Source organism: Collinsella sp. CLA-ER-H3 (assembly GCF_040092425.1).
In the GTDB taxonomy this organism is placed as follows: Bacteria; Actinomycetota; Coriobacteriia; order Coriobacteriales; family Coriobacteriaceae; genus Collinsella.
The window spans coordinates 57672-115342 of sequence record NZ_JBBNLP010000003.1 but is presented as its reverse complement, the minus strand read 5'-3'; the positions used below and the strand labels follow the sequence as shown (position 1 = coordinate 115342).

Sequence of the window (57671 nt, the reverse complement as noted above, 5' to 3'; positions counted from 1 at the left end):
GCGCCCGTATGAGCCATCGCTGCTGGCGGACGTGCTCGACACGTTCTATGCGCTGTATCCTGTTGCTCGAACCGAGGGCGCTTACATTTTCTTTGACGAGATCCAGGAAATTCCCGAATGGGGTGCGTTTCTGCGGCGTGTAGTCGATACGGAGAAAGCGACCGTCTATGTGACGGGATCTTCTTCTAAGATGCTGTCCTCAGAACTTAAGAGCGAGTTCAGGGGTCGTTCTCTTGTGCGAGAGCTTTTTCCGTTGAGTTTTTCGGAATACGTTCGATATAAGACGGGGAGCGTTCTCGAGTCAGATGCGACCTTTTCCCCGAGCGATGCAGCGCTGCTTCGACATCATCTGATCGGGTATCTTGAACGAGGGGGATTCATCGCGACACTTGAGCAGACGCCTGCAGACGCGATTCAGCTGCTACAGGAATATGCTTCGCGAACGGTCGCCATGGACGTCGTTGAACGTTACGACGTCAAGAACCCTCGCCTGGCATCGCTGTTCTTGACGCGGTGTATGGCATCTTCGGGACGAGAGCTGTCAGTGAACAAAGTGTACAACGAGTTCAAGAGCAGACAGATACCCGTCAGTCGTAATTCGCTCAGCGACTTACTTGAGTATTATGAGGACGCCTACCTGTTATTTTCTGTGCCGGAGTTCACGCGTTCACTGGCAAATAACATGCGGTCTGCGTCTAAGGTCTACGCTGTCGACCCTGCGATGTTTGGAGCATTCTCTCCCGCATCGGCATTGGACCAGGGCCAGAGGCTCGAGACCGCAGTGTTCAATGCGCTAAGAAGAAGGACTCCCGCGGTGAGGACCGGCTCGGTCTGCCGCCTGCTAATCAAAGAGAAGAGCAAAAGCCATGAGGTGGACTTTGTGGCTGGGGATGCGCTTCTCATGCGGGCTTATAGCCTGATTCAGGTGAGTGCGGATATGGCAAGTGAGAAAACGCGCGAGCGCGAAATCGCCGCGCTTGATGCCTCGATGGCCCAGTTTGATCTTGGCGAGTCGGCAATCGTTACCATGGATGAACAGACCGATATTCCATGCGAGCACGGTGTGGTACACGTTATGCCCGCATGGAAGTGGCTCCTTGCCTAATCATCTATGGGCCTGTGGGGTCAGGACCTCCTGGCTCCTTCATCACGGTTGGGGAGCACCTTGCTGCGCCAGGCTAGTCCTGGGCTTTGATACTCGGCAGCAGGATCTGCGCGAGGTAGTCGGTTTCGAGCTTAGTGGCACCATCGGCCTTGCCGTCTTTACCCACCAGGTCGTTCTTGATCTGGCTATACGTATAGCGGTTGCCGGTCGTCAGCTCGACAAGCTCAATGGCCGTATCCATGGGGTAGGTCGACACGGGATTCTGCGTCCGCCCGTTGATGGTCTGGGGCACCACGTACGGATAGACGGGGCCGCTGGCGTAGACGGTATAACCGTTGCCTAGATTGGCCGCACCCAAAACCGTATCGCCTTCATCGGGCGTAAAGCTCTCGCCCTCGCGCACCGCGACGAGCGTCACGAGCGGCGTATTGGCGTCGTCGCCCAGATAGATGCATAGCGTGCTTCCGTTTTGCCAAGTTGCGACCTTGCCGTACCACTCGACGGGAATATCGAGCTGGTAGAGGTCGGTTGCCTTGTGGCGAGCGTCAGCATCACGGGACGCCTGTGCCTTTTGCGCGCTCACGGCATTGACGGCGGCGTCGCGCCGCGCGGTTGCTGCCTGCTGGAGCACTTTGGCAGCCGCGGCGGAGCTCGCACCGCCCTCCTCGGCATACTTGGCGGCGGCATCGATCTGGTCGTCAGTCACCGTGTCGGCCGAAGGCACCTTGAGCTTAAAGGTGGCCTGGGCACTTAAATCCTGTCCATCGCTCTTAACGGTGACCTGCGTCTTGGTAGTCGGGACGGTATAGATGGTGCCGTCGGCCGCGATGGGGGAGGCAGCGATGGAGAGCGTGTAATCGCCGGGCAGCAGTTTGATGCCGCGGCCGTGCTCATCAACATAGAGCGTTTCGCTCACGGAGGAGCCGTCAGAATCCTGACCGCTCACCTGTACGGGAATCTTGGAGCCAGTGGAACAGTCGAGGCCCGCGGCATGCATGCCAATCTGCACCGACATCATCGTGTGGGCATTGGCGGCGACAGCGGCAGCCTGCTCTTGCTGATATCCGTTCCAGGCAGCATAGCCTGCACCGCCGGCGACGAGCGCGACGGCCACGACACCGGCGACCATCAGATTGCGGCGCTTGGGCGACATCTTGCGATGGCGGACCTCGGCCTCGCGTGCCGAGGGAACGGACGGCAGGGGTATATCGCCCATGGCGATGGTCTCGTCCACGGCTGGTGCGGAACCCAGGCCAGGAAGCTCGCGAGTCAGCGAATCCTCGGCCGGCAAGCTGTCGAGCAAGACGGTTTCCTCGCCCGTGTCGGATTCGGGCTGGTTGCCGGCCTCGCTTTCGGTGCCTTCGTGATCTGCCTCATCCTCGGCAGGCTCAACGTCGCCTGCATCCTGATTATCGGATTGCGCCTCGGTTTCCGGCTCATCCTGCACATCAACGCCCGAATCGTCAAACGCAATCTCATCGAGTGAAATCCGGTCTAAGCTCTCCAAGGCCTCAGCGCAAGCTTCTGCATCTTGGGCCGCATCCTCTTGGCCCATCGTCTCATCATTCATACATCCCCCAAGCTCAATATCGGGACAACACTGTACCCAAAAATGGAGCCATATAAAGCGCGTGCGAAATATAAGATCCGATTTAACCTGAGCGCATCGTTCGGCCGCATCCTCGCGGCGGCAAAAGGCCCCCGGAACGCGAACGAATCACATTCCGGGGGCTCTACAATGCGTTGAGTTGCGCGGAGCCGGCTATGCTGCTTCGTGCTCAAGCGATGTCTGCGCCGGGCGCGTTACTCGGCGTGTGCGTAATCCACCTTGGCGCGGCGAGCGGTAGCCTTCTCCCAATCGCTGGTGCCCTCAAAGACATCCTGCTTGTAGGGATTGCGGCCGAGCTTCTTGGCGCGGTAGGCGATGTAGATGATCGCGGCGACGTTGGCGACCAGTGCGGCGATCGAGACCGCGGTAGCGGCGCCGGGGTCGAGCGTGGAGTGGGTCACAAAGATGGACTCCTCCTGGAAGTAGGGGAATACCTGGGCAAACATGCACCAAATAGCCAGCGTAAAGGCGCGGTTCTGGATCCAGCCGCCCTTGTTCCAGATAAAGGCGGCGACGGTGGGCGCCAGCAGCAGCGCAAAGCCGCAGAACCAGGAGTGGGTGGGCAGGCAGTTGTAGGTGTAGCAGAAGTTCCAGATATCGTAGGCGATGATGTAGACCCAGGTCATGTCGGGCCACAGCATATCGGTCTGATCCTCGGAGGCGTAGACGCTCCACCAACCGGTCATGCAGAAGATGTTGATGAGACCGGCGATGCCGTTGAACACGTTGTTCCAGCCGGCCAGCTGCGTAGCACCTTCGGAGGTGACCCAGGTGGACTCGCCCAGGACAAAGAAGTGATAGGCGCTCTCAAAGTCGGATACGACGGCGATCATGATGTTGATGGCGACGATCACAAACGGCCATGCGCGGAACCAATGCGCCTTGCCGATCTTTCCCCACTGGTACTTAATGGCAATGAAGCCCCAGCAACCGGCGAGCGCCGCGTATACCTTGGCGTAGTGGAACCAGCTGTTCTGGTACACATGGGTGGGGTTGGTGAGCGCCCACTCGGCGCCTTGCGAAACGCCCACGGCGATGGCGACGCAGTAGATGGTCATGGCCAGCGGAGCCACGCCAAAGATGATTGCCGCGCCCAGCTTGGTGCGGCGGCCGACTTCGTTGAGCACGATCAGGCCAATAAAGACCATGGCCCAGCCGGCCCAGTGGATAAGGGTATCGCCACCCCAAACATCGAACAGCATGCTGCTCTCCTTTCACACGCCCGCGGCCCCTCTTCTGATCGCGGGCAGTTTGGCCAAATGTCGTCAGTTCTGGGGCTTGCGCTCCGGATACTTGGCGGTATAGCCCTCGATGTGGAGTGTCGAGGCGATGATTTCCTTGACCGTTTCGTCGGGCACATCGGGGTGCGTGCGGATATACATCAAAAGGCCCATGATGAGGGTGTAGAACGTCTCGTAGACATGGTCGATGCGTAGCTCATGATGGGCGACAAAATCCACTACGGTGGTGTCGCAGATATACTGCGCCACGCGCTGGACCACGTTGTGCAAAAAGCCGCCGTAGAGCGCGCCGCTGCTCGAGGTAAGCGTGCTCGGCAGCTCGTGGCCGCTGGCGACCAGGCGCTTAAAGAGCGGGGCGACGGTGTCGAGCGCGCCCTCGATATCACCGACGGTGCGGTCGGCGTTCCACCGCTCGAGTTCGGAGATAAAGTCGTCGATCGCCTCGTCCATAACAGCGGTGACGGCGGCGTCCATGTCGGCGAAGTAGTGGTAGAACAATGAACGCGTGCAGCCGGCTCGCTTGGTCACGGCCGATACCGATAGGTGGGACACGCCCAGCTCGGAGCTTACGGTGCGCACGGCATCGAGGATCTCGCGACGGCGTTCGTCGCCCGTCAGGCGCTTTGCCGCGCTATCGGATGCGGGGACGGCATCGACCACAGAGGTACCTGCTGTGTTATTGCCCATGTTTTGCCGCCTTTCATCCTCTTTTGCCTGACCGTTCGCCTAACAGTCTTGAATATTGTTGACGGTTCGTCAATACTATTTTTGACACAATGTCAACAATGGCGGGTGAACGGCATGGGGGCATGTCCGGCCTGCAAAAAAAGAGGGGCGCTGCGGTCCCGCCGGGCTGCGGCAAGAGAAGGGACAACCATGATTCTCAACGGACCGGGGATTAGTTACACCGAGCCCGACATCGGTTCGGAGTTCGTGCCGCCGCTGCCGGAGCATCCGCGCGAGGCCATCGTCAAGCTGTGCGAGCACTGCACCAACCGTCTGCTGCATCGCGACGAGCTGCTGGGCTACGAGTACTGGTCGTTTGCCGAGGCCGCAACCGACGAGCAGGCCGAAGTGCTCTGCAAGATGAAGATGCGCCGTCCCTATACGCTGCCCGAGATGGTCAAGCTCACCGGCATGCCCGAAGCCGATATCGAGAAGATGCTCGACGACATGAGCTACACGGGTCTGCTCGAGTACAACTGGGAAAACCCCGAGCGCGCCAAGCAATGGGTGTTGCCCATGCTGGTGCCGGGTTCTGCCGAGTTCCTCAACATGCGCGTGAGCCAGCTCGAGGAGCACCCGGTCTATGCCAAGTTCTTTGAGCAGGCGTCCAAGGGACCGCTGTCCAAGGCCACGCCGATGGTGCCGCCCGGAGGCGCCGGCATCGGCATGCACGTCATTCCGGTCGAGAAGGCCATCGACGCCGCGAGCACCTCGGTGCCGATCGAGCATATCGAGCATTGGCTCGACAAATACGATGGCAAATATGCCGACAGCACCTGCAGCTGCCGCGCGAGCCGTCGCGTGATGGGTGAGGGCTGCGCCGACGACCCGGCCGATTGGTGCATCGCCGTGGGCGATATGGCCGACTACGTGGTTGAGACCGATCGTGGCCATTACGTGACCCGCGACGAGGTTTACGACATCTTGCGCCAGGCCGAGGACAACGGCTTTGTGCACCAGATCACTAATATCGACGGCGAGAACAAGATCTTCGCCATCTGCAACTGCAACGTCAACGTGTGCTACGCCCTGCGCACCTCGCAGCTGTTCAACACGCCCAACCTGTCGCGCTCGGCCTATGTCGCTAAGGTCGAGAAGGACAAGTGCGTGGCCTGCGGTCGCTGCGTCGAGGTGTGTCCGGCCGGCGCCGCCAAGCTGGGCCAGAAGCTCTGCAGCAAAAAGGCCGGCGGACAGGTGCCCGAGTATCCGCGCCAGGAGCTGCCCGATGCCACCAAGTGGGACCACACCAAGTGGTCGCCCAACTACCGCAACGACAACCGCATCGAGACGCATGAGTCCGGCACCGCTCCCTGCAAGACGGCCTGCCCCGCGCACGTTGCCGTTCAGGGCTATTTGAAGCTCGCGGCTCAGGGTCGCTATGACGAGGCGCTGGCACTCATTAAGCGCGAGAACCCGCTGCCCGCTATCTGCGGCCGTGTGTGCAACCGCCGCTGCGAGGACGCCTGCACCCGCGGCCGTGTGGACGCCGCCGTGGCCATCGACGAGGTCAAGAAGTTCATCGCCCAGCGCGATCTGGATGCCGCGACCCGCTACGTCCCGCCCGTGGTGACGCCGACGCGCGCTGGCGGCTTTGATCAGAAGATCGCCATCATCGGTGCCGGTCCGGCCGGCCTGTCCTGCGCTTTCTATCTGGCCGAGAAGGGCTACAAGCCCGTCGTCTTCGAGAAAAACGAGCGCCCGGGCGGCATGCTCACCTACGGCATTCCCAGCTTTAAGCTGCAGAAGGACGTCATTGAGGCCGAGGTCGAGATCATTCGCCTGATGGGTGCCGAGTTCCGCTATGGCGTGGAGGTCGGTCGTGATGTGACGCTCGACGAGCTGCGCGCGCAGGGCTTTAAGGCCTTTTACGTGGCCATCGGCTGCCAGGGCGGCCGCCTTGCCGGTATTCCGGGCGAGGATGCCGTGGACGTGACCGTGGCCGTCGACTTCCTTCGCGAGGTTAACAGCGGCAAGATCGATACCCTGTCCGGCCGCACCATTGTGGTGGGCGGCGGCAACGTGGCCATCGACGTTGCCCGCAACGCCTGCCGTCTGGGCTCTGGGCACGTTGAGATGTTCTGCCTGGAGAGCGAGGTCCAGATGCCCGCCAGCGAGGAAGAACGTCGCGAGGCCGTTGAGGACGGCGCTCACATCAGCTGCGGCTGGGGCCCCAAGGAGATTCACCTGGACGAGGCCGGTCGTGTGTGCGGTATCACCTTCAAGCGCTGCACGCGTGTCTTTGACGACGAGGGCCGTTTTGCGCCCGAGTACGACGAGAACGATCTGCGCCGTGTCGATGCCGACCGTGTCGTCATGTCGATTGGCCAGTCCATTGTGTGGGGCGACCTGCTGGCTGGCTCCAAGGTGGAGCTCGGCCGCGGCCAGGGTGCCCTTGCCGATCCCCAGACTTACCAGACCGCCGAACCCGACATCTTTGTGGGTGGCGACGTCTACACTGGCCCCAGCTTTGCCATCGACGCTATCGCCGCCGGTCACGAGGCCGCGGTGTCCATCCATCGCTTTGTGCAGCCGGGCTCCACGCTCACCATCGGCCGCAACCAGCGCCGCTACACCGCGCTCGACCGCAACGACGTTGTGCTCGAGAGCTACGACAACGCGAGCCGCGAGGTTGCGCATGTGGACCGCGAACGCGAGAAGGCTGCGCCGTTTAGCGAGTATGTTGAGACCTTTACCGAGGAGCAGGTGCGCGCCGAGACCGCCCGCTGCCTGGGCTGCGGCGCCTCGATCGTCGACCCCAACAAGTGCATCGGCTGCGGCCTGTGCACCACCAAGTGCGCGTTTGACGCTATCCGTCTGGATCGCGACCGCCCCGAGTGCTCTACGATGGTCAAATACGAGCAAAAGCTCCCAAGCCTCGGCAAGTATGCTTTAAAGCGTGCAATCAAAATCAAGTTCGGTCGTAAATAGGTAACCATGGCGGGCAAGGGGACGGCGCAGGCTAGACTTCGCCGTCCCCTTGCTTTGAGTTTGCATCGCATCAACCGTTGTTGAAAGGTTTCTACCTTGCATGAATTGGGAATCGTTTATCACATTATTCGTGATGTTGAGAACGTGGCGCGCGCCAATGGCGTGCGTCGCGTTTCGAGCGTGACGTTGCTACTGGGCGAGGTCTCGGGCGTCGTTCCCGACTTGCTGCTCGACGCTTGGCGCTGGGCAGCAGATAAAAAGCCTATCACCGAGGACGCGGAGCTTATCGTGGAGCCCGTCGAGGCCGTGACACATTGCGAGGCGTGCGGCTGCGACTACGCGACGGTCGAGCACGGCAAGACCTGTCCCCAGTGCGGTAGCGGCGAGACCTATTTGCTGCAGGGCCAAGAGGTAATGATCAAACAGATCGAGACCCCCGACGAGGACCCGGCAGACGCTGCTCCTGACGGCCTCTCCGACGCCCCCGATGCCGTCGACGCCGCCAACCCTCTCCACATCGCCTAACATCCAATGACTACATGGGCTAGAGTTCTAAACATATTTGCTTCGGTTAGTCAAGTCATGTCTGTTTAAACAAAATGGTGGCACGCAGACGCATTGGGATCAACCTAAAAGAGGTCTTAACGAACAGTGCACCTTTATATGTCTTTGAAAGCAATCAGCAAATCACGTTTTAGCAGGCAATAAGCTGTAAACCGGCAACGTAATCAATTTGTAACAAACTTAGACGTTTAAACAAATAATCCAACCTTTTGCGAATTTAGCTATAATTCCACAATCCAAACAGGTATACTCCTTTCATGTCGTGTAGGAAATACGTAGACAAAAAGGAGGTTATGTGATGGTAAGTATTGTTCTTGCTAGCCACGGGGACTTGGCAGCTGGAATCAAGCAGACGGGCTCGATGGTCTTTGGCGATCAGCCGTCTGTTGCCGTGGTCTCGCTCGAGCCGAGCATGGGCCCCGACGATTTCCGTGCCAAGGTCGAGGAAGCAGTCGCTTCCTTCGAGGACCAGGAGCAGGTGCTCTTCCTCGTTGATCTGTGGGGCGGCACGCCGTTCAACCAGATCAGCGGGCTCATCGAGGGCCACGATTCCTGGGCTATCGTCACCGGTGTCAACCTGCCTATGCTCATCGAGGCATATTCGCAGCGCTTTGACGCAAAGAACACTGCACATGCGATCGCAAAACATCTCGTGACTGAGGCTAAGGCTGGCGTGCGCGTCAAGCCCGAGTCTCTGGAGCCCGAGGAGAAGAAGCCGGCTGCGGCCGCCGCTGCTCCTGCAGGCGCCATCCCTCCGGGAACGGTCATCGGCGACGGGCACATCAAGATTGCCCACGTCCGTATCGACACCCGTCTGCTGCATGGTCAGGTGGCCACCACGTGGACCAAGCAGATCAACCCCAACCGCATCATCGTGGTTTCCGACGGCGTTGCTCACGACGAGCTCCGCAAGACCATGATCGAGCAGGCTGCCCCTCCGGGAGTCCATGCCAACGTCGTTCCCATCAAGAAGATGGCCGAGGTCGTCAAGGACACGCGCTTTGGTGACACCAAGGCCATGCTGCTCTTTGAGAACCCGCAGGATCTGCTCAAGGCCATCGAGGCCGGCGTCGACATCAAGGAAGTCAACATCGGTTCCATGGCTCACTCCAAGGGCAAGGTCGTCGTCACCAACGCCGTCGCTATGGGCGATGACGACGTTAAGACTCTCGAGGCTCTCAAGGCCAAGGGCGTCAAGTTCGAGGTCCGCAAGGTTCCTTCGGATTCCTCCGAGGATCTCGACGCCATGTTGAAGAAAGCTAAGGCCGAACTGGCCGCTCAAGCATAGTAAAGGAGGGTCCGATACATGTCTGCAATCACTATTCTGCTTGTTGCGATTGTCGCGTTGCTTGCCGGTATGGAAGGCATTCTGGATGAGTTCCAGTTCCATCAGCCGCTCGTGGCATGCACGCTTATCGGTCTCGTAACCGGTCACCTTCAGGAGGGCATCCTCCTGGGCGGTTCGCTCCAGATGATGGCCCTTGGCTGGGCTAACGTTGGCGCCGCTGTCGCGCCTGACGCCGCTCTGGCCTCGGTCGCTTCTTCGATCATCATGGTGCTCGCCCTCAACGGTGGCGCCACTGATTCGGCAAAGGCCGTTACCGCCGCCATCGCCGTCGCCGTCCCGCTGTCGGTCGCTGGTCTGTTCCTGACCATGATCTGCCGTACCATTGCTACCGCTATCGCTCACGCCATGGACGGTTGCGCCGAGAAGGGCGACTTCTCCGGCATCGAGCGCTGGCAGTATGCTGCCATCCTCATGCAGGGCCTTCGTATCGCCATCCCGGCAGTGCTTCTGTGCGTCATCCCGGCCGAGGCCGTTACCAACGCGCTTAACGCTATGCCCGACTGGCTGTCCGGCGGTATGGCTGTCGGCGGCGGCATGGTCGCTTCCGTCGGTTACGCCATGGTCATCAACATGATGGCCACCAAGGAGACCTGGCCGTTCTTCGTCCTCGGCTTTGTCCTTGCTGCCATCCCTCAGCTCACGCTGATCGCCCTTGGTCTCATCGGCATCTCCCTTGCCCTCATCTACCTTGGCCTTAAGGATCTGGCCAAGCAGGGTGGCGGCATGGGCGGTGGCTCCGGCGACCCGCTCGGCGACATTCTGAACGATTACGAGTAGGAGGGGAGTGATACATATGGCAGAGAACAAGATTCAGCTCACCAAGGCTGACCGCAAGAAGGTTTGCTTCCGTCATCAGTTCCTTCAGGGCTCGTGGAACTACGAGCGTATGCAGAACGGCGGCTGGTGCTTCGCAATGATCCCTGCGATCAAGAAGCTCTACACCAGCAAGGATGACCAGATTGCCGCTCTTAAGCGCCACCTGGAGTTCTATAACACCCACCCCTATGTTTCCGCCCCCGTCATTGGCGTTACCCTCGCCCTCGAGGAGGAGCGCGCCAACGGTGCTCCGATCGATGACGTCGCCATCCAGGGCGTCAAGGTCGGTATGATGGGCCCGCTCGCCGGCGTCGGTGACCCCGTCTTCTGGTTCACCCTTCGCCCGATTCTGGGCGCTCTGGGCGCTTCCCTGGCCCTGTCCGGCAGCATCGCCGGTCCGTTGCTGTTCTTCTTCGCGTGGAACATCATCCGTTACGCCTTCCTGTGGTACACGCAGGAGTTTGGCTACAAGGTCGGCTCCTCCATCGCCAAGGACCTCTCCGGTGGTCTGATGGGCAAGGTCACCGAGGGCGCTTCCATCCTGGGTATGTTCATCATCGGCGCCCTGGTCGAGCGCTGGGTGTCCATTTCCTTCACCCCGATCGTCTCCACGGTCAAGCAGTCTGCTGGCGCCTTTATCGACTGGGCTAGCCTGCCCTCCGGTTCCGAGGGTATCAAGGAAGCGCTGACGATGTACAACTCCGTCGGTGCTACCGCCCTTGATCAGATGAAGGTCACCACGCTTCAGGCCAACCTCGATCAGCTCATCCCCGGCCTTGCCGCCGTGTGCCTGACCCTGCTGGTCTGCAAGCTCCTCAAGAAGAAGGTCAGCCCGATCGTCATCATCCTGGCTCTCTTCGCCGTCGGCATCATCGGTCGCTTCTGCGGCTTCATGTAAGTACGCTTCGGCTTAAGACCGAGAATTGCTAGGCAAGGGCTTTTGAGCCATTGAAACGGACCGCACCCGGTGGGTACACTGGATGCGGTCCGATTGTTTTATTTGGAGGGCGAGGCGCGCATGGCGCAATCTCAGAACAGCACGGTCGATCTGGCAACGCCGGCAACCTGCCTGATGGGGCTTACCAGCCACGGTAACGTGATGGTGGGCAATAAGGCGTTCGAGTATTACAACGAGCGCAATCCCGAGGATTTTATTCAGATCCCGTGGGACGAGGTCGACTATATTGCCGCCGAGGTTTTACGCGGCACCAAGAAGATCACTCGTTTTGCCATCTTCACCAAGGACAACGGTCACTTTACGTTTTCGACGCGCGACGACAAAGAGACGCTTCGTGCTGTCCGCAAGTACGTCGACGAGGATAAGCTCGTGCGTTCGCCCGACTTTATCGATGTGACTGCCAAGGGCGCCAAGAGCATCCCCTCCGTTATCAAAAACCTCTTCCACAAAGGTAACTAGTCATTAAAGAGCGCCCCCCAAAGTGGGACGCAGTTTCCCATGGGGCTCGATTGGGAAAGTGCATCCCAGTTCGAGCGCCGATTCCGGGATGTAGTTTCCGGAACGGGGTCGTTTGGGAAACCGTGTCCCGTTTCGAGCCGAAATTCTGGGACACTGTTTCCAGCGAGGTCCCATTGGGAAAGTTTGACCCAGAATTTGCCTGGATAGTGGGACACACTTTCCGGAGGGCTGTTCCACCGCAACTTCGAAGAGTGGCTATACGCTGTATTACAACGGCGTAAATCTGCTACACTAGTACAACATGCCTCCGTAGCTCAGGGGATAGAGCACCGCTCTCCTAAAGCGGGTGTCGACGGTTCGAATCCGCCCGGGGGCACCAGAAGTAAATGCAGGTCAGACGGTATAAATCGTCTGACCTGCTTTCTTATATAAGGGCATCGTTAACGTCAGTTGGGTAGAATTTGGGTAGAAAGTTTTTTTGTGAAGGGCTATGCCCAAAGTCCGGTTTCCAACCCTTCCCACAGCCTACGGGCTTATAAGAAGCCCTTCGGCCATGGAAAGCGTTGAAAACCTAGGGTGACGTTGCTGTGAGATGGGCGAGTTTCCAACAGCCCCCGGCGTCTTCGGGTTTCGCCTGGGACCCTGCGACACCGTGGACCGTTGAAAACTCGCCCTTCCGCTTGGAAGAGGGCTTTTACCCCTTAAAATTGTCCGAAAGTGACAACGACGCAGGAGGTCCGGTATGCCTGCCAGCAAGAAAGAGGCAAAAGAGTTCGTCAAGCGGTGGCAGAAGCGCCTTGCCGCCATCCCCGCGGGCTCCAACAACGAGCAGCAGGACACGCAAAAGTTCTGGGTAGATCTGCTCATCAACGTCCTGGGCATCCCGTCCAACACCATAGACAGCTTCGTCGACTTCGAGCGGAAGGTGAGAGGCCGCCGCATCGACGTGTTCGTCTCCGACCACAACTTCCTGTGCGAGCAGAAGTCGTGGGGTATCGACCTCGACAAGCCAGAACCCAGGAACGGCGGCATGGAGACGCCGCTCCAGCAGGCCATGTGGTACGCGCGGCATCTGCCGTACTCCGAGCGCCCCCGCTGGGTGATGACGTGCAACTTCGGGACCTTCCGCCTCTACGACCTCGACAACGAGCGGCCCGAGGATACCGTGCAGGAGTTCTCCCTCGAAGAGCTCCAGGACAGCCTGTATCTCCTGTCCTTCCTGACCTCCAACGAGATGAGCCGCCTGCACAAGGAGCAGCAGCTCTCCATTGAGGCCGGGGCCTACGTCTCCAGGCTCTACGATGCCCTCGCCAAGCAGTACCACCACATTGAGGAGAAGGATGATCGGGCGCAAGAGGAGCAGCGCTCCCTCAACGTGCTCATCACCCGAATCATCTTCCTGCTCTACGCCGAGGACGCCGACCTTCTGCAATCGCACCAGGCGTTCGGTAGGTACTGCGAGGATGACCCTGCCAAGCTCCGCCGCAAGCTGGTTGACCTGTTCGAGGCGATCGACACGCCTCTGGACAAGCGGGACGAGTACATGGACGAGGACCTTGCGGCCTTCCCGTACGTGAACGGTGGGCTGTTCGCCGACTCCTCCATTATCGTCCCGCAGATGACCTCGGAGATTCTCGAGGCCATCACTGACGCGTCCCAGGACTTCGACTGGCGCGAGATCTCGGGCGTCATCTTCGGCGGCGTGTTCGAGGGCACGCTGAACCCCGAGACGCGCCATGCCGGGGGCATGCACTACACGAGCGTCGAGAACATCGAGCGCTGCCTCAGGCCACTCTTCCTCGACGAGCTGTGGGATAAGCTGCACGAGGCCGAGGGCGAGAAGACAGCTGCCAAGCGCAAGCAGGCCCTGGCGAGGCTGCACGACAAGGTGGCCTCCATCACCATCGGCGACCCGGCATGCGGCTCGGGCAACTTCCTTACCGAGGCGTACCGGCAGCTGCGCACCATCGAGAACCGAATCATCGAGGACGAGCTCAGCGAGGAGACCGGCAACGCGGGACAGACGTCCCTCGTCGTCGCGCAGGACATCCCTGTTCGCGTGTCCCTAGACCAGCTGTACGGCATCGAGATAAACGACTTCGCCGTCTCGGTCGCCAAGACCGCCCTTTGGATCACCGAGGAGCAGATGCTCCGAAAGACGCAGGAGATATACGTCGACTACGACTTCGACTTCCTGCCGCTCAGGAGCCTCAGCAACCTCCATGAGGGCAACGCCCTCAAGACCGATTGGTCCGAGGTGTTCCCCGATGACCTCACGTACCTCGTGGGCAATCCGCCCTTCCTTGGGGCCCGTAACCAGTCCAAGGAGCAGAAGGCGGAGCTCCTTGAGGTCTTCGACGGAGCGAAGAACGCAGGCAACATCGACTACTGCGGGGCCTGGTACATGAAGGCCGCGAGGTTCACGCAGGGAAAGCGCACGCGCTGCGCCCTGGTCTCTACCAACTCGATATGTCAGGGCGAGCAGGTCGCCAACCTCTGGAAACCCCTGTACGACCTGGGTATCCACATCGACTTCGCGCACAACACGTTCAGGTGGGACAACGAGGCTGCGGACAAGGCACACGTGTTCTGTGTCATCGTCGGGTTCTCCCGCGAGTCGGGGACCAAGACGCTCTTCTACCACGCGACCCCGGACAGCGACGAAGAACAGATTCCCACGGCTCGAATCAATGCGTATCTGAAAGACGCTCCGGACGTTTTTGTCTACAGCAGAAGTAAGCCATTATCAGATGTTCCAGAAATGGGAATAGGCTCCCAGCCTATAGACGACGGCAATTACCTTTTCACTGATGAGCAGAAAATCGAATTCTTGCAAAGTGAACCTGGTGCAGAGAAATTCTTTCACAAGTGGCTTGGATCACAAGAATTTATCCGTGGCAAAAGCCGTTGGTGTTTATGGCTTGGGAACGCAAATTGGGATGAGCTAAAGAATCTGCCTAAATGCAGGGAAAGGGTTGAAGCGGTACGCCGGTATCGGCTCAAGAGCAAGAGAAGTCAGACCGTTAAGGCTGCGGAGTGCCCTGCCCATTTTGGAACTGAAATCCTGTCGGATACAGATTCAATCTTGATACCAGAGGTTTCATCAAGCCGAAGGCGATACATCCCAATGGGGTTCGTCGATGCTGAGGTCTTTTGTAGCAATAAAGTTCGTCTTATCCCAAATGCAACTCTCTATCAATATGGGGTGTTGCAGTCCCAATTTCATAATGCATGGGTTAGGGTCGTGACCGGAAGACTGAAAGATGATTATCAGTACTCGGCTGGTATTGACTACAACAACTTCGTCTGGCCCGAGCCCACGGAATCCCAACGCGAGGAAGTCGAGCGCTGCGCCCAGGCCGTGCTCGATGCCCGTGACGCCCAAGAAGGTGCGACGCTCGCGGACATGTACGATCCCAAGAACGAGACGTTCTTCCCCGAGCTGATGGCGGCGCACAAGGCGCTCGACACTGCCGTTGAGGCCGCCTATGGCGTTGATTTCGGCGGAGACGAGGAGAAGATTGTCGCCCACCTCTTCAACTTGTACGCCGAGAGGGTCGGGGTGTAGCAATCGGCCTTGCGGCCGATGGGTCCCGCTTATGGGCGGGACCCCCGCGACGCGCGGCGTCGCTCTCGCTGCGGCTCCCTGGCAACGCTCCCCAGGGTCGCGTTTCGTCCGCCTCCGCTCACACCGGCCCCACCCGGCGAACGGCTGCGCTCGATGGCTTCCAGAAGTCGCCATCGCTCCGCCGTGGTCGCCGGGCGGGGCCTCTCGCGTCGGGTCGCCGAGCGCCGTCGTACGACGCTCCCCATGGGTCGCGTCTCCTCGGCGTCGGCTCAACCGTCGCTCACCTGCCCGGGCTCGCGTTGCCTCGGCAACCGGTTCGCTCCGTGCATGCAAGATATGGATTCCGTTGCACGGAATCATCTTGCCCGCCTGCGGCGGGACGGCGAACCGCTCCGAGGTCGCTCTCGCCGAAGGGCAAAAGAAAGGGCCGGGACGCCTGTTGCGTCCCGGCCCAAATGCTCAGTCGTCTCGGCCGTTCTGGTTCTCCAGCGCCTTTCGCTCAAGCTCCCAGAACGCCCGCATCGCCGTCGCTATCCCGCGCAGCGTGAAGCGGACGGCGATGCCAGTCGAGCGGTCAACGGCAAAGCCGAGCCTTCCGCCGTTGACCTTCCTCATGCCCCCGAGAGACTTCGAGGGGAAGCGGTACTGGAGGCTCCCGCCCTTCGACCTGGCGAGCTCGATGCCGTCCCGCTTGAGCCGCCGCTCAAGCTCGCCCATCCGGTCGGGGCAGTCGCGCATGCGCCCGACCTCCTCGATTCGGCGGGCGACCGCGACGCGGACGCGGGCGTTCTCCGAGCGCTCGGCCTGCCCCTTTCGGGCCATGTCGCGCTCTTCCGCGCCGGGTTGCCTCGCGTGGACGCGCGAGTTGGCCTTGCCGCGCTCAAGCTGCCTGAGGCCGTACCTTTCGTCCAGGGTACGGACGGTCTTCACGCGTGATGCCGCCGCCTTTCGGGCGGGGCCCTCGTCGAGCCTTCGGCCGGTTTCCAGATCACTGCGGTTGATGCCGAGGTGCACGGCGTAACGGTCGGTGGCGTCCGCGTGGCAGCGCTCGCGGTGCAGCACCATCACGACTTCCTGGTTGGGGTAGCGCTCGGCCACGTACTCCCTCGCATAGCGCATGCACAGCTCCGGCGTCATCTTCCCGCCGTTGAGGTCGCACTCGTCGGGGAGGAACCCGAGTATCTGGTGCTGCATGTAGGTACACTTGGCACCGGCCTTGCCGGGCCTGTCGTGACCCATGGCCGCCCTCGTGTCTGCCATCTCCTGAAACCAGCGGTCATCGTCGATGATGTTCTGCGTGCCGTGGGCGAGCGCCTTGTCGCGGTCCCAGGAGAGGTAATCCCTGAGTCTCGCGAGGTGCTTCTCGCTGCAGACGCTCGTCTGCTTTATCGCCGTCATGGTCGCCTCCCTAGTCGAGCGAGAGCCCGCTGAATTTGCCGCCCGGCTTGCTCCCGTTCTTCTTCTCCGGCTCGGGCCACTTTGGGCACCAGGTCGAGGCCTCCTCGCGCATCTTCCCAGCAGCTGACTCGTCGAGGCGGCGCTGGTAGGCGCGACGGTTCTCCGCCTCGTGCTCGGGGGTCCCGAGGTCGAAGTGCTCCCTTGTGGGCGTGTTGGTGCAGTCGGTGACGGGGGAGCGGAAGACGCCGGCTCGACATGCGGGCATACCGTTGTCCGCGTGCTTCACGACGATGATCCCGTCCCGGTCCGGGGCCATGTCGCGCCACTCCCAGGGGTGTATCACGTCGTCGGCCCTCTCGCTGTAGGACGTCGAGGAGGACGTGCCTGACGCGGCCCTGCCGTTGCTCGTGCCCTGCGTGTGGCGCGTGGTCTTGCCGATGAGCTCGGTGAAGTACCGGCGGTCCTCCTCCTCGGCGAGCTTCATCGCGACCTTGATGCCGCAGTTCGCGAGGATCTTCCTGCGGCCGTCTTTCTCGCCGTACTTGTTGAGCTGGGATACGTCCTGCGTCGCGCCGACCCAGAAACAACCGTAGCTGCGTCCTAGGCTGAGGAGCGCGGGCAGGCACTCGACGCGGGGGAGGTTGCCCCACTCGTCGCCGAGTATCTGCACGGGGCGGGGGAGTTTTCCGCCGTTCACGTCCGCGACCGACTGGACCGAAGCCCAGAGCTGCGAGAGGAATATCGCCGCTATGCAGTTGTAGGGGGAGCCCTCGTCGAGCACGTGGAGGAAGACGGCACTCTTCTCCGTGAGCACCGTTCGCGGGTCGATGTCGGAGCCAGAGGTCATCCATGCGACCGGCGCGGACGAGAACGGGCGGAGTGCCACCTTGAGCGTCGAGAGGATGCTCCTGAGCTCGTTGCCGCCCGAGGAGACGAACTGCGACGCCCTGCCCTTGGCGGGGTGACCGCTCGGCAGGGAGCGGAAGACGGCCTTCAGAGGCTCGGCCGGGTCGTCGCCCTCGGCCTCGGTGCCACGGTCCAAGACCTCGCAGACGGTCGCGAGGTGCCTCGATCCCTCGGGACACTCGTCAGACATGGAGACCAGCAGGACCAGGGCCGAGAGCAGGCCCCTGGCCGATGCCGTCCAGTGCGAACCCTTGCCCTTCTCGTCATCCTGCACCACGAGCTCCGCGATGGCGTCCGCCGCCTGCTCGGCCTCCTGGTCGCGCCCCTCGGCATGGAGGTCGAGAACCTGCTTGAGCGGGTTGAACCTCTGGCCGCGATAGGGGTGCTGCGTATCGAGCAGGAGGACGCGGTAGCCACGACGGGCAAGCTCATCGCCCGTGAGCTCTATGAGCTCGTTCTTCACGTCTGAGACGACGAGGGTCGCGGGCTCGGAGCCGTTGGAGGCGTCGCCGTAGCTGAGCAGGTCGATTGAGGGGAGGTAGAGGAAGCGTGATTTACCTGACCCAGTGGCCCCTGATACGAAAATCATCTTCTTCGGCTCGTAGAAATAGCAGGGCTTACCGCGATATTTGGTGAAACCGTAGACGAACCCGCGCGACGAGGGGTTCGTCGAGCCGCCCCATGTCATGGACCCCTTCACGACCTCGCGGCCCGTCTTGACGTGGGCGTCGCCGAGCACGCCGCCGTCCTCGGCTCGTGATTTGAGGGCACTTGAGTAGGCGATGAGGGCGCAGGCGCAGAGTGCAAGGAGGAAGACGAACAAGGCCCCGAGGGGATGGGTGACGAACCCGTCCGAGAGCCACCAGCCGAGGACGGTCTCCGCGTCGAACGTTGTGGGAATTGCCGATGCGTCGAGTCCGTACCCGGCGACGAGCATGTCGATGGGGGCGGCGAGCACGGGGCATGCGAGGATCGCTAGGAAAAGGGATGACAGGAGCGCTGTGAGCATCTTGGTTTTCATGATAGTTCTCGATTCTTGGAGATGAGGTTTGAAAGCTGCGAGGCCGTGCTCGACACCAGTCGGACGGCCTCCGTGAGCTGTCGGGCAGTCTGCGCATCCACGCCATAGGCGTTTGCGGCATGGACGGCCTGGTTGAGGTTTCCGCCCTGTTTCTTCATCTGGTGGAGGATTTGCCGCAAGGTCGCCTCGTCGGCGACCTTGACGGGCTTCTGCCCGATGCGGAGGGCAGCTTCGCGCATGAACGTCGATGGGGCCATGTCAAAAGAGGAGGAGCGCGCCATGATGACGGCACGCTCCTCCTCGGTCATGCGGACGTTGATATGCGCGGTCTTGCTGTTGCCGCGCATGGCCTAGCCCTCCTGGTCATAGAAGGTGGCATGGGGCGCGTCGAAGGTGAGCTTGGCGCTTCCAAGCGTGCCATAGCGTGCCTTAAGGACGCGAACAAGCAGGGGACGAACATCTAGCTCTGAGTTGTACCTCCGCTCCTTCTTGTCCCTGCCGTCGACCTGCAGGAAGAGAGCGTTGTCGGAGCCGTAGTCGATACCCTGCGAGCCAGCGAAGACGTTGAGCTCGGTGTTCGCATCGTTGTACTTATCGCGCGCGACGCTGCTTATCAGGAAAACGGGGACGTCATACGTCCGGGCGATGTTGCCCAGGGCTTGAACGCAAGCGGTGATGACAACGCGTTCTTCCGCGCGAACATTGAAATTGGTTGCTGCAATGAGTTGAAGGTAATCCACAAAAACGGCAGGGCGCTGCCCACGTTCGTGAATGCAATCACCGATGCAACGCCCGAGATCTTCCATGGACGTTTGGCTGTCCATGATGCACGAGTTAGGTGCTACGGTCTCGGCGTAGATGGCGCAAGCGTGCTCAAATGCCTCCCTCTTCTCGGGGATAGCCCCGGTCGCTTCGGAAAGGCTGAAGTCTCCGTTGCCGAGGCGCGTGATGCCCTTCTGAGCAATGCGATACGCGGGGAGTTCCGCGGAGTAGAAGACGGTGGGCACGCTTTGGGAGGCAAGGTCGTCGGAGATAACCTTGAGGAGCGTCGTTTTGCCGGCAGCGGGTGCCGCTCCGACTATGGTCAGGATTCCGGGTACGACGCCTCCGATGAGCTTGTCGAGAGAGGGGAGGCTGCGTATATGAGCCATGGGCTTACGCCCGTTCATTTCCTCGATATAGGTCTTGAGCTGATCGGCTTCGACGTTGAATGAGCTATTGGCTACAGGCTGCACGGATCCGACACCTCCAACTCGTGAAGGTACTCAAAAAAGCTGGACTCGATGACGAAGAGGCGGCTATGAAGCTTGAGGCAGCGACCGCTCTCTTTCATGAGCGACGCGGCGGCAACCTCCCCAAGCCCGGTCAGCTCACGAATCTCGGTGACGCCGAGCAGACGCTCGCGTCCCAGAACGACGCGAGGAGGAGCGGGTACGATACCCGCTTTGGGAACAACGGAATCTACCATGGTAGAATCTCCTTTGGTCTGCTCACTCCTCCCCACCTCAGTTTGGCGACTAGAGGGGAGGGGTGGGCGGCTTTTTGTTTCTATGGCCTTCTTTGGGCACCTCCATTCCGGCATTCGCTTATCTGTGCAATTCGATGATACTGCTTCTGGCAATCGAGGCGCTGAAGATTCAGAAAAAGTTCCGAAAAGTTTCGGATAAGCACTTTTACCTCGAAAAACAGGGTTATACTTACAATGAAAATCGATTGGGGGATGAAATGGAACGCTCCAGGAAACCGAAAAAACGAAAGTTTGGGACGACCGTCCTTGAACAGACCGATGACAACATCAGCATGTTCAAGGAACAACATCCGCAAGAGTTTAAGACTCCGGGGGAAGTGGTCGACCTTCTCGCGAGTCTATGTCTCCGCGTCAACAAGGGTGCGGCTGCAGAGCTGAGCGCTTTTTGTGCGCAACGGGTCAAGTCTATTCAGGATGAGCTTAGTGGATATGGCGATGCTGAGTCCCTGTCGCTCGCTGCCGACGATTTAAACGACAAGCTCTCTTATTACAAGACTCTTCGTAACCATATGCTGCGATTTGTTCCGCAAGACAGCCTTGTTGATAAGGGGCCGTCAATGAAACGCGTGGACCTGCGAGGTGGCTCGTATCTCGTTGTCCCCGATGATTGGCCTGTGGTCAATGAGCCAAACGCCTCATCATGCGACTATGCTTTCGTCCTTGAAGTGCGGAACGCAAGCGATGCAATTCCGCACTATGTTTATCTTTCCTCAAGGGAAGCCTGTCCTACGGATGAGGTGCTTAACGCAATAGCTGATAAATGGCCGGGGATTCGTGATGTCCAGAGTTCTCAGGTCGAGCCGATCTATGACAAGGACGGCGCGATTCTGAATACCGACGAATGGACGAAGGCACCTATAATCGGCGTCTTCCCCATTCGCGACGCCTCATCGTTTTCCTGGGAGGATAAAGCTCCATATGGAGCGATGGTCTATCGCCATTAGTCCATCTATGTTCAAAGCAAGGGAAGGGCCGGGTATATCTCGGCCCTTCTTTTATGAATTGCTCTCTTGGGAAATGAGCTCGCCGAAGGCATCTGCTGCCTTACGATCGTTTGCCTCGATGGCGTGGGAGTAGATGGAGAGCGTCGTACTTGGAGATGCGTGTCCAAGTCTTGCCTGGACAGTCTTCACGTCTGCGCCTTCTCCGATTAGGAGCGTCGCTTGCGTGTGCCGCAGGGCGTGGGGGACGAGCCCACTGTATCCCGTGCCCCTCACGTGCTCTTTGCCGTTTCGCTGGAATCTTCTGGTGATATTGTTGTAGCTCCCAAAGCCGTTATCGACGCAGAAGTTGCGGAACCATCGGTCGAAGTTGTGGCCGTCTACGTTGACGACTGTGGCGTATATGTCATCCTCGATCGTGACGACCTTTATGCCGTTAACGATAGGCGTCTTGTCGTCCTGATCGAGAGTGTATCGGTTGAGCTGCGCCCGCTGTTCCAGCTTCCATTTTCTGAGATAGCAGGCCAGGGAGTCGTTGATTGCTATGGTGCGTTGGCTCATCTTCGATTTTGGCGGTCGGAGAGTCTTGTCATTGGTGAACTGCTTCGACACGCTCAACGTGCGCTGCCCAAGATCGATGTCGCCCCAAGTCAAGCCGAGCATTTCGCCGCGTCGGAGACCACATTGGAGCAAGAGCATGGTGCCCGTTGCCTTGGCCGACAGTGGTTCATCCATGAGGCAAGACAGAAATCGTGAAGCCTCGTCTGCCGTAAGCGGAGTTCTTTCCCTGTAAGTTGGTTTGGGAAGCTTGATTGGCGTGCATGGGTTACGAAGGATGAGCTCGTTGTCTACGGCGTCTTGGAGAATCTGTCGCAGTTTGACGTGTGTCCCGTGTAGCTCGGCTTCGGACATTCCCTTTTTGCGGGCGTTTGCGTAGATGTGCCGTATATCGTCAGGGTGGAGGTCAGTAAGTCGAATATGACCGAACATTTCTTGAATGTGGCTAATATAGTTGCCCTCACGGGCATAGGCGAGCGGTGACTTGAAGCCCTCTTCCCTTAGGCTGTGGAAGTTCTCGGCGTACTTTGCGACGGTGAGGTTTCCGTTGTCACGGACGACACCGGAGTTCAACTCCTCCTTGTATTCTTCCAAGGCTTTGCGGAGCATTGCCTGTTGTGTGCGTCTACTCACACCTTCGCAGTGCAGTGTTCTCTTGGATGAGTAGGCGTATTTGCCAGTCTTGGGGTCCTTGCCGAGGTTGAAGCGGTATTGGAACACCCCCTCTTTAACTTGATATACGCTGCCGTTTCCGACGACTCGTGGTTTGGTGCTCATGGTGGGATTCCTTGGGATTAGGCTAGGGGCAAGCCCTTAAAGGCTTGCCCCTAGCCTAATCCCAAAAATCTACCCAAGCAAGAGTATCTGGGTAGAATTAGGGTAGAAAGTTTTTGAAGCCTATATCTCGCGATTCTTGAAATATGCCGTTTTACATGCGGTTATATGAAGCTGTATAAAATTATAAAACACCAGCTCAAATAGAAATACAAGACCTCCTAAAGCGGGTGTCGACGGTTCGAATCCGCCCGGGGGCACCAGAAGATTATGACGGCGTCGCGAGAGCGGCGCCGTTTCTGGTTTGTGGGGACCGCCGGCAGGATTCGAGCCGTCGACACCCGCGTCAGCAATTTCCCCGCGGGGGGGTCGAATCCGCCCGGAGCACCAGAGATTTGTCGAGCCCGGTACACCGTTACGGTACCGGGCTCTTCTGGTTCATGTCATGTCAAAAACGAAGCGCCCGCTTGCTGGGGGAGCAAGCGGGCGCCTGTGAGCGAATATGTTTGCGGCGGGAGCCGTAATGGGCGGTGGGGCGGCGACTAGTTGGTCGTACCGGAATCGTCGCCCGTGCCCGAGCCAGAGCCCGAATCCGAGCCAGAAAGTGCGACCGTCAGCGTGATCGTGTTGTCGGTGGACTGCTTGCCGGTGGGGGAGACGCCCGTAACGGTGGCGTTTTCGTTGCCGCTCACGGGGTTGCCGTTCTGGTCGCAGAACGCGATGTTGTAGAACCCGGCGTTGTTGAGCGCGGTGACGGCGGCGGAGATGCTCTTGCCGTACAGGTTACCCGGAACGCTGGCCTTGCCGGACTTCTTGGCAATGACGACGGTAATCGTGGCGCCGGGCTTCTGCTTGCCGCTGGGGTTCCAGCTGATCACGGTTCCCTCGGTAACTGAGTCGTTCTCCTGGTAGCTCACGTCGACGCCAAAGCCTGCCATATCGAGGGCGTTGCGCGCCTGGGCCTCGGTCATGTCGGTCAGGTCGGGGACGGACGTGGTATCCGGGCCGCTCGAGACCTTGTACGAGATGGTCGTGCCCTTCGCGACTTCCTTACCGGCTTCGGTGCCCTGCTCAAAGACCTGGCCCTCATCGGCCTCGTTGGCCTCCTCGGAGGCGTTGCCCTTCAGGCCAACGCTTGCCAGCGCGGCTTCTGCCTGGTCCTTGGTCAGGCCGACAAGCTTGGGAACCTCAACCTTCTCGGAGGGCTTGGGGCCCTTGGAGATTACCAGGTTCACCTTAGTGCCCTTGGCCTTCTTGGTGTTGCCGTTGGGCGTCTGCTCGGCGACCTTGCCCTCGTCGACATCGTCGTTGTAGCTTTGGTCGATGGTGCCGACCTCGAGGCCGGCTTCCTTGATCAGTTCGACGGCAGTCTGCTGGTCCTTGCCCAGTACATCGGGAACGGTGACCTGCTCGCCGCCAAAGAGTCCTGTGGCAAAGGCCACCACGATGCCGATGACGGCAACGGCTGCCACCACGGCGGCGATGATCTTGTTCTTGTTGGATTTGGGCTTTTCGACCTCGTAGGAGCCGGTGGAACCCGAAACCGAGCTACGGGCGGTATTCTGGCCGCTCACGCCCGAGACGGGACGCACCATGGCGCGCGTCTGATCGGAAAGCTCGCGAGTCTTGGTGGCGCCCAGCTCGCCGGGGGCACCGATGATGCGCGTGGGCTCCGAGATGTTGACGGCACGGCCCGACAGGTAGCTGTTGAGCACCTGACGAAGCTCGTCGGCGGTCTGGAAGCGGTTTGCCGGGTCCTTCTCCATGCACTTGAGGATGATGCGCTCAAGGTCGGCGTCGACACCGGAGTTGATCTGGCTCGGTGGAATAGGCAGCTCGTTGACCTGCTTGAGTGCGACCGAGATAGCGTCGTCGCCGTCAAAGGGAACGCGGCCGGTGGCGCACTCATACATCACGACGCCCAGCGAGTAGATATCCGAGGTGGGGCCGAGATCCTGACCGCGGGTCTGCTCGGGGCTGACGTAGTGGGCGGTTCCCAGCACGTTGTTGTCTTGCGTGAGGTGGCTGTTCTTGGCGCGCGCGATGCCAAAGTCCATCACCTTGATGTTGCCGTCGGGCAGCACCATGATGTTCTGCGGCTTAATGTCGCGGTGGATGATCTCGTGCTTGTGGGCGACCGAAAGCGCGGAGCTGATCTGCGAGCCGATCTGGGCGACCTTCTTGGGGTCGAGGGCGCCGTGGCTCTTGATGCCGCTCTTAAGGTCGGTACCGCGCAGGTACTCCATGACGATGTAATAGGTGTCGCCGTCCTTGCCCCAATCGTAGACGCCCACGATATAGGGGGAGGAGAGACCGGCTGCTGCCTGGGCCTCCTGCTTAAAGCGTGCGGCGAAGGTTGCGTCGCCAGCATACTGCGGCAGCATGATCTTGACGGCAACCGTGCGGTCGAGGACCTGGTCCTGTGCACGGTAGACGGTCGCCATGCCGCCTGTTCCCACCTTATCCTTGAGGAGGTATCTTCCCCCGAGGACCCTCTGTTCCATTCCTGCTCCTAACATAACTATTCGCTCAACGATGTGTGTAGTACCTACGATGTGGCCGCTGGGGCCGTGTGGCGCGTTGCCGCTAACTCTTCGGCCGCGGCGCGCCTCGGGTGTCCGATTCGATCATGGGCATCACGCTCCCTGTGCGGCAAGCGCCGCGGTCAGGACGATACCGGCGATCTTGGCGGCCTTGACGTCATGCTTGTCGAAATCCTCCAAGGCCACCGAGATGGCGACCGTGGGTGAATCGTAAGGTGCAAAGCCAACGAACATCGAGTTGACGTTGGTGCCGCCGGTCTCGGCCGAGCCGGTCTTGCCGGCGACCTTGACGCCGGGGATCTGGGCATCGGTGCCGGTGCCGGACTGGACGACGGCAAGCATGGCCTGCTTGACCTGGTCGGCCGTGGCGGAGCTGACGGCCTGACCCAGCGAGCGGGACTGCGTGGTCTTGACCACGGTTCCGTCCGGGGCGAGTACCTGGGCTACAAAGTACGGGTCCATGACCACGCCGCTGTTAGCGATGGCGGCGGCAATCACGGCGTTTTGCATGACGGTGGTCTGCGGGCCGGGCGTGTGGTCCATGCCGACAGGCTGGCCGGCGCCGGCCCAGGCGGTCTCCCACTCGGTCATGAGCGACGGGTCGGCCATGATGGAGGCTGCGGAGGTCAGGTCCTGGCCGAGCTTTTGGCCGTAGCCAAAGGCGTTGGCAAACTGTACGAGCGTGTTTGCGCCAACTTCGTTTGCCACCTGGCCAAAGACGACGTTGGAGGACACGGCAAAGGCCTGCTGCAGGCTGATGGTGCCGTAGCTCTCGTTGGCATAGTTGGTGACCGGTGCGTTGCCGATGTCCATGGAGCCGGGCGCCTGGTAGGTGCTGGTAAGGCTGGCGGCACCGGTCTCGAGTGCCGCGGAAAGCGTAACGACCTTAAACGTTGAGCCCGGCGTGTACAGCGCGTCCATGGCGCGATTGTACATGGAGCCGTCCTCGCCGCCGCCCGTCTGCAGCAGGGCATCGATGTTGGTGTTGTCGTAGGTGGGCGAGCTGGCACATGCGAGCACCGCGCCGGTACGCGGGTCGATGACCACTACAGCGCCCTTAAAGCCCTTGAGTGCCTGCTCGGCAGCCGTCTGGATGCGCGAGTCGATGGTGAGCTTGGCGGTGTTGCCCGGCTGGGTCTGGCCCGCGAGCGACGCGATGGCGTTGTTCCAGCTGGAGTAATCCTTAGAGCCGGTGAGCGTGTCGTTCATGACGCTCTCGATGGCGGTGGTGCCATACTGCTGGCTCACGTAGCCAACCACGTGCGCTGCCAGGTTACCGTTGGGGTAGGAGCGTACGTAGGTGCCGTCCTCCTGTTGCAGCGACTCGGCCAGCGTCACGCCGTCGGACGTGATGATGGAACCGCGCTGGATGTACTTGGAGCGGGCGATGGTGTGGTTGTTGGTCGGCATGTCCTGATAGTCCTTGGCCTTGATGACCTGGACATAGGTGAGGTTGCCGATAAGGATGGCGAACAGCGCCGTAAAGGCGAGCACCGCGCGGGTTAGACGGTTGGCGAGCGCCACGCGGCCGAGCACACCGGATTCAGGTGTGTCGAGCAGGCGACGGCGCATGCGCGAGCCGACGGAATGGCTGCCGCTGCCGTAGGAAGACGAGGTGGCAAAGCGCGTGCCCGTCGGGGCGGCGGCAGATGCGACCTGATCATCGGTGATGGCGGCCATGGTGCCGGTGCCGGTAAGCTCGGCCTCGCGTCCGGTCGCCTCGTCACCGGCGCGCAGCAGGAGCGCGACGATGATAAAGCTCGCCAGCAGCGAGGAGCCGCCCTGGCTCATAAAGGGCAAGGTGACGCCGGTCAGCGGGATCAGGCGGGTAACGCCGCCAACGATCAAGAAGGCCTGGAAGCTGATGGCGGCCGTAAGGCCCGTGGCGCTAAAGGCGGCGAGGTCGGATTTAGCGCGGGCAGCCGTGGTGAGGCCACGCACGGCAAAGAGCATAAACAGGATGAGCACGGCGCCGCCGCCCAAAAGACCCATCTCCTCGCCGATGGCCGAGAAGATAAAGTCGGACTCGACGACGGGGATGTTGTTGGCCATCCCGTTGCCGATGCCAACGCCGACCAGACCGCCGTCGGCAAGCGAGAAGAGCGACTGGACGATCTGGTAGCCCTGGCCCTGGGCGTCCTTAAACGGATCGACCCAAACCTGGAAACGCACCTGAACGTGCGACAGGAACTTGTAGGCGCCCACGGCTCCAACGGCTAAGAGCGCAAGGCCGATAACGACATACGAAAAGCGCCCCGTGGCAACGTAGAGCATCAGCAAGAAGATGGTGTAGAACAGCACGGCCGAACCCAGGTCGCGTTCGAAGACGACGACGAGCAGGCACACACCCCACACGGCAAACAGCGGCAGCAGCAGTCGCAGGCGAGGGATCTTAAAGCCCAGGATCTTGCGGTTGGAGATGGAGAGTAGCTCGCGGTTCTCGGCCAGGTACCCGGCCAGGAACAGCACGATAAAGACCTTGGCGAACTCGCCAGGCTGGATGGTAAAGCCCGCGATGCGAATCCACAGCTTGGAGCCCGAGATCGTGGTGCCGATAAAGATAGGCAGCATCAGCAGAATGATGCCGATGATGCCAAAGGTGTACTTGTAGCGCATGACCACGTCGAGGTTTTTGACTAGTGCAAGCGTTCCCACCATGAGCGCCACCGAGACAAACAGGATGATGAGCTGTGAGATGGCGAGAGCGGGGGCGAGACGCGTCACGAACGTGATGCCGATGCCCGAAAGTATAAATACGATGGGCAGGATGGCGGGGTCGGCACCGGGCGCCAAGATGCGCACGGCAATGTGGGCCGCGGCAAAGGCGGCAAAGAGGCCGATCGGTACGGCGAGCGTCTCAAAGGAGATGGCAGCGCCCGCGGTGAGGACGTACATCGCATACAGCAGGATGACGGGGAACGCCGAGGCGATGAGCAAGAGCAGCTCGGTGTTGCGGCGACTCATAAGCGGCACTCCCTTTCTAATTCTTATCGGAGGCTTCGGCCTCGGCGGACTGTTCGGCGGTTTTCTCGGAATCTGATTCGGAGGTCGATCCCTGATTGGTGTTGTCGCGAATCGTTTGCGCGTCGATCACCTGGCGGGTCTGCTCCTCGTCGATCTGGTGGCGGTACTTGGATATCGTGTCCTGCGCATCGTCGACACTTGTTTGCGGAATGCCCGCCTTGAGGCGGTTTTGCGTGTCTTCGGGCAGGTCGGACAGCTTGATGCTGGTTTCGCTTTCGAGCCAGTGGAGCTTGAGTCCGAGTGGCTTGCCGGGCAGGCCGCGCCAGACGGCGACATTGCCCTGGTAGGTACCCAGGTAGTACGAGCCGGTGACACCCGTGTAGGCCCAGATGCCAGCTGCCAGCACAAAGACGAGGGCCAGGATGGCGGCGATAGTAACGTTGCGGCGACGCACGCGTTGCGCCTCGCGCATGACGCCATCGTCAACCAGGTCAACGACTACTACGGTCACGTTGTCGTGGCCGCCGGCGGCAAGCGCCGCGTCCACTAGGTTGTCGACGCAGATTTGCGCGGTTGAGGACTGCGTGGCGATGTTCTCGATATCGCTATCGGGAATCATGCTCGAAAGGCCGTCGGAGCACAGGATCAGGCGGTCGCCTTCCTCGATATGCAGAGTGAAGTGGTCGGCATACATGGCGGGGTCCGAGCCCAGTGCGCGGGTGATGACCGAACGGTTGGGGTGGACGCGAGCCTCGTCTGCCGTGATCTCGCCGGCGTCCACGAGCTCCTCCACGTAGGAGTGGTCGCGGGTCACGCGGATGAGCGTGCCCTCGTGGAGCAGGTAGGCGCGCGAGTCGCCCACGTGGGCGATGGCGAGCGTATCGTTTTCGATATAGGCGCAGGTGGCTGTGCAGCCCATGCCGGGCTTGCCCAGGCCGTTCAGGGCCGCCTCGATTACGGCGGCGTTGGCTGCCTCGACGGCTGCGGCCAGGCGTGCTGCGTCGGCGGACTGTGGGGCCGTCTTGGCTATAGTCTCGACAGCGATAGAAGAGGCTACCTCGCCGGCGGCGTGACCACCCATGCCGTCGCATACGCAAAAGAGCGGCGACTGCACCAGGTAGGAATCCTCATTGTGCGGGCGCACACAGCCAACGTCGGAGCGGGCGCCCCACATGAGTTGCGTGGTGGTACCGGCATCATAGGTCGAGTCGGTCTCGATGCGCTCCTCGGTCAGGGGCTCAAAGCTCATGGTCGAGCCGGGGTCTTTGAGCTTGGCCTCAACGGCAGCAACGTCGATCTCGGCGGTGTCACCGGGAGAGACGGTGTCGGTCTCGGCGTTTGATTCGGAATTGTCGGTGTCCGGGGAGTCGGGCTCCTCGGAAACGCGGGCGGTCGACTCGTCATCTTGCGGGCTGACGTCTATAGGCTCGGGCGCCGGCGTAGACGCGGGCGCAACCTCGGATGCCGGGGCTATGGGAAACGCCGGCGCGGCGGGCTCGGGTGCCGCAAACACCGCAGTGCTCTCGTTGATTGCCGCGGCGACGGGCTCTGCAAAGTGAGCCGGCGCCGGGGTTGCTTCGGGCGCTGTGGGCTGTTCCGCAGCATGTGCGCCGATGGGCGCCGCTACGGCATCCTCTTCGTCCTCGTTATCGGCTAGATCCGAAATATCATGCGTTACATGCGAAAGAGGCAGGGAGAACACGGTGTCCTCGGGCTCCACGGGTGCGGAGCCCGCCGGAGCGGCGTGGGCCGGCGCAGCTGTGGCGGCGGCCGGTGCCTCGGTCATAGTTGCGGACTTGTTCTCCTCGTCGATCATCGACGGTTCACCTTCATGACCACGTCGCCAATCTGGACTTCGTCGCCCTCACGCAGCGTCGCGGGCTCCACGAGCTGGCGGCCGTTGACGAGCGTGCCGTTAAGCGAGTTGAGGTCCTCGATGATAAGCGCCGGGCCCTGCAGCGAAAAGCGCGCATGCGAGGCCGAGACGAACGGTTCGTTGATGCAGATGTCCGAAGACGGCGAGCGACCGACGATGACGGGGCCGAGCATGTCTACGTGGATGCCGCGGATACCGCGCGGACCCTTGTCCACATCAATCGTCCAGATAGCCGAGTCGCGGCGCTGCCCGCGCACAAGTCCCACGCCGGTCTTCATGACGGCGAACAGGAAGATATAGAGCAGGGCGACCAGGACGATGCGGCCTGCAAAAAGGACGATATCGATGTTCATAAGCGACTATCCCCTAAATTCAAAGGTACTCAGGCCAAACGTCAGCAGATCGCCGTTGCGCAGCGGGCAGCGCGTAATGCGGCGGTTGTTGACGAGCGTGCCGTTGGTGGAATTGAGGTCCTCGATCGACCAATCCGAGCCCGTAAAGGTGAGCTGGGCGTGGCGGCGCGACACGTTGGGGTCGCGCAGGGCAATGTCGGAAACTGAGCGCTCGCGACCGATGGTCACCTGTGCGGAGGTGATGCTATGGCTCTCGCCGCTCACGACGTCGACGAGCTGGGCGAGCGGGCGCTGCGGGGCGCGAGTGCTCGCCATGTTGGAGGCGATGCCGGCTGCGGCGCCTAGGCCCACGGCGGCACCGGTCGCGGCGGCTCCGCCCATGCCGGCAAGCGAGTCGCGCGAGACGGTCTGCGGCACCGGGATGGGTGCGGCGGCGGGGTCGGGGACGCTAGGCGCGAAGGGGTCTGCCACGGCAAGCGGGTCGGGAGCGGCGGCGCGAGGCGTCGGCTGCTGCTGGGGCATGGCGGCGGGGCGCTGCTGCTGCGGGGCAGCAAACTGCTGCTGGCCGGCGCGCGGGGCGCTGGCGGCACGGCTTGCCGCGGAGTTGTTCTGGCCCAGGCCGTTTTGATAGGCGCGCTCTTCTTCGTACAGGCGGCCGAGCGTGGGGGCATCGACGTTCTCGGCAAAGACCGAGAACTTGCCGGCGCGCAGCTGCGGATCGATCATAAAGCGCACGAGGGGCTCGCCGACAAAGACATAGCGGCGCTTTTCGGCCTGCGCCTTCACAAACTCGCGGACCTCGCGCGAAAGCTCGGGGTAGAACGGGGCGAGCATGGGATCGTCGTCGGCGGCGATAAGGATGGTATAGAGTGCCGGCGCCGTGTTGACGCCGTTGATCACCAGAGTCTGATCCTCCATGTCGCGAGCGGCCTGCTTAGCAAGCTTCTTAAAGGAGAACGGGGCACGGGTGGCACCGAAGATGCCGGCCACGTGGTCCTCGAAGATGTTCAGGAAGTTCACGAAAGATCACTCTCCGTATAGGTTCTTTGGTATCCGAGCAAATATAGGCATATCCCAACGATTATAGAGGATAGGGTTCCCGCAACCGCCGCCTTGGCGACGACCGCGGCTGCAAGGCTGGCAATTTCCATATGGTGTGCAAGACAGGACGCCGCTGAGCAGCCGATGCCGGTGACAGCGATGGCGGCGATTGCGGCAAGGTTTGAGCCCTGATCGGCACGCTTGGCATGGGCATTGAGCAGCGCAGATGACGCCGCGGCAGTTGCCGCGACCAGCACAAAGGCAGCCCAAAGGAGCGGGTCTCCCAGCGCTGCGGCAACGTTACCGAGCCCCAGCACGCCTCCGGCTGAAAGCGCGACCGTGGCCAGACGGGCAAAAAGCGCGCCCATGCCCGTTGCCGCGGCGGCGCTTGCCGGGCCGAGCCAAAATGACGCGACGCCGGCGGCGACCCCAGCTGCCAGGAAGGTATTGCCGGTCAGACAGCCAAGCGCGAGCGCACAGGTGAGCGCGGCGCTCGCGGCAGCCTCGGTGCGACCCCAGGCGATCCACCAACCGGACATGGCGGCGGCAAAGATCACCGCGACGGGCAACATCGACAGGATACCCTGCGCCTGCATGGTGGCGTTGGCCATGAGCACCAAAAAGCCCACAGCCGAGATGGCCGAGCCAATCTGGGGGGCCAGGCCAGCCGCCGCTCCGATCGCGATAGCCGCAATGACCAGGCCGGGAAGCGCCGCGACCCCGGCCGTCTGCATCAGCAAAAAGCTAAAGGTGCCGCACGTTAGCGCCGAGATGGCGTGCATGGTGTAGTCGCGCGCATGGCTCCAGCGCGTGCCCGCCCAGCCGAGCGCGGGGTCGACCTCGATGGCGTCGTCCTCATAGTGCGACGGCTCGATATCGTCGAGCTCCTGCTCGTCATCCGAAAGCTCGCCAACTATTTGCTCCAGGCTGCGACGGCCCTCGCGCACGCTGCCCAGACCGGCAAGGAGCTGGTCGCAAAATGCCTCGATGCTGTTGGGGCGGTCCTGCGGCATGGGGGAGAGCGCGCTCATGAGCGCGGCCTCGGCTCCCGGGGGAAAGTGTGGTATCAGCTCGCTGGGATAGGTGGCGCCGCCGATGATGCGGTCGAGCGAGTCAGCGGGCGTGGCCGCCATAAAGGGGGCGCTGCCGCACAAGCCCTCATAGATAACGCAGGCAAGGGCAAAGACATCGGCGCGTTCGTCGACCGTGCCGGTCTCGATATCGAGCTGCTCGGGCGGCATGTAGCCGATGGTGCCGCCGCGCGAGCCGCCAAAGCCACCGGCGGACGACAGTCGCGCCATGCCAAAGTCGGTGAGCTTTACATTGCCCGAGTGGTCGATGAGCACGTTGGCGGGCTTAATGTCCAGGTGGAGTACGCCATTGCTATGGGCGAAGGTGAGCGCCTGGCCCAGGGTATCGGCAATGGCCGCGGCCTCGTCAAAGGTGAGCGAGTGGCCGTCCACGCGATGCAAAAACTCGGCCAGCGACATACCGTCGACATACTCCATGACCAAGTAGGCATAGGCGGTGTCGTGCGTAAAGTCGATGACCTGCACGATATTGGGATGTTGAAGCATGGCGGCAGTGTGCGCCTCGCGCAGGACATCCATGATGTCGCTGGCGGGCATGCCGGCACCGTTGATAAGGGGGATGCGCTTGATGGCGACGCGGCGGCGCAGGTGCGTGTCGCGGCAGATCTCGATGGAGCCAAAACCGCCGGTCGCAAGTGTCTCGAGCGGCTGGTACCGCTTGAGCAGCTCGCGAGAGCTGGTGCCCTCCAAGGGAACGTCCGGCGAGAACCGGGCGGTATGTTGCGAGAAAAGCGGCATGGCCAACCCTCGTGCGTTTAAAGTTCGTTTGCGAGTGGCGGGCGCGGAGCCGAGCCGTTCGCGGTGGCATAGATGCTGCTAGTGTAGCACGCTCGGGTGCATGGGGAGGATAGCGGGATGCGAGGCTGCCTGCCTGGCTTGGCCTTAGCGCTTTTTCTTGTTCTTCTTCTGCTTGCGCTTGGTCTCCTGGGGCTTGTCGCCCTGTTTGGCTTCGGCAGCGGCCTTTTCTGCCTTCATCTTCTTGCGCTTGGTCTCGATGCGGAGTTTTTTGTTGATGCGGGCCTTGAGGAAGGGACCGAACTGCTCGGCATCGCCACGGACGAAGGTGTCCTTGGGGATCGTCACGCCCTGGTCGGCGAACATGGCCACAAAGATGCGCTCGCCGTCGAGTACGTGGTCGAGCTTGTCAAACGGGAAGAACTGCGACTTGCCGCTCTTGCCCCAAACCATCAGGCCGTCCTCGTTGGCGGCGACGCGGCGATAGCGGCCACCCATGGACTCGTCGGCCTCGACGGCGTCGATAAAGTCGCGGGCGAGCGTGTGGTGCAGGTTCTTGCTCCACCAGGCCAAAAAGGCGCCGAACACGATCAACACGACGCCGAACTTGATCCAGCTGCCGCCGGCCACCAGCATGCCGATGCCGATGAGCGCGGCAACTGCCGCGGCGACATACAGCGAGCCGCGACGCCTGGGCGAGGCGACCAGGCGGGCGAAGTCGGTGACCAGGTCGTTTTCGTACTGGTACTCGTTGAGGTACAGGATGCCGTCATCGGCTGCGGCCTGCTCCTCGAGCGCGACCTCGACCTGGTCGGCTGCTTCGGAGGGAACGAGGTTGCTCTCTGCGTCTGCCATGCTCTTTGGACTCCTATCGCGGCGGGCTCGCCGTACGGGTTATTATGGAATGCAGTATGCCGTGCGACCGCATGGCCGCCGCGGCAACAAGACTCAGTATACCCGGGGGAGCACCCATGGAATCGTTGTACCGAAAGTATCGCCCGCTCACCTTTGACTCCGTGGTGGGCCAGCAGCATATCGTCTCGACGCTCGAGCACGCCATCACCGAGGGGCGCCTGTCCCACGCCTACCTGTTCTGCGGACCGCGCGGCACGGGCAAGACCACCATGGCGCGCATTCTGGCCAAGGCGCTGCTGTGCCGCAATGCCGAGGCGGCGCGCGCCGAGGGTGCAAGCGGCTGCATGCCCGACGGTACTTGCGAGGAGTGCGAGCTCATTGCCGAGGGTAACCACCCCGATGTCTACGAGCTCGATGCCGCAAGCCGTACCGGCGTGGACAACGTGCGCGAGGAGATCATCAACTCCGTCAACTTTGCCCCAGTGCGCGGCAAGTACAAGATTTATATCATCGACGAGGTCCACATGCTCACGACGGCGGCGTTCAACGCGCTGCTCAAGACGCTTGAGGAGCCGCCGGCACACGTGATCTTTGTGCTGTGCACCACCGACCCGCAAAAGATTCTGGAGACCATTCTCTCACGCTGCCAGCGCTTCGATTTCCACCGCATCGGCAACGAGGATATCGAGCATCGCCTGTCTTACGTGTGCGAGCAGGAGGGCTTCGATTACGACGACGAGGCACTCGCCATTGTGGCGCGCCATGCCAAGGGCGGTATGCGCGACGCGCTTTCCACGCTGGAGCAGCTGAGCGTCTTTGGCAACGGTTCTGTGCATGCGGACGACGCCCGCTCGCTTTTGGGCGAGGTTTCGGACCAGATTCTGGGCGAGTTTTCCCGCGCCATTGCCGATCGCGATGTTGCCGAGCTCTATGGACTGATCCGTGCGCAGGTCGAGGAGGGCAATGACCTGCTGGAGCTGACGCGCGACCTGGTGGCGCATGTGCGCGACGTGTACGTTGCCTGCGTTGCCGGTGCCCGTGCCGAGCTGTTTGAGGGCGGCTCCGAGCAGGCCGAGGCGCTTGCTGCCGAGGCCGCTGCCTTTGGCGAGCATCCTGCCGACCGCCTGGCCCGCGTGCTGACGGTGCTCGACGATGCCGCACTGGAGATGAGGGGCGCGAGCGACGTGCGCCTGGTGCTCGAGATTGCCTGCACGCGTCTGGCGCGTCCCGAGGCCGATTTAACGATTGAGGCATTGGCCGAGCGCGTGGCACGCCTGGAGGCCATGATTGCCAACGGCGCCGTGCCGGCGAGCGTGGCTGCTGCTCAGGCCGCCGCGCCTGCAGCATCCGTACCCGCTGCTGCCCAACAGCCGACGCTCATTTCGGGCGCTCGTGCTGCCGCTCCGGCGGCATCCGCTGCCCCCGCTGCTACGTCCGCGCGCCAGGGCGGTATGCCTTGGGACCGCGGCGCTGCTGTTCCGGCTGCCCAGCCTGCGACCAAGTCCGCGGCTCCTGCGCCGGCGCCCAGACCTGTAACGCCTGCACCTCAGCCCGTTGCGGCTCCGGCTTCCGCGCCTGCTGCATCGACCGTGTCGGTGTCCAAGCCCAACAACGCCGCCCAGGTTGCCACCGCCGGTGCTGCCGAGACCCCCGCGGTTGAGGACGCCGGCGAGCTCCAGCGCAAATGGGCCGAGGTCGTCGAGCGCGTCAAGGCTCGTCAGGCCTCCTACGCAGGGCTTTTGCTCAACGCCCGCGCCACGGCCGACGACGGCTCCAAGCTCACGGTCTCGTTCCCCGCGGGTTCGACTTTTGCCATCAAGATGCTCGGTCGCGCCGATACGCAGTCGGTGGTCCTGCCGACGGTCTGCGCGGTCTTCGGTCGTCGTACCGTCGACTATGTCCTGGATGGGGGTGGCACGCCGGCTCCTCAACATGAGGAGCATTCTCCATCTGCACGGGCTGCGGTATCTGCGGACCCGCAACCCGTGTCCTCGGTGCCCCCTGCATCCTCGAGCGCCAGCGCGACGCAGCCAAAAGCGGCGCCGGTAGCGGCACCGACCCCGTCGGCGCCTGAACCCGCTGCGCCCAAACCGGCTGCTCCGATCCCCGCGCCCAAGTCCGCTGCCGCGCCTGCGCCCAAGTCATCCGACCTGGCCAAGGCCCCTTGGCTGCGCTCCGACAACCCTGCCGGTGCTCCTGCCACGGGCAAGCTCCCGACCGAGCCCGCGCCCCGAGCGCCCGAGCGCGCGTCCGTCCCCATGGCTCAGCCGCCTGCGCAGGCTGCGCCATGGGAATCCGAGCAGGTGCCCTACGACGATGCTATGGTCGGTGGTTTTGCTGCCGATGCCGGCGGGGACAATCTGCCCCCGTTCGACGTGTCGGGTGCGGCGTCCGCGACCAAGGCCGCTGCTGTGGCACCCGCAGCCTCTGCAAACGACGACGTCCCCGCCGCTCCCTGGGAATCCAATCCCGGTGCTGGCAGCCCCTTCGGCCATCAGGGCGCAGCCCCGAGCATCCCGCAGACCGAGGACGAGGCCAAGGCCCTCATCCGCAGCGTCTTCGGTCAGTCCACCATCTTCAAGCCGGTGGAGTAACCGTGCGGGCGGGTATGCTGCTCAAGAAGAGATCTCTTTGCCCGGGCGCATCTGTATTTCGGACATGTGCAACGTGGTGCCGCGTATGTCGCATTTGAGCAGACAGGTGCGTGACGGTCGGCCTAGGATGCTGAGGTCGATACGATACGTCGCATGGCTGTCCGTGTACTCGACTTGCTCGGCGTTAATGGTTGCTCCGATTGCCAAATAAACGCCTAGCTCGGCATCGACAATCTTGAAGTCCTTTATCTTGACCTTGAACTCTTGATAGAGGGACGGGCTGTTGTAGTAAACAGTTCGGGTTCCATCGGTGCACTCATCGGTCGCTTCCCATTTGACGACCGGCTGGTCCGAGCTGGCTACCAGCAGTTCTGCTCCAAAGGCTATAGCGTGGGTGACGACAACCAGCAATGCCCAGCCGGCAAAGAGGTAGAGAACGAAATACAGAGTGGGGTGTTTTGAGCGGATGTTTTGGAGCGCGTCGGGGGCATTCATGGGGCACCTCCAAATTGCTATTTATGACAATCAAATTATACCCTGCCGCCATGTGCGTCGCCTCGAGCAGCGGTTCGGCATTTAGCTGTTTAGTGGCACGCATTAAATGTCGGATTCCGGCTCTACAAGATTTAGCTTTCAATATTATGCAGATGCGAATTATTCAACTTTGCATAATCTTGGGGGCGCATCACGCTCCAGGACATGTATATCGACTGAGGTAACACGTCCGCCCCGCTCTCTCGCCGCGCGCCGTGGTACGATTTTTGAGTTTGAAAGTCCCGCCGTGCTCCGGCTGCCCTTGCAGCTCGGCGTGCGGCCGCACGTAAAGGAGCCATCATGGCCGGTATGAACATGCAGCAGATGATGAAGCAGGCCCGCAAGATGCAGGAGCAGCTTGCCGCCGCGCAGGAGAACCTCAAGTCCCAGACCGTCGACGCCTCTGCCGGCGGCGGCATGGTCAAGGTGACCGTTAACGGCGAGATGGAGCTCGTCAACCTCACCATCGATCCCGATGCCCTCGATCCCGAGGACGTCGATATGCTGCAGGACATGATCATGGCTGCCGTCAACGAGGCCGTCCGCGGCGTCAACGAGCTCGCCAACAAGCAGATGGGCGCCATCACCGGCGGCCTCAACATCCCGGGCATGCCGTTCTAAGACACGCATATATATGAGTGCCAACCACAGTCTGCAAAAACTGCTCGATGAGCTGGGCCGTCTGCCGGGCATTGGTCCCAAGTCGGCCCAGCGCATCGCCTATTACCTGCTCGAGGCCGATGCCGAGGAGGCCCGCCGCCTGGCCGAGGCCATCCTGGAGGTCAAGCAGGAGGTCCACTTTTGCAGCCGCTGCTTTAACTACGCCACGGCCGACGAGTGCTCCATCTGCCAGGACCCGATGCGCGATACCACTCGCATTTGCGTGGTGGGCGAGCCGCGCGACGTCCAGGCAATCGAGCGCACGGGCAGCTACCATGGCCTGTACCATGTGCTGGGCGGCGTGATCAGCCCCATGGACAAGATAGGTCCCGAGCAGTTGCACATCCGCGAGCTGCTGGCACGTCTGGGCCACGAGGACATCCATGAGGTCATCATCGCCACCAACCCCAATATTGAGGGCGAGACCACGGCGAGCTACCTGGCCCGCACTATCAAGCCGCTGGGCGTTGAGGTGTCGCGTCTGGCAAGCGGCCTGCCCGTGGGCGGCGACCTGGAGTATGCCGACGAGCTCACGCTCGGGCGCGCCATCGAGGCCCGTCGCACGATTTAGGTGCGAGCCTGCTCCTGCCGTATGTTTTCCTCGCGACGCACGGGGTAGTCATAATTTCCCTGTGCGACTGTAAGTTTGTTGTGCAACAAAGATGCTTTGTATCCGCTTATCGCATGGATGCATCCACTCGCATCCTTAATTTGCCCATTCGTTGCGCAACCTTTTGGGTTCGCTGATACACTCAAATATGGATTCGAATGAATGCGCCGCTCCCGAGCGGCGTGTTTTTGTTGGAGGAGAACGCATGCGGCCCGGTGGTACTCAGACAAAGCGCGGCGCCGCGGTGCGCATGCGACGCCGACTGGGCTTGGCGCCTCGGGCGTACGCGCTGCTGTCGTGCTCGCTGGTGCTGGTCATAGCTGGCGTTTCTGCCTATGGCATGACCGCGCCGTCCATGATGCAGGCGCATGCCGCACGCGAACCGCGCGTGGGGCATGAGGTCAAAAGTGATCTGGGCACCACGACTGGATATGCTTGGGCAAGCGTGGTCGCGCATATTGTGTTTGGCACCGACGATGCGGACGGTGCCGAGGCCCCGGACAACGAAGTCACGCTTGCCAATGGCAAAACCATCGTGCTCACCAACACCAAGATCATCGATCGGTTGTCCAACAATAGCGTGGCGGCAACGGTGAATAAGGTCGAGCAGCAGAAGGAGCAGGACGTCCAGCAGTCCGGAAAGCCCGGTAGCTCGGATACTTCTGGCTCCGGCTCGGATTCGTCGAGTTCGGGCGGCGGCTCTGGGTCGGGTTCCTCTGCCGGAGGGTCTGGAAACGGCGGCTCGACGGGCGGCAACACTGACAACGATGCAAACTCCGGTGGCCTTTCCGCTGCTGAGGAAGAGAGCATTCACAGTTGGCTTGTGACCAAGTACAACATGCTCGACGGCTATGTTTCTCGTGCCAATGACGTGGTCTCGACCTATAACTCTACGGGAGATCCCAGGCCGTGCGACAGCCTGGTCGGGGAGATGTTTGTCATTCGAGCCGAGTTCGGTCGTCAGACATTCTCGCCCCGGTCAAGGTGGTATCAGCAGTATGCCAATCTGTGGGGCTGTTACACCAACCTATGTCAATGGGTCGGCCATTACGGCGATGATGACGTCGCGCTCGGTAACTTCAACAATAACGTGGCGGCGCTTGCCCTATGATGACCGATCTTGCATCCACCACACCACAATCGCTCGGTCGCGATCCCATGGTCGGCCTGCGCCTGGCGCGTGTCGACGGGTTTGAGCCGGCCATTGCGCTCGGTCAGGACGAACTGCCTGCCTATCTGCGTCGTTTTACGATACTGTTTGCCGACGATGCCACCATGCGCCGTGGCGGTATCGGCCGCGTGACGCGTGCCGTCAACGCCCAAGGCGAGGCCGTAGCACTCAAACAGCTCATCTTGCCGACGCGCGATGAGTTTGACGACGATGCCGCCCATGAGGCGCTGGTCGCCAAGTTCAAAGCGGCATTTCGCGAGGAATATGAATGCCATCGCGCCCTTTCGGGCCTTAAGGGCTTTCCCCGCCTCTATGGCTGGGGCGTGGTTGACGGTGTGCCTGCAATTGTCATGGAATGGGTCGAGGGCGAGACGCTTGCCCGCTTGCGTTCGCGACTCGCCGTGGACGATGCCGGACGCCTGTCGCCGCTTGTGGCGGCGCGTCTGGGTCGCGACCTGTTCGATCTGCTCTGCCGTATGAGCCTGGTGGGCGAGGGCTTTGTCCATCGCGATATCTCGCCCGCTAATATTATGGTGCGCACGGCGCGCCTGCCGCTTGATCGGCAGCTTGCCGAGGGCACCTTTGACCTGTGCCTGATCGACTTTGGCTCGTCGCTGGGCTTGAGCCTGCGTCGGCCGTGGCCGGTACCGGCGGCAAGGCGTCGTTTACGGAGCGTTATGCCACGCTGCGTCGCGCGACGGTTGCCTATGCCCCGCCCGAGATGCTCACCGACGATATTCCCGACCTGCGCGCTTTGCGTATGTCGCCGGCGATCGACGTCTATGCCGCGGCAAGCACGGTTTACGAGCTCATTGCCGGCGTCGCGCCATACGAAGCCGCGCCGGGCACTTCGGGCACCTCGGGTTCGCGCAAAAAGACGCGCGACATCGCGAGCCCCTACCGTCTCAAGATGGACACGCGGCCCGACTATCCCATTGGTGCCCATGCGCCCGGTTGCGATTTGACTCAGCTGCTTCGTCGTGAGCCCGATGTGGCGCTCGCCGCGGCCGAGCAGGCCCAGCAGCTAGGGCTTGAGCCGGATTCCGAAGAGCTACGCGATGCGCTGGCGTTTGTCGATGCCCAGCTGTTCGACGTGGTAATGGCCTGTCTGTCCAGCCATCAAAAAGATCGTCCCGAGCCGGCGGCGGTCGAGGCGGCGCTCTCGGCGTTTTGTGACCACTATGCGCAAAATGTCGGTCGTTCGCTCCGCGGCGAGCCGCTTACGCCGTGCCCTATGGATGCGTCCGGCCGCGCGGTTCGTCGCGCGCTGATGGTCGGCGCGGCGGTCGTCTGCGGCGTGGTTTGGGCTGTGGTCGTGGTTTCGGCCGCGCTGCTGGCATCGGGCGCTCGCGTGACGGCGACTTTGGGATCGCTCGTGTGGTCTGGGTCGCTACCGGGTATTATTGCCGCACTGGCGTTGGCGTTGCCAGACATAGCCGGCGTTGCCGCGGGGGCACTTGCGCGCGATCGGCGCTCGGGGTTCCTGCAGGGTGTGCTTGCGCTTTCTGCCTGCGAGGTTCCGGTGCTGGTTGTGGCTGCATGTAGCGTATTTTCCCAACGCGCTCTGATGGGCGGCCTTGTTGCCGCTCTGGTTGCAACCTATACGCTTACGTGGTTTTTGCTTGCGATGGGCTTTGCCTTTGAACTTCCCGTTTCGGCACCGCGACGCACAAAAGCCCAGATGGCGACTCCGCTTGCCGGTGGAGCCGCAGCTGCCCGTACTTTTGGCGTACCTGTCGAAGTATCGTCTGATTCTATTTCTACGACCAAGGAGGCCTAGGTCATGGCATCTCAAGTTGAGCTCACCCCATGCGGGGCCATGTTTGACATCTTTAAGCGCGCGGCGCATCTGAGCCATATCGAGCTGTGCGGCTTGGTGCTTTCGTCCCGTCCGCTCGCCGACGGCCGCAGCCCGCAGAGCCGAGCCGCCGATCGCTCTTGGGTTTCCCGCTTTATCGTTCGCGCGCCGGTCGGCACGCTTCAGCAGCGCTACTTTGCCGAATACGGTACCTCGGCTGCGCGCATTATGTCGCAACTGGCCCTGCGCCAGCGAAATCCCATGGACTCCACGGCTGTGATCAATATGGTGTGCGGTCCTGCAGGTGAACCGATGGTACGCGCGCTCGAAGAGTGCCACCAGGACACGAATCTCTATCGCAACGCGCTCGATCGCCTGTCCCAGGCGGCGGAACTCATGCCCGCCGAGCGCGCCGAGGCCGTGCTGGTGCTGTTTGTCGCTGTCGGTTGTTCGGCGGATGTGCGGTCCTCGGTGAACTATGCCATCGACTACGCGCACGCGACCTGTGGCGGAGGCACCTCCACGCCGCGTTCGCTTGGCATGTCGATGACCGCGGGCGAACGCGAACCCGCCCCGGCGCACCCCTTGGGCTTGCTGCGCGTACAAAACAGTTTTGTCGTGAGCGCCCCGCGCTGGATTCAGCCGAGTGAGCAGGGTGTTGAGATTGGCGCGCTGGCCACTGGTGAGGGCGATATTACCGACGTCGGCGACGATGTCTCGGCCCGCCATGCCCATATCTGGTGCGATGCTCAAAATATCTGGCACGTCGAGGACTTGTCGTCCACCAACGGAACCGTGGTGGTAAACGGGGCCACGCGCGTCTGCATTCAGGTCGAGCCCGGTCGTTCCGCCCAACTCAATCCCGGCGACGAGCTCAAGCTCGGCGAATCCACTACCTACGCCATCCTCTTCGGTGCCCTCTAGCCAACCCCTCGATAAGTTGCGGCGAAATAGTTCTTGTTTAAGGCTGCGAACAGCAAAAAGGCGACAAAAGGCAAAGGATTTGGTGGGTGTAAAACGAGGTCGTTTGCGGGCGGACGCTCCAATCTATTGTGGCAATCGGGCGGTTGAAAAAGATATTTCAACCGCCCGATTGCCAGATTCGTCGGAGGAGATGTCCGATTCCGACTCTCTTGTAGGAAGAGCTTGAGATCGTATTGGCCCAAGGCAATCTTAAAGCAGTCTCATTGACAAATCTTCGCTCCTGTTGTGTTGAGGTGTAAGGTATCAGTGATTGATGTTTTGTGGCGGGTAGATTGGGGCCTTCCTTGATTCGATGCGTTCTCTCGAGGTTCATCAGAGCAAAAGGGGCTTTCGTCTTCATTGCTATCACGGTGATTGGAACCGCTCTCTCCTATGCCATGCCATACGTGAACGGGAAATTCTTAGATTTTCTTCTTGGTAACCGCAGCGAAAGAGACGCCGTACTCTTCGCGCTCCTGGTTGCGTCAATAGGAGTTTTCTCCACCCTCTTTACTTATTTTGCAGGAACACTTTCCATTCGCATAACCACGAGACTTTCCTTTGATCTTCTCAGGGAGGCCGTCTTGCGTTTTGAAAGAGACGATTACTTGGTGAGTCGGACCATCGATCCAGCCTATACAACGCAACGGATTATTTCCGACTCCAGCGTGGTCTCATCCTTCGTTTTGGCGAATTTTATCAGTGCGCCGCTGTCCATTGTAGCTATTCCCATCGTATTGCTTATCATATGGTCAATTGATTCAACTCTCGCGGTGTTTTCCATCATTCTCCTCATCGTGTATTTCTGTGTAATTACTGGGTTGAGGAAACTTTTGTATAGGGTCACGTATGAGAAGAAAGAGGCGGACAGCGCCTTTTACGCCGCAATTGCATCGCAGCTTAATCAGATTCTCAACATTCAACTGGCATCTTCGTACGGCAAGAGCGAACAAGCGCTCGACGCTGGATTTAAGAGCTATTTTCCCAAAGTTTTGCGCTCCGGAAAGCTATCATATTCTCTGGCATCGCTCGATGGTCTTTTCGCAGCGTTGTTTCAAGCGGTGATACTTGTTGTTTCCGGAGTACGAATCATTAACGGGACTATGTCAATAGGCGAGTACACTATCATCGGTACATACTTCGCGGTTCTCTTTAAGACTTTGAAAAGTATGATGTCATTGTTCAAATCCTATCAGGACGCCAAAGCATCATGGGATAGGACGGCTATCGCGACGAGGGAAAAGGCGAGATCGGGGTGGAATCGGACCGATTTGGCGAAACTTGATGGAATAAATGACATTTCGGTATCTGATTTGGAATTCTCGGTTGTCCTTCCAGACGGATCTGTCCGAGAGGTCCTCGGCGGGTTTTCTTTCAAGTTTTCCGGTCCTGGTACATATTGCATAGTTGGGGAGAACGGAAGAGGCAAGACGTCACTTCTTTACTTGATGCTCGGGCTATACTCATCGAAAGGCAAAGTAAAATACAACGGTGTGCCAATCGAAGAATGCGACTTGGATTACATACGTGCGAGAGAGATATCGTGCTGCCCACAGTCGTGCTTCGCGCCGGACGAAACGGTGAAAGAGCTGTTAGAGTATTTCGACACGCCCTTTTCTCCCTATCACCGGGGTGTAGATGACCTACCTTCGCTGGAAAACAGCGTGAAGGAGTTACTCGGGAAACGTTGCTCCGCGCTTTCGGGCGGTGAGCTGCGCCGCGTGTACTTATGGTCGGCGATTTCACGCAAGTCGTCAGTTTTGGTGCTCGACGAGCCCACGACTGGGTTAGACGCTGTAAGCCGCGCCGAGCTTGCGGCCTATGTTAAGCGCAACAAGCAAAGCCAGCTGATCATCGTTGTCTCTCACGATGACGAGATGGTCGGCGCGGTAGAAGGGGTAGTGGATTTAGGCAGCATGTACCAGGGTAAATGCTGACAAGTGTAGTGCTACCCAACTGGCAGAGATAACAAAAAAGCGATGCAGATGCACGTAGCATTCAGGCGGTTCGGATTCGGTGCCTTCACGCCATCGCAACGCTTTCAGATATAGTTCTCGTTCTCTTACTAAAGGAAACTTTAGTCTACGTCGTCTTGTCGAGACAGAGGTGAAGCGAAGTGTTGTCGCGACGTATCTTATTCCAGGTGGCTCAGTATCAGCGTGGGAATCGCATCAAAGTGTACTTACGATTCTCGTGTCCCACGGACAACATGAGCTGAGCATTGAGGTTCCGCCCTTTGCTGCAACTACACGGGGTTGGACGGCAATGAATATGCCGGGCCGCATGCCACGCGCAGCGGGGGTCCATGCCCCAGTATGTTGCCTACAGCAGCCTCGATGTCCACGCACACATCATCTCTGCCTTCGCGTTCAATCCGTTTGCCGGAGAGTGCGAGGGCTGCAAGGCCGTAGAATTCGAGCCGAACAAATGAAATGCGGTATCAACGCATAGGATTAAACTGACGATTGCTTTGCACCGAGAATACGCTTGGAAAGCCGCTATGGGTGGCGGCCCGGGTTAAATAGAGAAGCCCGTCCGATCACTTTCATATGGCGAACGGTCGGGCTTCTTATTCCACTTGCCAATGCTCGGCTCATATTGGAAGAAAGCTACGCTAATGTTTGCGTGATACTCCTATTTTTTCCGAAGAAAGAGTCGGATAATGAAGAATAAAATTAAAAAGGGTGCTAAATATAATGCAAGTATAAAGGCTAATCCAACGAGACCTTGCAATAATGGCATAACTCCTCCCAGACACGAGATTTTGGTATTTGTTCCCATCTTATTCTGAATTGGACCAAATAGTTTCTAGCCACAAAAACTACTCGTCAACTGGATCGCACCAATCTGCTGGCAAAACGCAGCTTGATTCTTTATCGACATAGCACCAATCCGCAACAGGGCACTCGGCGATGTCGTAAAAATTGCATATATCAACTCCAAGACAACAAGGCTCAACGGGAGGATTTTCATTTCCACTTGAACCAACAGGATGGATATGCTTCATAACAGCTCCTCACCTTAATCCAATTAGAGACTACGTTTGATCAATGCCACAGTGATCTACAACGCAGATGCTGCCGCCATCCATGTCATAGTCGCAGTAATCGTATGCACCACAGCCATCTGCTTTATCATAAACAGTACAGATGTCAGTAATGCCCAAGAGGCAGTCAAAAGACATCGGCTTCACGCCTGCCTCGTCGCTACTTCCTGGATTAATCGGATGAATATGCTTCACGACTACCTCCCTTTGAGTGCAGAAAAAACCTCAATATTGTGTATAACAAACCAAGATGTCTAGTTCACCATATTTCTAGAATGGTTTCGGCGAACGTAGCAATAAGCTTTGCAGACGGTAATCAGAAGAACGAACACCTCCACAATGGTGACAGCAATGCGCTGAACCGCTTATTCCGATACAGTAGCTTCTCGTTGATTTTTCTCCTGCGAAGATGAGTGGCGGGAAATAAGGTCAAAAGCCATCTCGTAGCACATTTTTCTATATTCACATGATGCAGGGTGTAGACTCTTGGGTAAGTAGCCGTACTCGTCTGCAGCCTCCCAGCTACAGCCCCCACCACAGAAAGACCGAGCCCAACAGTCCGTACAGTCAATTCTTTTTTCGACACCCTGACTCCAGTTTTCAATATACCTAGTTTCGTCAATTCCGGTGATGATGTTGCCCATTTTGAATCGCATCATCCCGACAAACCTGTGACAGGGGTATACGTCTCCTTCGGGAGTCACAGAAATAAAACGCCTGCCAGCCCCGCATCCGACAAAGGCGATCCTGTTGCTCATAATCAAATCAATTGCAGTTTTCAATGTTCTAAACAAGGGCTTTTCCCCTTGATCAATCTGTTTGAGATATTGATCCGCCAAATCTATTAAGCCCGCCCTGATTTTGTTTAATGAGTGTTCGTCGAGTTTGATATTCTCATCGAATGAGCTTACGGGCGAGAAGTAAATCCTTCTGAAACCCATCTCTTTAAACTGAAGATAGTCTTCAACAAGGTTACAGTTATTTTTTGTTAAGGTCGCTCTTGCGCCGAAGGGGAACGACTCGGAAAAACGACGAACGTTTTTGTCGATATCGGAGAAAGAGCCGCCTCCCGTCTTGTACGGGCGCGATGCATCGTGTTTACATCCTGTACCATCGAGACTAATCAGAACAGAAAACCCGTGCTCCTTGAAAGAATTCACAGCAGTGTCATTCAAAAGCGTTCCGTTGGTCGTAATAGAATAGGTAAAGTTTCTATTGGGGTATATTCTTTTTGAATAGTCGACCGTTTTCCATATCAGCGGCTCGTTAATCATGGGTTCCCCACCAAAAAAGACGATCGTAAGCGTTTCGTTTTCCGATGAACTTGCGACGAGGTAGTCGACCGCCTTGAAGGCTATCTCGTCTGTCATCAGCAGAGGAGACGTCCCATAATCTCCTTTACCGGCAAAACAGTAACTACAACCAAGGTTGCATGCATGTGAAACGTGGAGTTCGATGGATCTAAGTTTTCGAGGCGTGTCTTTTGTTGAGATAGTCCGCTCAGACAATCGTTGATATTCATCAATGTCGTCTTCAAGTTCTGCTATGGTCGTTTGGTCGTAGCCTTTCGCAGCAAGTGACTTCGTTAGCAACTTCGAGTTGACCGTTCTTCCCGATGCTTCAAATACGCGAAGCGCATCTTCTGATGCTTGGTCAACCTGAAAGCAATTGCGAGTGACCTCATCGAAGCAGTAACGACGATCACTTACTGAGAAAAAATGCATACGTTCCTCAATTTCATGCTGGACTGGCACTAACCTTGTTTATTGTTACGCAGCTATAAAAAACCACCAGCGGGGATTCGGCGTGCGGCTCAATCGGACTCCCAAAAGGTTCTATTTGAGACTGGCAAGCTTTGCGTTGTTGGCACTTCGACAGCGCTCTTTATTCCAGCATGGAGCCTCGCAGTTTGAGTCGACTTGCCTCTGGAAGGTCCGATCTTAACTTGATTTAGGATGAAAACAGATTACAGGCGCGCTCATCTAGAAAGAAAGGAAACCAATCACCGCCTTTCACCAGGAAAGTTTTTTATAGCCCACCTCGAGCAAAATGAAAGATGCGAGAGCGATTGGGGAACAACGCGAATCTCCCCTTTTTGGGTGGGAGCGAGCCTTCAGCTATCGGCGAACGACTCGCCCTGGTCAGAATCTGGAAGTGGTGCCGGGCTGCTTGGGCCTCCCCGGCGACTTCGTGGGGCTTACCTGCCTGACGTCGAGGAGTACATCCGCAAGATTCGTTCCCTATGCCGTTTGCTCTCACGCCCGCCTTGGTTCCAAGTCGGGCGAGCCGCCGCGTTCATGCGACCTGTGGCGGCGCCACGTCGACGCCGCGCTCGCTGAGCACATCTTCGATCGCGGGCGAGCACGAGGTCGCGCCGGCGCATCCGCTGGGACTGCTGCGCGTGCAAAACGGCTACGTGGTGAGCGCCCCGCGCTGGATTCAGCCGAGTGAGGAAGGCGTCGAGATCGGCGCGCTGGCAACGGGGGAGGGCGACATCACCGACGTCGGCGACGATGTCTCGGCCCGCCATGCCCATATCTGGTGCGATGCTCAAAATATCTGGCACGTCGAGGACTTGTCGTCCACCAACGGAACCGTGGTGGTAAACGGGGCCACGCGCGTCTGCATTCAGGTCGAGCCCGGCCGTTCCGCCCAACTCAATCCCGGCGACGAGCTCAAGCTCGGCGAATCCACTACCTACGCCATCCTCTTCGGTGCTCTCTAGCCGGCAGATAGGGACGTTCCTTTTCTGCCGGCTGGGGACATTCCTTGGCGCTCCAGAGCCGGTCGCCCGGGGATGGAGGGGCCATTTTGGCCCTTGGCGGTCACCCGAGGTAAACCTTTACCGCCCGCCTATATTTGCCGAAATTACACTTGACGGCGGGGTACAATAAACCCGCATGCGGATTTCCGTTGCGGGCGCTTCCCATCGCCGGGGCGTGCCCGGGAGCATCCGGCATGCGGCCTTTGCGGCGCTCGGTCATGTGCAAGACGGGCGGTCGGGTCTGTGGGGCGCATCAGCTGTCCCTCGCCTCGGCATGTCTTCTCTCCACGCCACGTACCTGCTGCTGAGCCTGCCTGCCAGATGATTGGAAGCAACAGCGTAAATCCCATCACGCCAACATCCCGGCGATCGCCGGGGCCTGTATACCTATATGAGAGGAGAGGGGTATATGGCGCGTAAGTTTAAGTCTATGGACGGCAACGAGGCGGCCGCATATGTTTCGTATGCGTACACCGAGGTAGCGGGAATCTATCCCATTACGCCGTCCAGCCCGATGGCCGACCATGTCGACCAGTGGGCGGCCCAGGGTCGCAAGAATATCTTCGGCACCCCGGTCAAGGTCGTCGAGATGGAGTCCGAGGCAGGTGCAGCCGGTACCGTTCACGGTTCGCTGGGCGCCGGTGCTCTGACCACCACCTACACGGCTTCTCAGGGTCTGCTCCTGATGATTCCGAACATGTACAAGATCGCGGGCGAGCAGCTCCCGGGCGTCTTCCACGTCTCCGCGCGTTGCGTCGCTTCCCACGCCCTGAACATTTTTGGCGATCACTCCGACGTCATGGCTTGTCGTCAGACCGGCTTCGCCATGCTCGCCGAGGGCAACGTCCAGGAGGTCATGGACCTCTCGCCGGTGGCTCACCTTGCCGCCATCGAGGGTAAGACCCCGTTCCTTAACTTCTTCGACGGCTTCCGCACCAGCCACGAGATCCAGAAGGTCGCCATGTGGGACTACAAGGATCTGGCCGAGATGTGCGACATGGACGCCGTCCAGGCTTTCCGCGACCACGCGCTCAACCCTGAGCACCCGCACACCCGCGGTAGCCACGAGAACGGCGATATCTTCTTCCAGAACCGTGAGGCCTGCAACAAGGTCTACGACGAGCTTCCCGCCGTCGTCGAGGGCTACATGAAGAAGATCAACGAGAAGCTCGGCACCGATTACGGCCTGTTCAACTACTACGGCGCTCCCGATGCCGACCGCGTCGTCGTGTGCATGGGCTCCTTCTGCGACGTGCTCGAGGAAGTCATCGACTACCTCAACGCTCACGGCGAGAAGGTCGGCCTGGTCAAGGTTCGTCTGTTCCGTCCGTTCTCCATCAAGCACTTCGTCGACGTTCTCCCCGAGACCGTCCAGAAGATCGCCGTCATGGACCGTACCAAGGAGCCGGGTTCCATCGGCGAGCCGCTCTACCAGGACGTCGTCTCCGCTCTCTACGAGGCCGGCAAGACGGGCATCAAGGTCGTCGGCGGCCGTTATGGCCTGGGCAGCAAGGACACGCCTCCCGCGTCCGCGTTCGCTGTCTTCGAGGAGCTCAAGAAGGACGAGCCCAAGCGCGAGTTCACCATCGGCATTGTCGATGACGTGACCAACCTGAGCCTGCCCGAGGCCGAGGATGCGCCCAACACCGCAGCCCCCGGCACCATCGAGTGCAAGTTCTGGGGTCTGGGTGGCGACGGTACCGTCGGCGCCAACAAGAACTCGATCAAGATCATCGGCGACCACACCGACAAGTACGTCCAGGCCTACTTCCAGTACGACTCCAAGAAGACCGGCGGCGTCACCGTCTCGCACCTGCGCTTTGGTGATTCTCCGATCCGTTCGCCGTACTACGTGACCAAGGCCGACTTTGTCGCTTGCCACAACCCCAGCTACATCGTTAAGGGCTTCAAGATGGTCCGCGACGTCAAGCCGGGCGGCACCTTCCTGGTCAACTGCCAGTGGAGCGACGAGGAGTTCGCCGAGCACATGCCCGCCGTGGCCAAGCGCTACATCGCGAACAACAACGTCAACGTCTACCTGATCGACGCTATCGACCTGGCCGCTAAGGTCGGCATGGGCAAGCGCACCAACACGGTGCTCCAGTCCGCCTTCTTCGCGCTGGCCAAGGTCCTGCCCGCCGAGGACGCCCTGCAGTACATGAAGGACGCGGCTACCAAGTCCTACATGAAGAAGGGCCAGGCTATCGTTGACGCCAACCACAAGGCCATCGATGCCGGCGCTACCGCCTTCCGTAAGTTCGAGGTTCCGGCCGACTGGGCTACCGCCGAGGATGCCGCTCCCGTCGAGCTCTCCGAGGAGACCAAGTCCGCTATCGCCCAGCAGGTCAAGAACCTGCTCGAGCCCATCGATCGCATGGACGGCGACAGCCTGCCTGTTTCCGCCTTCGTCGATTGCGCCGACGGCCAGTTTGAGCTGGGCGCCTCCGCATACGAGAAGCGCGGCGTCGCCGTGGTTGTTCCCCACTGGGACGAGACCAAGTGCATCCAGTGCAACCAGTGCGCCTACGTGTGCCCGCATGCCACCATCCGTCCGTTCGCGATGACCGAGGACGAGGCTGCCGCCGCGCCCGAGGCTACCCGCACGCTCGACGCCATGGGCCCCAAGGCCAAGGGCATGAAGTTCACCATGGCTGTGTCCCCGCTCGACTGCATGGGCTGCACCAACTGCGTCAAGGTTTGCCCCAAGGGCGCCCTCGAGATGGTTCCCACCGAGCAGGAGATGGACCAGCAGCCCGTTTGGGACTACATGGTCGAGAGCGTCTCCGAGAAGAAGGAGCTCATCGCGGCCAACGTCAAGGGCAGCCAGTTTAAGCAGCCCTACCTGGAGTTCTCCGGCTCCTGCGCCGGCTGCGCCGAGACCGCCTATGCACGTCTGGTGACCCAGGTCGCCGGCGACCGCATGTTCATTTCCAACGCCACCGGCTGCTCCTCCATTTGGGGCAACCCCGCTGCCACCGCTCCTTACTGCAAGGACAAGGACGGTCACGGCCCGGCGTGGAACAACTCCCTGTTCGAGGACAATGCCGAGCACGGTCTGGGCATGGCCGTTGGCTATGAGGCCGTTCAGCACAAGCTGATCGCCGCTACCCAGGACATCATCGCTGCCGATGGTCCGTCCGATGAGCTCAAGGCCGCCGGCCAGGCTTGGATCGACTCCGTCAACGACGCCGAGGCCTCCAAGACCGCTGCCGCTGCCTACGTTGCCGAGCTCGAGAAGTGCGGCTGTGACGCTTCCAAGGCGATCCTCGCCGACAAGGCTTACCTCACCAAGAAGTCCTTCTGGATCTTCGGCGGCGACGGTTGGGCTTACGACATCGGCTTCGGTGGCCTGGACCACGTCCTGGCTTCCGGCCACAACGTCAACGTCTTCGTCTTCGACACCGAGGTCTACTCCAACACCGGCGGTCAGGCCTCCAAGGCCTCGAACCTGGGCCAGGTTGCTCAGTTCGCCGCTGCCGGTAAGGTGACCAAGAAGAAGTCCCTGGCCGAGATCGCCATGAGCTACGGCTACGTCTACGTGGCGCAGGTCGCCATGGGCGCCAACCCGGCTCAGACCCTCAAGGCCATCCACGAGGCCGAGGCCTACGACGGCCCGTCCCTCATCATCGGCTACAGCCCCTGCGAGATGCACTCCATCAAGAAGGGCGGCATGCAGAACTGCCAGGCCGAGATGAAGAAGGCCGTCGAGTGCGGTTACTGGAACCTCTTCCGCTTCAACCCCGAGGCTGCTGCCGGCAAGAAGTTCTCGCTCGATTCCAAGGAGCCCGCGGGCGGCTATCAGGAGTTCCTGATGAACGAGGCCCGTTACGCTTCGCTGACGCGTTCCTTCCCCGAGCGCGCCGAGGAGCTCTTCAAGGAGAACGAGCAGGCCGCTATGGACCGCTACGCTCACCTGCTGAAGCTCAAGACGGTGTACAACGAGGCCTAGGTCTCCCACCGCAGGATCTGAGGGCTGACCTTCGCGGACGTCCTCGGACATGAAAGAACCCCCGCTGCGCACTACGTGCGGCGGGGGTTCTTTCGTCCTGCGGAGTGTCCGCGAAGGTCAGCCCTCAGATCCTGCTACGACTACGTCCTTGGATTGTGTGGGCGGATGAAGGACGTAGTTGGCCGGGAATTCCGTCCCCTTCGCTGTTTCGCGGCTTTGCCGCGAAAGGCGCGTTACTTTGGGGATGGATGGGGGGCGTGGCTGTTGCAACGCCTTATCCCTTTGCTTTTTCGCGCCTTTGGCGCGAAACGCGCAGCACCTTGGGAAATGCATTGATGTGTGGACGGGGCTGGATTGCGGATTCAAATGGCTAGAGAGATATGGGTGCGAACGAGAAATCGTTATTGGGGTCATCCTTTTCCATAAACTCATCGAGACAAAACGTCATGTAGATTGGAACGTACAGAACCTTGCCCTCTTTGCTGAGATTCTCGTGGCTTAGTACAACGGCTTCGGGAATTTTGTACTCGCCCACACTCATCAGACGATCGAGGGCCGCGTGCGCTCGAACTTTCTTGCCCGATTTGACCTCGATTGGGACAACATGACCGTGGACGCCTTCGATCACAAAGTCAACTTCACCGACCTCACGCGTTTGGTAGTACCATGCATCCGCCCCGAGGGCAACGAGTTCCTGCGCGACCACGTTCTCATAGAGACCACCAAGGTTGGGAGTTTTCATATCAAGATAGACAGCGCGTGCGGTGCTGCCGGGGTATCGCGATGCGAGCATGCCTGTATCAGACTCGTATAGTTTGAAGGCTGTCGTTTTCTCCGTCCTCTTGAGAGGACTCCGTGGCTCCGTCACCCTGGCGACCATCAATCCAACACCTGCGTTAACAAGCCACAGGAAATCCTGCTCATATTTTTTAAGGCGAGCTCCCTCACCCAGAGACGAAACAACAAAGCGATGAGACTCCGCCTCAAGCTGAACGGGAATTTGCTCAAAAATCGACCGAACGTTAAACGCTCGAGTCGATGCATATTTTGAGATATCGCTTTTGTACTGATCGACCAGCTGAGTTTGAAGCTCACGTGTGCTCACGAGCGAATAACCCGAATCAATATAATTCTGAACGACCTCCGGCATGCCGCCGCAAACGATATAGGCTCTATAGTTCTTGAGCATCGCCTCATGAATATAGTTTTCGACAGGATGTTTCTCGACAAGGCAGCTGCGAATGCCTGCAAGCACATTCTCGCTTACGCTGTTTGCCCAACAAAACTCTTCAAAATCCATCGGGCGCATAACAATGTGCTCTACATACCCCACCGGAAAAGAAGAGATCCCCTTAAACTCAGTCCCAAGCATAGACCCCGAGAAGACATAGCTAAAGCGCCCATCCTCGACCAACGCCTTCATGAGTGTAACGATCTGCGGATACTCCTGAATCTCATCGACAAAGACAAGCGTATCGCCCTCAACAAGCGGCGCATCCGCAAGAAGGGCTACGCGGTTGATAAAGTCAACGGAGTTCTTTGCGCCAACAAGTGCATTCCTTGCTTCGACATCGAGTAGTAAATTGACCTCAAAATACGAAGCGTAGTTGCTTTTTCCAAACGCGCGAATCGCATAGCTCTTGCCAATCTGACGCGCACCAGTAACGAGTAATGCCTTATTGGAGTTATTCTTCCAGCTCAAAAGCCTATCAGTGACCTTACGGCGTAGCATTAAACCCCCAAATGACAAAAATTGACAGATAGAATCGCCTAAAATCATACAAAAATTGGCAGATAATATTGTCGTAAATATACAAAAATTGGGAGATAGCAAAGGTTCGAATAGGCCTCAAAGCCACTGAAACAGTGCTCTACTTTGCGAAGGGGCTGGGGACGCTGTTGGGTGCGTCTCCAGCCCTCTGATTCTTACTTTGGATCCCGATGGTGGGGTGTTGTCGGTGCTGCTTGCTTGGTTACCTTGTCTCGCCGGACTCCGTGCGTAGGCGGTAGCCGTGGACGAGGTCGCTAATGGCCGGCCAGGGAATCTGGCGGTCGACCCAAAATTGGAGCTGGACCAGATAGCGCTCGGTGGCGCGGGTGAGGGCTGCAAACTGTTCGTGAGTCTCTACCTGGGCGTAGAGGTCGCGGCTGTGGGCGAGGATTGCCGTGGTGTCATCCATTTTGCCGGTGACGTCGAAGGCGCCCGAGAACCAGTCGCACAGGCGCGCGGCGATGTTGTTGATCGTTGCGAGGTCGGCGGTGCCGTCGTTGGCGTTTTCGTTGGCCTGGGCTCGCAGGAGGGAGAGGGCGTCGGCCGCGTTCATGCAGTAGCCGACGGTGAAGTTCCAGACGGCGAATTCGCGGCCTGTGTCAAGCTTGCGGCGGCGCATGTAGTCGATATCGCGCGGTTCCTCGAGCATCATTTGGTCGGCGAGGGCCTCAAGTGCAGTGGTGTACTCGGCAAGGTCGAGTGCGAGCAGGGTGTTGATATCCATCATCTTTAGGCCTCCGCTTCGATCTCGACGATTTCGTTTTTGATGCACATGCCCTGGTTGTCCCAGACATTGCGGCAGGCGGCGGCAAAGCGCTCGCGGTCGGCTTCGCAGATGCGGGCGAACATGTTGCAGGTGCCAAAGGGCTCGCACACGTCAAAGAAGATGCAGATTGACGACCATCCGCCATACCAGCTCACGGCGCCCGCCGGCTCGTGAAAAACGGGGTTCTCGATGTGCTCATAATTGGCAATGGGGCCCGATACGGGATAGGTTACCTCGGCATCGCAGATCTTGGCCGAAAAGATACGTGACTCGACCGGACAGGACGATTCGAACAGCTTGCATGTCTCGGGGGCCTTGTCCCAGAGCATATCGGCGAGAAACGTCTCGCCATTCAGCGTGATCTTGAGCATTTTTGTCATAGTAAGGACCTCCTCAATCCGTCGCTCAAGGGGTTCGCTGGCGGATAAGGAGAAGACAGCGGCGGGGTCGCCGAACCCAAACTTCACGACAGATCTCTGTCGCCCCAGCCCGCGCTGTTCTTCGCTAAAGTACCATGCCGCAATTGCGCGCGCAATATCAGTTTTTGATTTTCTGGAAGCGGCAATCGACGAGACGGCTCGCCGGCTGCCGGCCGACGCGCGGCAAAGGCACTCGTCTATTCCTTAAGTGGATGAAAAACGCCATGTTATTGCAGGGCTGCATACTCGTCCAATAAGTGCATAGAATCTCGTATAGTGCGAGTAAGATTTTGCGCTGTCTGTTTTATGTTTAGCAAAGATATAGTTTGCATAATCTGGTCTAATCCCTGCTCTATTAAAATAAAGTTGCACGTAAATGACGTAGATATGCTTGAGCTGGGTTTCTTTACGCTGAGCGGGTAAAAGCGACCGTTCACCGTTCAACTATTTTCAAAATGAATAAAATGAGCGATAAAGAGAATATAAACCTTAATAAACTCGCGTATCGCACGGGCGCGGGTTATTAATGGGTTGTAGGCCTTTTACAGAAAGGATTCCAGCAATGTCTAAGCCTCTTGGCAAGCCCGATCGTATCGTCGTCGCCCTTGGCGGCAACGCCCTCGGCAACAACCCCGTTGAGCAGATCGAGGCCGTGAGCAACACCGCTCACGCTCTCCTCGGCCTGATCGAGCAGGGCAACGAGATCATCATCACCCACGGCAACGGCCCGCAGGTTGGCATGATCCAGAACGCCTTCGCCGCTGCCCACGACGCCATCGGCACCCCCGAGATGCCGCTGCCCGAGTGCGGCGCCATGTCCCAGGGCTACATCGGTTATCACCTGCAGCAGGGCATCGGCCGCGAGATGCACAAGCGCTATAAGCGCTGGCACGCCGCCACCGTCGTCACCCAGATCGAGTGCGACCCGGACGATCCCGCGTTCAAGAACCCGACCAAGCCGATCGGCCCCTTCTACACTGAGGAGCAGGCCAAGGAGTTCATGGCCGAGGATCCCTCCAAGGTCTTCGTCGAGGATTCCGGTCGCGGCTGGCGTCGCGTCGTCGCTTCCCCCGATCCCAAGAAGATCGTCGAGGCTGACTCCATCCTCAACCTGCTCGATAACGAGTTCATCGTCATCGCCTGCGGTGGCGGCGGCATCCCCGTCGTCCGCGACTACGAGAACAAGGGCTGCTACAAGGGCGTTCCCGCCGTCATCGACAAGGACCTGGGCGGCGAGCTGCTGGCCGAGGACTGCGACGCCGACGTTCTGTTCCTGCTGACCGCCGTTGAGCATGTCGCCATCAACTTTGGCAAGCCCAACCAGGAGGAGCTCGAGGACATCACCGCCGACGAGGCCGAGCGCCTGGCCGACGAGGGTCAGTTCGGCAAGGGTTCCATGGAGCCCAAGGTCCGCGCTGCCATCAAGTTCGCCCGTTCCCGCAAGGGCCGCACCTGCATCATCGGCGCCCTGGACAAGGCCGCCGAGACCATGGCCGGCCTCTCCGGTACCCGCATCCACGAGTAGCCTCTACTCCATTGCCTCTCTCGTGGGCGCCAGGCAAGGCGCCCACAAACTAGCCTCTCTTCATGAGCCCCGCAGTCCGCTCCGACTGCGGGGCTTTTGCTATTTACCTAGTCCCCGATGGGTGGGTAGTCATTGGGGACGTTCTTAAACGACTAGTCAAACAAGAACGTCCTCAATGACTACTAATTTAAATCTGTCCCCAATGACTGCGGAAAGCGCATCTCACACCGACGCATTGCTTTCGGGCCCTCTCTCCGTGCTCCCTATAAGTTCAGCTGGACTCCCCGCAACCTGTTCCGCGTTGGCGGAACGAGCGCGACGTGGAGTGTCATTCTTTACCGCGTTAGACTAGACGCAGGGAAAGGAGGAGGACATGGATGCTCGCGTCAAGCAGCTTGTAAATATGATCGAGGACGCTCAGCCTGTCGCTGTCGCGGTGCTTGCCAAGCGTCTCGAGGTAAGCGAGCGCGCCGTGAGAAACTATATCCATCGCGCAAACGACAAGCTTGCGGGGGTTGCACGCATCGTTGGCAGCAAAGGGCAATATCGTATCGATGTTGCACATGCAGATGAGCTTGCTCGCTTGCTAGACAGTGCGGCTCTGGCCCATCCGGGCATTCCTGATACGCGCGACGGCCGTGTGTCCTTCCTTCTTAACGACCTTCTCATGCGGTCCCAGTGGGTGACGATTGAGGAGTATGCGGATTTACTCTACGTTTCGGCGCGAACTCTGTCCAATGACATGCGTCTGGTAGAGCAGAAACTCGCCCAATTTGACTTGACGCTCGAAAAGCGCCCTCGCTACGGAATCCGCGTTGCGGGTGGGGAGTCGCAACGGCGTCTGTGTCTGGCCTCGCTGGTGAGGCCCGTGTTGCCCGACACCGACGATGCAGAGCTCGCCGAGCGCCTGCGGGCCATCGCCGCATGTGTGGACGATGCCCTGACTGCCTCGCCCGTCACGGTGAGCTCGCTGGCATCCCGCAATCTCATCATGCATCTTTACATCGCTCTTGGCCGCATCGAGCAGGGCTGCTATGTCCCGGCTGCAGAATCGGACGTTTTAAAGCTGGAGGGAACGCGCGAATACGCTGCGGCTTTCCAGATTGCCGCAAACATCAAGGATGCCCTGGGCGTGAGCATGCCCCGAGAAGAGGTTGCCTTTATCGCAATCCATTTGCTCGGCAGGGGCACGGGC

The 57671-nt window shown here is 59.8% G+C and carries 45 protein-coding genes and 1 tRNA gene (2 of these 46 cut by a window edge); 22 read left to right on the top strand and 24 right to left on the bottom strand.

The window, feature by feature from the left end; genetic code table 11:
- On the top strand, positions 1–1105 hold the 3' portion of the coding sequence (locus AAAX32_RS03330) for an ATP-binding protein (protein WP_117770272.1). It extends 248 nt beyond the left edge of the window; 1105 of the gene's 1353 nt are visible here — the last part of the coding sequence; its start codon lies off the left edge, out of view; its stop codon occupies positions 1103–1105.
- A gap of 73 nt (positions 1106–1178) precedes the next feature.
- Here AAAX32_RS03330 and AAAX32_RS03325 read toward each other — a convergent pair whose 3' ends face one another.
- The 3 genes from AAAX32_RS03325 to AAAX32_RS03315 all read right to left on the bottom strand — a co-directional run bounded on the left by AAAX32_RS03325 (position 1179) and on the right by AAAX32_RS03315 (position 4642).
- Positions 1179–2675, bottom strand: a complete 1497-nt coding sequence (locus AAAX32_RS03325; protein WP_117770273.1) for a hypothetical protein — start codon at positions 2673–2675, stop codon at positions 1179–1181.
- A 233-nt stretch (positions 2676–2908) separates the two neighbouring features.
- Complete coding sequence (locus tag AAAX32_RS03320; RefSeq protein ID WP_349100000.1) at positions 2909–3916, bottom strand: DUF5692 family protein; 1008 nt, start codon at positions 3914–3916, stop codon at positions 2909–2911.
- A gap of 63 nt (positions 3917–3979) precedes the next feature.
- On the bottom strand, positions 3980–4642 hold the full coding sequence (locus AAAX32_RS03315) for a TetR/AcrR family transcriptional regulator (RefSeq protein WP_117770275.1): 663 nt from the start codon (positions 4640–4642) through the stop codon (positions 3980–3982).
- A gap of 189 nt (positions 4643–4831) precedes the next feature.
- Here AAAX32_RS03315 and AAAX32_RS03310 point away from each other — a divergent pair, with 189 nt between their 5' ends.
- The 8 genes from AAAX32_RS03310 (at position 4832) to AAAX32_RS03275 (ending at position 15322) form a co-directional block, all read left to right on the top strand.
- Entirely contained in the window at positions 4832–7609 is a 2778-nt protein-coding gene (locus AAAX32_RS03310) for an FAD-dependent oxidoreductase (protein WP_349099999.1), read from the top strand.
- Positions 7610–7705: 96 nt separating this feature from the next.
- A complete protein-coding gene (locus AAAX32_RS03305; protein WP_196033416.1) occupies positions 7706–8134 on the top strand; it encodes a hydrogenase maturation nickel metallochaperone HypA in 429 nt (142 codons plus the stop codon).
- 337 nt (positions 8135–8471) lie between these two features.
- Positions 8472–9461, top strand: a complete 990-nt coding sequence (locus AAAX32_RS03300; protein WP_148332486.1) for a PTS sugar transporter subunit IIB — start codon at positions 8472–8474, stop codon at positions 9459–9461.
- An 18-nt stretch (positions 9462–9479) separates the two neighbouring features.
- Positions 9480–10298 carry a PTS mannose/fructose/sorbose transporter subunit IIC gene (locus tag AAAX32_RS03295; RefSeq protein ID WP_148332484.1) on the top strand — a complete coding sequence of 273 codons (819 nt, stop codon included), beginning with the start codon at positions 9480–9482 and terminating at the stop codon, positions 10296–10298.
- Positions 10299–10314: 16 nt separating this feature from the next.
- Positions 10315–11235, top strand: a complete 921-nt coding sequence (locus AAAX32_RS03290) for a PTS system mannose/fructose/sorbose family transporter subunit IID (RefSeq protein WP_138340871.1) — start codon at positions 10315–10317, stop codon at positions 11233–11235.
- Between the two features lie 120 nt (positions 11236–11355).
- Complete coding sequence (locus AAAX32_RS03285) at positions 11356–11754, top strand: DUF956 family protein (protein ID WP_117646410.1); 399 nt, start codon at positions 11356–11358, stop codon at positions 11752–11754.
- 303 nt (positions 11755–12057) lie between these two features.
- Positions 12058–12133 (top strand) — tRNA-Arg (locus tag AAAX32_RS03280).
- Between the two features lie 363 nt (positions 12134–12496).
- The gene (locus tag AAAX32_RS03275; protein WP_349099998.1) at positions 12497–15322 is read left to right on the top strand and encodes a DNA methyltransferase; all 2826 of its coding nucleotides are present in this window, start codon (positions 12497–12499) and stop codon (positions 15320–15322) included.
- 459 nt (positions 15323–15781) lie between these two features.
- On the opposite strand, the gene AAAX32_RS03270 is transcribed toward AAAX32_RS03275, so the two are convergent.
- Genes AAAX32_RS03270 through AAAX32_RS03250 form a run of 5 tightly spaced genes read right to left on the bottom strand, consistent with a single transcriptional unit; the run spans position 15782 to position 20115 of the window.
- Positions 15782–16720 carry a relaxase/mobilization nuclease domain-containing protein gene (locus tag AAAX32_RS03270; RefSeq protein WP_349099997.1) on the bottom strand — a complete coding sequence of 313 codons (939 nt, stop codon included), beginning with the start codon at positions 16718–16720 and terminating at the stop codon, positions 15782–15784.
- 10 nt (positions 16721–16730) lie between these two features.
- Entirely contained in the window at positions 16731–18647 is a 1917-nt protein-coding gene (locus tag AAAX32_RS03265; protein ID WP_349099996.1) for a type IV secretory system conjugative DNA transfer family protein, read from the bottom strand.
- The gene (locus AAAX32_RS03260) at positions 18644–18994 is read right to left on the bottom strand and encodes a hypothetical protein (RefSeq protein ID WP_349099995.1); all 351 of its coding nucleotides are present in this window, start codon (positions 18992–18994) and stop codon (positions 18644–18646) included. The genes AAAX32_RS03265 and AAAX32_RS03260 overlap by 4 nt, the downstream gene beginning before the upstream one ends.
- 3 nt (positions 18995–18997) lie before the next feature.
- Entirely contained in the window at positions 18998–19882 is an 885-nt protein-coding gene (locus AAAX32_RS03255) for a DnaB-like helicase C-terminal domain-containing protein (RefSeq protein ID WP_349099994.1), read from the bottom strand.
- Complete coding sequence (locus AAAX32_RS03250; RefSeq protein WP_195247073.1) at positions 19870–20115, bottom strand: hypothetical protein; 246 nt, start codon at positions 20113–20115, stop codon at positions 19870–19872. Before AAAX32_RS03250 ends, AAAX32_RS03255 begins: the two co-directional genes overlap by 13 nt.
- A gap of 62 nt (positions 20116–20177) precedes the next feature.
- Between AAAX32_RS03250 and AAAX32_RS03245 the strand changes: the two genes are divergently transcribed.
- Positions 20178–21119 carry a hypothetical protein gene (locus AAAX32_RS03245; RefSeq protein WP_349099993.1) on the top strand — a complete coding sequence of 314 codons (942 nt, stop codon included), beginning with the start codon at positions 20178–20180 and terminating at the stop codon, positions 21117–21119.
- A 51-nt stretch (positions 21120–21170) separates the two neighbouring features.
- Here AAAX32_RS03245 and AAAX32_RS03240 read toward each other — a convergent pair whose 3' ends face one another.
- From AAAX32_RS03240 to AAAX32_RS03205, 8 genes are all read right to left on the bottom strand, one after another.
- The gene (locus AAAX32_RS03240) at positions 21171–22451 is read right to left on the bottom strand and encodes a tyrosine-type recombinase/integrase (RefSeq protein ID WP_349099991.1); all 1281 of its coding nucleotides are present in this window, start codon (positions 22449–22451) and stop codon (positions 21171–21173) included.
- 539 nt (positions 22452–22990) lie between these two features.
- Entirely contained in the window at positions 22991–24952 is a 1962-nt protein-coding gene (pknB, locus tag AAAX32_RS03235; RefSeq protein WP_349099990.1) for a Stk1 family PASTA domain-containing Ser/Thr kinase, read from the bottom strand.
- Between the two features lie 132 nt (positions 24953–25084).
- Positions 25085–27955 carry an FtsW/RodA/SpoVE family cell cycle protein gene (locus AAAX32_RS03230; RefSeq protein WP_117770280.1) on the bottom strand — a complete coding sequence of 957 codons (2871 nt, stop codon included), beginning with the start codon at positions 27953–27955 and terminating at the stop codon, positions 25085–25087.
- 16 nt (positions 27956–27971) lie between these two features.
- Complete coding sequence (locus AAAX32_RS03225) at positions 27972–29771, bottom strand: Stp1/IreP family PP2C-type Ser/Thr phosphatase (protein ID WP_349099989.1); 1800 nt, start codon at positions 29769–29771, stop codon at positions 27972–27974.
- Positions 29768–30184 carry an FHA domain-containing protein gene (locus AAAX32_RS03220; RefSeq protein WP_006235180.1) on the bottom strand — a complete coding sequence of 139 codons (417 nt, stop codon included), beginning with the start codon at positions 30182–30184 and terminating at the stop codon, positions 29768–29770. Before AAAX32_RS03220 ends, AAAX32_RS03225 begins: the two co-directional genes overlap by 4 nt.
- A gap of 6 nt (positions 30185–30190) precedes the next feature.
- Complete coding sequence (locus AAAX32_RS03215) at positions 30191–31204, bottom strand: FhaA domain-containing protein (protein ID WP_195503750.1); 1014 nt, start codon at positions 31202–31204, stop codon at positions 30191–30193.
- Complete coding sequence (locus AAAX32_RS03210; RefSeq protein ID WP_349099988.1) at positions 31201–33054, bottom strand: serine/threonine-protein kinase; 1854 nt, start codon at positions 33052–33054, stop codon at positions 31201–31203. The genes AAAX32_RS03215 and AAAX32_RS03210 overlap by 4 nt, the downstream gene beginning before the upstream one ends.
- Positions 33055–33198: 144 nt before the next feature.
- A complete protein-coding gene (locus AAAX32_RS03205; RefSeq protein WP_349099987.1) occupies positions 33199–33906 on the bottom strand; it encodes a hypothetical protein in 708 nt (235 codons plus the stop codon).
- Positions 33907–34022: 116 nt separating this feature from the next.
- On the opposite strand from AAAX32_RS03205, the gene dnaX reads away from it, so the two are divergent.
- Positions 34023–36500 (top strand): DNA polymerase III subunit gamma/tau, encoded by a 2478-nt coding sequence (gene dnaX / locus AAAX32_RS03200; protein WP_349099986.1) that lies wholly within the window; start codon positions 34023–34025, stop codon positions 36498–36500.
- A gap of 21 nt (positions 36501–36521) precedes the next feature.
- Here the strand turns inward: dnaX and AAAX32_RS03195 are convergent, their stop codons facing one another.
- Positions 36522–36995, bottom strand: coding sequence for a hypothetical protein (locus tag AAAX32_RS03195; RefSeq protein ID WP_349099985.1), 474 nt, complete (start codon positions 36993–36995; stop codon positions 36522–36524).
- A 339-nt stretch (positions 36996–37334) separates the two neighbouring features.
- Here AAAX32_RS03195 and AAAX32_RS03190 point away from each other — a divergent pair, with 339 nt between their 5' ends.
- From AAAX32_RS03190 to AAAX32_RS03180, 3 genes are all read left to right on the top strand, one after another.
- On the top strand, positions 37335–37655 hold the full coding sequence (locus tag AAAX32_RS03190) for a YbaB/EbfC family nucleoid-associated protein (RefSeq protein WP_006235174.1): 321 nt from the start codon (positions 37335–37337) through the stop codon (positions 37653–37655).
- Positions 37656–37668: 13 nt separating this feature from the next.
- Complete coding sequence (gene recR / locus AAAX32_RS03185) at positions 37669–38265, top strand: recombination mediator RecR (protein ID WP_118385154.1); 597 nt, start codon at positions 37669–37671, stop codon at positions 38263–38265.
- A 244-nt stretch (positions 38266–38509) separates the two neighbouring features.
- Entirely contained in the window at positions 38510–39415 is a 906-nt protein-coding gene (locus AAAX32_RS03180) for a hypothetical protein (protein WP_349099984.1), read from the top strand.
- On the opposite strand, the gene AAAX32_RS03175 is transcribed toward AAAX32_RS03180, so the two are convergent.
- The gene (locus AAAX32_RS03175) at positions 39352–39981 is read right to left on the bottom strand and encodes a hypothetical protein (protein WP_349099983.1); all 630 of its coding nucleotides are present in this window, start codon (positions 39979–39981) and stop codon (positions 39352–39354) included. The two genes, AAAX32_RS03180 and AAAX32_RS03175, sit on opposite strands and share 64 nt — an antisense overlap.
- An 83-nt stretch (positions 39982–40064) precedes the next feature.
- On the opposite strand from AAAX32_RS03175, the gene AAAX32_RS03170 reads away from it, so the two are divergent.
- The 4 genes from AAAX32_RS03170 (at position 40065) to AAAX32_RS03155 (ending at position 44667) form a co-directional block, all read left to right on the top strand.
- Positions 40065–41255, top strand: coding sequence for a hypothetical protein (locus tag AAAX32_RS03170; protein ID WP_349099982.1), 1191 nt, complete (start codon positions 40065–40067; stop codon positions 41253–41255).
- A gap of 3 nt (positions 41256–41258) precedes the next feature.
- Positions 41259–42197: an FHA domain-containing protein gene (locus tag AAAX32_RS03165; RefSeq protein ID WP_022094220.1), complete on the top strand. Its 939-nt coding sequence runs from the start codon at positions 41259–41261 to the stop codon at positions 42195–42197.
- A 344-nt stretch (positions 42198–42541) separates the two neighbouring features.
- Positions 42542–44173: an ABC transporter ATP-binding protein gene (locus AAAX32_RS03160; protein ID WP_349099981.1), complete on the top strand. Its 1632-nt coding sequence runs from the start codon at positions 42542–42544 to the stop codon at positions 44171–44173.
- 368 nt (positions 44174–44541) lie between these two features.
- Entirely contained in the window at positions 44542–44667 is a 126-nt protein-coding gene (locus tag AAAX32_RS03155; RefSeq protein ID WP_349099980.1) for a hypothetical protein, read from the top strand.
- A 390-nt stretch (positions 44668–45057) separates the two neighbouring features.
- Here the strand turns inward: AAAX32_RS03155 and AAAX32_RS03150 are convergent, their stop codons facing one another.
- The 3 genes from AAAX32_RS03150 to AAAX32_RS03140 all read right to left on the bottom strand — a co-directional run bounded on the left by AAAX32_RS03150 (position 45058) and on the right by AAAX32_RS03140 (position 47006).
- Positions 45058–45243 (bottom strand): hypothetical protein, encoded by a 186-nt coding sequence (locus tag AAAX32_RS03150; protein WP_196033943.1) that lies wholly within the window; start codon positions 45241–45243, stop codon positions 45058–45060.
- 30 nt (positions 45244–45273) lie between these two features.
- Positions 45274–45477 carry a hypothetical protein gene (locus tag AAAX32_RS03145; protein WP_196033940.1) on the bottom strand — a complete coding sequence of 68 codons (204 nt, stop codon included), beginning with the start codon at positions 45475–45477 and terminating at the stop codon, positions 45274–45276.
- 170 nt (positions 45478–45647) lie between these two features.
- Positions 45648–47006 (bottom strand): SPASM domain-containing protein, encoded by a 1359-nt coding sequence (locus tag AAAX32_RS03140; protein WP_349099979.1) that lies wholly within the window; start codon positions 47004–47006, stop codon positions 45648–45650.
- Between the two features lie 518 nt (positions 47007–47524).
- On the opposite strand from AAAX32_RS03140, the gene AAAX32_RS03135 reads away from it, so the two are divergent.
- Together AAAX32_RS03135 and nifJ are read left to right on the top strand one after the other, a co-directional pair.
- Positions 47525–48007 (top strand): FHA domain-containing protein, encoded by a 483-nt coding sequence (locus AAAX32_RS03135; protein WP_349099978.1) that lies wholly within the window; start codon positions 47525–47527, stop codon positions 48005–48007.
- A gap of 448 nt (positions 48008–48455) precedes the next feature.
- Entirely contained in the window at positions 48456–51995 is a 3540-nt protein-coding gene (gene nifJ / locus AAAX32_RS03130; RefSeq protein ID WP_349099977.1) for a pyruvate:ferredoxin (flavodoxin) oxidoreductase, read from the top strand.
- 370 nt (positions 51996–52365) lie between these two features.
- Here the strand turns inward: nifJ and AAAX32_RS03125 are convergent, their stop codons facing one another.
- The 3 genes from AAAX32_RS03125 to AAAX32_RS03115 form a co-directional block, all read right to left on the bottom strand.
- Positions 52366–53727, bottom strand: a complete 1362-nt coding sequence (locus AAAX32_RS03125; protein ID WP_055310073.1) for an ATP-binding protein — start codon at positions 53725–53727, stop codon at positions 52366–52368.
- Between the two features lie 241 nt (positions 53728–53968).
- Entirely contained in the window at positions 53969–54493 is a 525-nt protein-coding gene (locus AAAX32_RS03120) for a hypothetical protein (RefSeq protein WP_349099976.1), read from the bottom strand.
- Positions 54494–54495: 2 nt separating this feature from the next.
- Positions 54496–54912, bottom strand: coding sequence for a DUF3830 family protein (locus AAAX32_RS03115; RefSeq protein ID WP_349099975.1), 417 nt, complete (start codon positions 54910–54912; stop codon positions 54496–54498).
- A gap of 601 nt (positions 54913–55513) precedes the next feature.
- On the opposite strand from AAAX32_RS03115, the gene arcC reads away from it, so the two are divergent.
- Both arcC and AAAX32_RS03105 read left to right on the top strand, forming a co-directional pair.
- On the top strand, positions 55514–56476 hold the full coding sequence (gene arcC, locus AAAX32_RS03110; protein WP_055310076.1) for a carbamate kinase: 963 nt from the start codon (positions 55514–55516) through the stop codon (positions 56474–56476).
- Positions 56477–56849: 373 nt separating this feature from the next.
- Positions 56850–57671 carry the beginning of a BglG family transcription antiterminator gene (locus AAAX32_RS03105; RefSeq protein WP_349099974.1) on the top strand. The gene runs 1074 nt beyond the window's last position, so the window shows 822 of its 1896 coding nt (coding positions 1–822); its start codon is at positions 56850–56852; its stop codon lies off the right edge, out of view.

Coding starts and splice junctions, on each gene's coding strand:
- AAAX32_RS03190 (WP_006235174.1), top strand. CDS start 37,335: ATGGCCGGTATGAACATGCAGCAGATGATGAAGCAGGCCCGCAAGATG.
- AAAX32_RS03325 (WP_117770273.1), bottom strand. CDS start 2,675: ATGAATGATGAGACGATGGGCCAAGAGGATGCGGCCCAAGATGCAGAA.
- AAAX32_RS03265 (WP_349099996.1), bottom strand. CDS start 18,647: ATGAAAACCAAGATGCTCACAGCGCTCCTGTCATCCCTTTTCCTAGCG.
- AAAX32_RS03150 (WP_196033943.1), bottom strand. CDS start 45,243: ATGAAGCATATCCATCCTGTTGGTTCAAGTGGAAATGAAAATCCTCCC.
- AAAX32_RS03220 (WP_006235180.1), bottom strand. CDS start 30,184: ATGAACATCGATATCGTCCTTTTTGCAGGCCGCATCGTCCTGGTCGCC.
- AAAX32_RS03285 (WP_117646410.1), top strand. CDS start 11,356: ATGGCGCAATCTCAGAACAGCACGGTCGATCTGGCAACGCCGGCAACC.
- AAAX32_RS03240 (WP_349099991.1), bottom strand. CDS start 22,451: ATGAGCACCAAACCACGAGTCGTCGGAAACGGCAGCGTATATCAAGTT.
- AAAX32_RS03290 (WP_138340871.1), top strand. CDS start 10,315: ATGGCAGAGAACAAGATTCAGCTCACCAAGGCTGACCGCAAGAAGGTT.
- AAAX32_RS03180 (WP_349099984.1), top strand. CDS start 38,510: ATGCGGCCCGGTGGTACTCAGACAAAGCGCGGCGCCGCGGTGCGCATG.
- AAAX32_RS03210 (WP_349099988.1), bottom strand. CDS start 33,054: ATGCCGCTTTTCTCGCAACATACCGCCCGGTTCTCGCCGGACGTTCCC.
- AAAX32_RS03275 (WP_349099998.1), top strand. CDS start 12,497: ATGCCTGCCAGCAAGAAAGAGGCAAAAGAGTTCGTCAAGCGGTGGCAG.
- AAAX32_RS03140 (WP_349099979.1), bottom strand. CDS start 47,006: ATGCATTTTTTCTCAGTAAGTGATCGTCGTTACTGCTTCGATGAGGTC.
- recR (WP_118385154.1), top strand. CDS start 37,669: ATGAGTGCCAACCACAGTCTGCAAAAACTGCTCGATGAGCTGGGCCGT.
- AAAX32_RS03155 (WP_349099980.1), top strand. CDS start 44,542: ATGCCCCAGTATGTTGCCTACAGCAGCCTCGATGTCCACGCACACATC.
- AAAX32_RS03260 (WP_349099995.1), bottom strand. CDS start 18,994: ATGCGCGGCAACAGCAAGACCGCGCATATCAACGTCCGCATGACCGAG.
- AAAX32_RS03310 (WP_349099999.1), top strand. CDS start 4,832: ATGATTCTCAACGGACCGGGGATTAGTTACACCGAGCCCGACATCGGT.
- AAAX32_RS03120 (WP_349099976.1), bottom strand. CDS start 54,493: ATGATGGATATCAACACCCTGCTCGCACTCGACCTTGCCGAGTACACC.
- AAAX32_RS03230 (WP_117770280.1), bottom strand. CDS start 27,955: ATGAGTCGCCGCAACACCGAGCTGCTCTTGCTCATCGCCTCGGCGTTC.
- nifJ (WP_349099977.1), top strand. CDS start 48,456: ATGGCGCGTAAGTTTAAGTCTATGGACGGCAACGAGGCGGCCGCATAT.
- AAAX32_RS03295 (WP_148332484.1), top strand. CDS start 9,480: ATGTCTGCAATCACTATTCTGCTTGTTGCGATTGTCGCGTTGCTTGCC.
- AAAX32_RS03115 (WP_349099975.1), bottom strand. CDS start 54,912: ATGACAAAAATGCTCAAGATCACGCTGAATGGCGAGACGTTTCTCGCC.
- arcC (WP_055310076.1), top strand. CDS start 55,514: ATGTCTAAGCCTCTTGGCAAGCCCGATCGTATCGTCGTCGCCCTTGGC.
- AAAX32_RS03125 (WP_055310073.1), bottom strand. CDS start 53,727: ATGCTACGCCGTAAGGTCACTGATAGGCTTTTGAGCTGGAAGAATAAC.
- AAAX32_RS03195 (WP_349099985.1), bottom strand. CDS start 36,995: ATGAATGCCCCCGACGCGCTCCAAAACATCCGCTCAAAACACCCCACT.
- AAAX32_RS03205 (WP_349099987.1), bottom strand. CDS start 33,906: ATGGCAGACGCAGAGAGCAACCTCGTTCCCTCCGAAGCAGCCGACCAG.
- AAAX32_RS03225 (WP_349099989.1), bottom strand. CDS start 29,771: ATGATCGACGAGGAGAACAAGTCCGCAACTATGACCGAGGCACCGGCC.
- AAAX32_RS03175 (WP_349099983.1), bottom strand. CDS start 39,981: ATGGACAAAGCCCTCGCCCACCAGGCTCATACGGCAGAGCAGATCGAA.
- AAAX32_RS03135 (WP_349099978.1), top strand. CDS start 47,525: ATGCCGTTTGCTCTCACGCCCGCCTTGGTTCCAAGTCGGGCGAGCCGC.
- AAAX32_RS03320 (WP_349100000.1), bottom strand. CDS start 3,916: ATGCTGTTCGATGTTTGGGGTGGCGATACCCTTATCCACTGGGCCGGC.
- dnaX (WP_349099986.1), top strand. CDS start 34,023: ATGGAATCGTTGTACCGAAAGTATCGCCCGCTCACCTTTGACTCCGTG.
- AAAX32_RS03315 (WP_117770275.1), bottom strand. CDS start 4,642: ATGGGCAATAACACAGCAGGTACCTCTGTGGTCGATGCCGTCCCCGCA.
- AAAX32_RS03250 (WP_195247073.1), bottom strand. CDS start 20,115: ATGGTAGATTCCGTTGTTCCCAAAGCGGGTATCGTACCCGCTCCTCCT.
- AAAX32_RS03165 (WP_022094220.1), top strand. CDS start 41,259: ATGGCATCTCAAGTTGAGCTCACCCCATGCGGGGCCATGTTTGACATC.
- AAAX32_RS03300 (WP_148332486.1), top strand. CDS start 8,472: ATGGTAAGTATTGTTCTTGCTAGCCACGGGGACTTGGCAGCTGGAATC.
- pknB (WP_349099990.1), bottom strand. CDS start 24,952: ATGGAACAGAGGGTCCTCGGGGGAAGATACCTCCTCAAGGATAAGGTG.
- AAAX32_RS03270 (WP_349099997.1), bottom strand. CDS start 16,720: ATGACGGCGATAAAGCAGACGAGCGTCTGCAGCGAGAAGCACCTCGCG.